This is a genomic window from Pseudomonas sp. P1.8 (assembly GCF_001269805.1).
Taxonomy (GTDB): domain Bacteria; phylum Pseudomonadota; class Gammaproteobacteria; order Pseudomonadales; family Pseudomonadaceae; genus Aquipseudomonas.
The window spans coordinates 568,521-626,191 of sequence record NZ_LHVM01000007.1; the positions used below are offsets into that span (position 1 = coordinate 568,521).

The window sequence follows — 57,671 nt, forward strand, 5'->3', positions numbered from 1 at the left end:
TCCTGATCGGCAAGGATGGTCAGTTGGTCAAGCGTTTCGCCCCGGCGACCAAGCCGCAGGACTTGAACCGCGAGATCGAAGCCCTGCTCAAATGAATACCTTGTCCGTCGATTCGCTGAAACTGGACAGCCAGCTCTGTTTCAAACTGTACGCCGCGTCCCGGGCAGTGATTCGTGCCTATAAGCCGATGCTTGATCAATTAGGCCTGACTTACCCGCAATACCTGGCGATGCTGGTTTTGTGGGAGTGGCAGGAAACTGCGCCGCAGCAGCCCACCGTCAAGGCGCTGGGCGAGCGTCTGGCCCTGGATTCCGGCACGCTGACGCCGTTGCTCAAGCGTCTTGAGCAGCTGCAATTGGTCCAGCGCCAGCGTTCGGCGCGGGACGAGCGTGAGGTGCATCTGAGTCTGTCGCCAGCTGGGCAGGCCTTGCGTGAGCAGGTTGGGCCACTCAAGGCGCAGCTGTTGTGTGACAGCGGGGTCGACCTGGATCGCTTGAATGACTTGCGCAATGGTCTGGATCAACTGCTGGGGCAAATCAAGGCGCTGTCGTAAGAGGGATCCATAAATCCAGCAGGGCTGCCAGTTCCTCGCGCCTGAAGGGTTTGGCCAGATAGTCGCTCATGCCTGCCGCACGGCAACGTTCGCGCTCTTCGGACATCGCGTTGGCGGTCAGGGCGACAATGGGCAAATGCGGCCAACGCCCGCTGCGACGGATATGTCGGCTGGCTTCATAGCCGTCCATCACCGGCATGTTGCAGTCCATCAGTACCAGATCGAAATCACGCAGCTCCAGATGATCCAGCGCCTCGGCACCGTGGGCGGCGGTGACCACCTCACAGCCGAGTTTGCCGAGCATGCCCTTGGCCACCAATTGGTTGACCGGATTGTCCTCTACAAGCAAAACGCGCCCGCGACGCTGAAGGTTCTGCGCGTCGGGACGAGCTTCGTTGAGCGTGTTGTGTTCCGGTTGCAGAATCCGTTGCAAGGACTGGTACAGCGCCGTACGTGCCAAGGGCCGAGCCTGTTGCTGCAACGGGGCAAGTGCGCTGACCTCTTCGCTGGGCATGAAGTTACCGTAGGCCGTCACTAGCAAAATGGGTGCGGTAACGGTAGGGCGCAGGTTGAACAGGCATTCGGGGCAGTCGGTGATCAGCACGTCGAGCTCCACGCCATTCAGCGGATCATCGATGGAGCGCCGCTGAAATTCGAGTCCCCAGCCAGGCAACACTGTGCCCAGCAGCTCTGCCAGGCCACTGCTGGCGGCAGTGATCGCGATAACCTTGCCTTGCAATGGCACAGGAGGCAAGAAACGAGTGTGACTGGGCAACGGCAGAATCGCGCAGAACTGGCTGCCAAAACCCGCCTCGGAGCTGATGGTCAGGCGCCCCTGCATGGCTTCGCAGAGGTTATAGGTCAACGCCAGACCCAGTCCTGTGCCACCAAATTGCCGTGTAATGCCGGCACCGGCCTGGGTAAATGGCTGGAAAATCTTGAACTGGGCATCCAGTGGGATACCGATGCCGGTGTCGCAGACTTCTATTCTGACACCGCCCTCGAACGTCGCCAGGCGTACATCGACCCGACCGAATCGGGTGAATTTGAGGGCATTTGACAGCAGGTTGCTGACGATCTGTCGAACGCGAGTCGGATCGCCGAGCACCAGTGCCGGGAATTGCGGATCGATCAGGCTGGTCAGCTCCACGCTTGGCGCGGCGTTTTGCGACAACAGGTTGGCGGTGTCTTCGATCAGCGAACCCAGGTCAAACGGAATGTTTTCGAGTTCGAGCTGGCCGGCATCGAACTTCGACAAGTCAAGGATATCGTTGAGCAGCTCCACCAGAACTTTGCCCGAGTCGTGGGCAATGGACAGTTGCTGCTGCTGTTCGGAATTGAGCGGTCCGTCGAGGGACAGGGCGATCATGCCGAGCAACCCGTTGAGGGGGGTGCGGATTTCGTGACTCATATTGGCCAGGAATACCGATCGCGCTTCGGCCATTTCCAGCGCGGTGCTGCGGGCGATCTCCAGTTCCTGATTGGACTGGCTGAGCCGGGCATTGATCGCCTTGAGTTCAGTGGTGCGGGCCGAGACGATGTTTTCCAGTTGACCAAGGTAATCGGTCAGGCGATTTTCGGCGTTGCGCCGCTGCTGGATTTCCGTTGCGATATTTTTGAATTGCTGGTTGGCAACCTTGACCAGCACGCCAATTTCATCTTTGGCATGCCCGGCTGGACACTCCAGCGTCGTCGGCTCAGCGCTGCGCGGATCTCGGCTACTAAGCTCGCGAATCACCCGCACCAGGGGTTTGGTCAACATCACATAAAACAGGGCCAGCAGGATGCCCGTCAGGATCAGGCTGCGCGCAAAGCCGTTGAGCAGCGTGACTTCGGCGCGACGCAGGAAACGGTTGCCGAAAGAGTAGGTGTCGACGTCGAGCTGCAACGTGCCGAGGGATTCATTCGGCAAGTGACTCAGGTAAAGACGATCCTCGAAGCGCCGATTGGCCCCGAACAGGTAGTCGCTGATCACCCGATAGTTGCTTTCCATCGGCGGACGCTTGACGTTGGCCAGCACGGTTGCGTTGTTATCGGTCAACTTCGCGCCGATTATTGCCGGTGAGCGCAACAGGCCCTGGGTCAGCTCCTTGGCGAGTTCGGCGTCGATGTTATAGGCAATGCGCGAGGCCGGATTGTGGCTGATTTCCAGTAAAGACAGGATTTCACGATTGATGGAGGCGTCTTCACTGGCATAATCGATGCTGATTTGCACCAGGCTGAGCAGCGTGCCCAGAATAAAACCGACCAGCACGGTAAGCCGGGCTTGTTTGTAAGATAGCCGGTTGGTGAATTTGATATCCATGGGCGGGTGTGTCACTTCCTTTTCTTTTCGCTGCTCAAGCATAGCCGATCATGCATGGCGACCGATGCTCTGACGAGCCTTGTGCAGCGGGGTGAGTCGCTTGTTGGACGCTGTGTTTCGTCGTTTTACCGCCATCATTACTGTGAACGTGCCCTAGGAGAAGTCGTGGATTCCCGATTGAATGCTTTTCTTGAACGTGCCGATTCCGTTCTGGCCCGCATCGAGCCCTTGCTGCCTGCTCCCCGGCAGGCCATTGACTGGACTCAATGCCTGGCTGCGCGCTGGCAGCGAGAAGGTCGCAGCGGATTTCTGTTACCACTGAAGGTCAGCCTCGACATGCGTCTGTCGGACCTGATCGGCGTCGACCGGCAAGTCGAGCAGCTGGGGCGAAATACCCAGCAGTTCCTTGACGGCATGCCTGCCAACCACGCATTGCTGTGGGGTTCGCGCGGCACCGGTAAATCGTCGCTGGTGCGCGCCTTGCTGGCCGAGCACGCCGCGGCGGGACTGCGTTTGATCGAGATCGAGCGTGATCACCTGGCCGACTTGCCCCGCGTCGTTGAACAGATCGCCAGGTTGCCCCAGCGTTTCGTGCTGTTTTGCGATGACCTGTCGTTCGAGTCAGGGGAAGGTGATTATCGGGTGCTGAAGAGTGTCCTCGATGGCTCGCTGGAGCAGGCTCCGGATAACGTGCTGCTGTACGCCACGTCCAACCGTCGCCACTTGGTGCCGGAAAAGGAAAGCGATAACGAAAACTGGAAACGCGTCGACGGTGAGCTGCATCCAAGCGAGGCGGTGGAAGACAAGATCGCGCTGTCGGACCGCTTCGGCCTATGGTTGTCATTCTACCCGTTTACCCAAGAGCACTTTCTCAACGTCGTCGAGCACTGGATCGGGCAATTGGCCGACAAGTCGGGACTGACGTGGCAGCGCACCGAAGAGCTGGACATTCTGGCCGTGCGTTGGGCCACGGGCCGGGGCAATCGCAATGGACGATGCGCCTATCAATTTGCCCGTTATTGGGTCGGGCTGAAACTGTTGGAGCACAAGGCATGATCGATTTACAAAAGAGCGGCCAGGGCCTCGAAGGCTACGGCATGTTGCATGCGCAACTGGAGTCCTTGTTGGCGCACGAGCGGGATTTCATTGCCAATGCCGCTCAGTTTTCGGCGTTTCTGTTCAATCAGCTCGATGACCTTAACTGGGCCGGTTTCTATCTCAATCGCAACGAAGAACTGGTGCTTGGCCCGTTCCAGGGGCAGATCGCGTGTGTGCGAATTCCGTTTGGTCGTGGTGTGTGCGGGGCAGCGGCGGCGACCTTGCAGACTCAGCGGGTGGAGGACGTACACGCGTTTCCCGGCCACATTGCCTGCGACAGTGCATCGAACAGTGAATTGGTCGTGCCGTTGGTAAAGGAGGGCCGATTGATCGGTGTGCTCGATCTCGATAGTCCGAAACTCGCGCGTTTCACCGCGCAGGATCAGGTGGGCATTGAACAGTTGGCAGCGATTTTTTTGCGCCTGACAGACTGCTGATCAACTCGTTAAACCAGCCTTGCTCAGCAAGCTTGCCGTGTCCACGGCGTCGATCTGCTGTGGATCGAGAAAACGCCGGGCGTACTGCAAATAGATGTGTGCGTCGAGAAATAGCCCGAACAGTTCCGGGTCGATGTGGGCGTCACGGCACATGAAGGCCATGATGCCCAGCGCTTCGCTCAAGGTCTTGGCCTTCTTGTATGGACGATCGGCGGCTGTCAGTGCTTCGAAAATATCGGCAATCGCCATCATCCGTGCCGGCAGGCTCATGTCTTCGCGTTTCAAGCGTTTTGGATAACCGGTGCCGTCCATTTTTTCATGATGCCCACCGGCCAGTTCCGCGACGGTACTCAGGTGGCCGGGGAAAGGCAGATGGTTGAGCATCAGAATCGTCTGCACCATGTGGTGATTGATGATGTATCGCTCTTCGCTCGTCAGCGTGCCCCGGGCAATGCTCAGGTTATACAGTTCGCCTCGATTGTACTTGTAGGTCGGTACATCGAGTTTGAATCCCCAGGGATTGTCTTCCGGGATTCGTTCGTTCTCGGGGCGCTCGAACAGGTGTTCGGCTTTGTCCGCCAGCAACGGTTCATCGACAGGCAGGGCGGGCGGCGGCGTTTGTGCCTGTCGCCGGTTTTCTTCCCAGGACACACCTAAACGGTCATCCAGGGTTCGGCTCCAGGTCCGTTGGGCCACCGCGCGCAAACGCTGCATGTCGGCCTCGGCCATGGCTTCGCTACCGAGGTTGCAACGGGCGACGAAGGCAAAATCATCATCCAGTTCGGCCAGTTCGGTACTGCGCTGCTGCACTAGCCTTTGTTCTTCGCCACCTTGGGCAAGGGCTTGCCAATAGTTGATCCAGACATCGCGTTTAAGCACCTCGAATCGGGTGCGGATTTCATGGATGCGATCATTCAGGGTTTCCAGTTTCGTGGCTTTGTCGACAACGTATTCCGGGGTGGTGACCTTGCCGCAATCATGCAGCCAGGCGGCAATGTGCAGTGCTTCCCATTCATCCTCGGTGGGTTGATAACTCTTGAAGGCAGGTGCCTGGCTGGCCGCTGCCGCCTGAGCGAGCATCAGCGTCAGTTCCGGCACTCGCTGGCAATGACCGCCGGTATAGGGACTTTTGGCGTCGATTGCTCCGGCCAGTAGTTGAATGAAGGCGTCCAGCAGTTGTTTCTGCCGAGCTTGCAGGCGCTGACTTTCGATACTCACCGCTGCCGCACCGGACACTGCCTGGAGAAACGCGATGCGGTCCGGTTTGAGTTTTTCCAGGTCACTCTGGCTACCACTGTCGGACAACAGGAAGACCAGCAGGCCAACCGTTTCATTATGCCGATTGTGCAGTCGGATACCGATCAGGTGAACCCGCGGACATTCCAGCGCGAGCATCACTTTTTGCAAATCCCCCGCCTGTTCGAACCCGAGACTGCTGACAACATTGTCGGCCTTTGCCAACTGTTGCAGCCATAACGGGCTTTGCGGGTCTTGGAGCGCGTGAGCCTGAATGTCGAATGACGACAAGTCCTCGGCGCTGTCGTTGATCACCAGTCCTTGGGGCTCCATGCGATCACCGTCACCCTCACGCAGGTAGATCAGCCCGGCCTGGGCCTGACCGATTTTCACTGTTTCAAATAGTACCCGTTGCAACAATGGGGCAAAGCGGGTTTCAGCACTGAGGCTGTCGGTGATCTGGAAGAAGCTCGCCAACGTGTCCTTCATGCGCGCCATGGACACGCTCAGTTGGTCCACCTCCAGAACCGGCGAGCGACGGGAAAGCGGAAAATTGAAATCGAAACTGCGAATTGCGTCGGCTTCCTGCACCAGCGCCCGTAGGGGTTTGACCAGGACTCTGGAGATCAGCCAACCCAGCGGCAAGCACAACAACAGTGTTGCCAATGTAATCAGGGCACCTTGCCAGCGCATGCGATAGGCATCAACGAGCAACTCGTCCTCGGGCACCAGCAATGCGAGTTGCAGTCCATTGGGCCCTCCCTCCTGCATGCTGCTGCGGGCCACGATCCACTGTCGGCCGTTGGCGTTCAGTCGATTGCCTTGCGGAGGGCTTCTGAGCAGGGCGCCAAGACTGGGGCTCAGGTCGGCAGCCTTGGCGAGGCGCGCCGTCTGATCGTCGATGATCAACTTGCGGCTGTCGGGGTAGGCGATGGCATTGCCTTGGGCATCGAACAGCACAATTTCAGTGTTGGGGGTCACGACGTGCTTGGCCAGGGTCGCGCTGAGTTCGGCCAGGGTCAGGTCAGCGCCGATGATTGCGTTATCACCGCTACGGCGGGCCAGTGTCGTGCCAACCTCATGGGTGGAAAAAAAGATATACGGCTCGGTGGTGATTTGATTGTCATCAAGGCGGGCCTTGGCAAACCAGGCGCGGGTGCGTGGATCGTAATTATCCCCCGGGTTGTCCTGACGGCTGAGCAGGGTCAGATTCCGATCGAAGAACAGGGATTTTGAGCGAGGCTGGCCGCTGTCGTCATGCTCGATGCTCCAGACCTGATAGTGCGCTGCCTCGGGAGCTTTGAGCAGGGCTTTCAGATCCTGGGTCCGCAGCGGACGAACCATGAAGAAATCACCGTTGTCATAGCCCAGGTATAACGAGGCCAGATCGGGATTGTCCTTGAGGGATTGGCTAAACGGCTTGAGCAGTGCCAGGCGTTGCTCCAGGTCCGACGACTGGCTCGCCGGGTTGGTCGCCAACAGGCTCAGCAGGTGTCGAATCGGTTCATAGGTGGCATGCAGGTCCAGGCGGACATCCTGCTCAATGCGGTTGAAGAGTTCTTCACTGCTGGAAAGGATGATTTGCGTGGTTTGCCGATAATTGAAAATGCCCAGCACCACTCCGGTCAGCAACAACAGGAAGGTGAACATGACGCTGATATGGACGTGCAGCGGAAACCGGCGTGGGTCCGGGCGCAGTGGGCTTGGCATTGCAGGTTCTCCAGGAGGGTTAACGCACTGCTTAGCGTCCAAGCATAGTTAAGGCTCTGTCATTCTGCTTTCGTCGTTTTTTCTGATTTGTATCCGCAATGCATGCTCCAGTTCATCCATGGCGCGCTGAAGGCTTTTTATGTAAACGGCCATTTCGTTGTCATTGAAGATCCCTTGGCAGGTAGTTTCGAGCGCCTCGCAACTTTCGATCAAGCGAGAGGCTTGCACGATCCGTGCTGCACCCTTGATTTTGTGTGCGATGTCGAGCAATGCCTGTTTGTCCCCGGTCTGAGATAACGACTGCAGTATTTGCAGGTCCTGACGGTTGCTGTCCAGCAACTCGGTCAACAAGCGCCTGTCCAGCACCGGGTTTCCTCCCGTCAGCAGGTGTAGCCCCTGCAGACTGAATGCAGGCTTGTCGATGCGCGGTTTTACCCCTTCAACCCATTGACTCAGGGCGTTCAGAGGAAGGGGTTTGAACAGGCAATCATTCATCCCGGCCTTTTTGCAGCGTTGTATTTCTTCGGGCTGAGCGTTGGCGGTGAAGCCAAGAATGGTGCAAGCAGGGCGTCTGTGTTGGTGCTCATGTCTGCGAATGGCTCGAGCCAATTCGTAGCCGCTCATGATGGGCATGTTGCAGTCCGCAATAACCAGATCAAACGGCTCGATTTTCCACGCATCGAATCCTTCCCGACCATCCATCGCGACTTGGTATCGATGTCCGAGAAACTCCAGTTGCTGGCACATGAGCAAGCGATTGGCCGAGTGATCGTCGACCACCAGTACATTCAGCGGGGCTTTGGCGACATTGATCTGTACCTCGGCTGGTTGTGCTAAATGCTGCACAGGCAGCGTTTCTAGCATGAGAGATACCTCGACCTGAGTGCCGACGCCCGGCTGACTGTTCAGTTGCAAGCTGCCGCCCATCATTTCGCACAAGTTACGGCTGATCACGAGACCTAGCCCGGCACCACCTCTGGCGGACTGCACGGCGTTGGCGGCCTGGGCGAAAGGTTCGAACAGGCGCTGTTGATCCTGATCGCTAATGCCAATACCACTGTCGTGGACTTGTAAACGTAACTGCACTTGTTCGGGCTTCGCGGCGTCTTGCAGCTCGACAATCACTTTGACCTGACCCCGTTCCGTAAACTTGATGGCATTGCTGATCAGGTTCGACAGCACTTGCTTGAAGCGTAACGGGTCGAGCAGAAGATCGATTGTCGGCCGGACGGGATGGAATTCCAGTGAAAGCTCGAGCTTTTTCTGTCGCGCCAGGCCATCGAATATTCGAACCACCGACGCCACTAGTTCACCTGGGTTGACGCGCTCAGGGCTCAGACTCAGGTGTCCGGATTCAATCCGGGCGATGTCGAGAATGTCGCCAATCAGATCCAGCAGATCCTTCGCCGAGTTGTACGCGACATCGATAGCCGGACGATCTGGATGCTGCTGATCAATGCGTTTTAGCGTCAGTTCGAGCATGCCGATGATCGCATTCATCGGTGTACGGATTTCATGGCTCATGGTCGCCAGGAACGTACTTTTGGCGCGGTTGGCGTCATCGGCACGCTCTTTCGCACACCGTAGATCATCGAACAGTTGTCGCCGTTCACTGATGTCGATCCAGCCGCCGATGATCCCTTGTACTTCACCGCGGGAATTGCGATAGGGAAGAATCCAATGATAAATCGTCAGCCGTCGCCCGCCGATGTGCAACTCCCGATCGACAATCAACGGTCGTCCTTCGGCGATGACCCGCTGGTAATCAGCCTGGTACTCCCGAGCCTCGAACACGTTGCTGATGGTCCCTTGCATGACACTTTTGCCAATGACATCTTCGCGTCTGGCACTGAACGCTCGCAGATAGCTGTCGTTGCAGCTTTGCAGCAGGCCCTGGCGATCGCGTACGTAAATGGGATGCGGTGTGCCATTGACCAGCGATCGCATGAACTCGTATTGGTCGTTCAGTGCACGCTCGGCTGCTTTGCGCTGCTTGATCTGACGCCGCATGTAATCGTTCCAGGCAACGGAAATCAGCAGCAACACACCTGCCCCGATGACGATCTGATAGAACACCCGGTGATAGTTTCGCCAAGTGCTTTGCGAGGATGCGGAATAACCCCGCCAGCGGCTGTTGATGATGCCCAGTTCTTCAGGCGCGATGCTCAGCAGTGCCTTGTCGAGAATGGCATTCAGCTCCTTGGCTTCCTGAGCGGTGGCGAGAGAGAACGCGGCCTGTTCGGTGCCGATGGTCGTGCTGATCTGCAATGTGTGTTCGAACAGTTGGGACGAGATGAAATAGTTGGCAGTAATCAACGAGTTCACCGCCCCTTCGGCCCGCCCTTCGGCGAGCATTTCAACAGCGCTGAAAGTGTCTGCAGTTTCAATCAATTTGATCCGGGGGAACTCCCTGCGCAGATATTCCATCAGCGGATTGCCTCGGGCAATTGCCAGGCGTTTGTCATCAAGTTGCGAAAGATTGATCGGGCTGTCGGTAGCTTTACGGGTCAACAGGACGTAGGAGTTTTCGAGAAAGGGGCGGGTGAAGTTCAGCGTGGTTTGACGTTGGGTGCTGGGAAGCAGGGCTGCGATCACGTCGGTCTGATTGTTTTTGATTTGTTCGATCATCTCGTCATCGCTTCGGCTGCGGCGGATATCAAAGCGCAAACCGGTGCGTAGTCTGATCAATTCAAGCAGGTCGGCCGTGACGCCGCGAAGTTTGCCATCGCTGTCAAAAAAGGTCAGCGGTGCAAATGCTTCATTGGCAACTACACGCACGATTGGATGTTGCATCAGCCAGCGCTCCTCACGGTCGGTGAGTTGCAGCTTTTGGTCGGTCAGGAGAATGTCGCTGCCCGCGCTCCACCGTTTGGCGATACTTTCTCGTTCACTGACCGGAATGGCGGCGATCAGCGTGTTGATGATGCCGAGCAGTTCCCGGTGACTCTTGCGTACGGCGAAGCTGAAACCATGGGCTTCGTGTTTGCCGAAGTTGGCCATGCGAATATTGTTCAGGTACCCCTTGTTGATCATGTAGTGGGTTGAAATGGTATCGCCCAGGAAAACGTCCGCCTGATCGAAGGCGACGGCGTTTATTGCGTTCTGGTAGGAAGGATAGGACGTGATCATTGCGTTGGGGTACAGCGCCTTGACCTCCGACAGCGGCAAATAGTGATACACCATGCTCAGACGCAGTCCTGCAAGACCTTCGGTCAGGGACCGGGTTTCTCCCTCCCGGGTCACCAGGACAGGCTGATCCACGGCATAGGGAGTGGAAAGGGCAATGTCGGCATTGCTGGCTTCGTATCCATTGGCGGTACCAAGCAGATCGACTTCGCCGTTTTCCAGTGCGGCGATTGCCGCCCCGCGCGACTCGAAGCGCTGAACCTTGATGGGCAATCCGGTAATTTTGCTCAGGATACCAGCGTAGTCAGCGGTGTACCCTTCGTAGTCGTGACGGCTGGTGGTCAGATCAAAAGGTGGATAATCGGGAGCCGAAGTGCCGAGACTCAGTTCGCGTTTCTGTTTGAGCCATTGTCGTTGTGATTCATCCAGTTGAACTTCCAGATTTCCGGCCTTTGAGCGTCCGAGCAACCTGTAGTTCTCACTGGCCTGCGCCGCGGACACAAGAATGCTCAGGCATAAACCTGTTGTTACCCGTATCAGATCATCCATTAAACGACTGGGCATTCAGGCTCTCACACAAGTGCGTTGCGTTTTGCCATCTCAATGAGTTCAACCAGAGATTTGGCCTTGAGTTTTTGCATGAGTCTTTTTTTATAAGTACTCACGGTCTTGTTGCTGAGGAACATGCCTTTGGCAATTTCCTTGTTGGTGCGCCCTTGTGCAAAAAGTTGCAGCACCATCAGTTCCCGGTCGTTCACCGACTTGAAGAGCTCCAGTTCGGCGCAGCGTGCTTCATCGCCACGCACGGGATTCAAGGCTTCGCTGGGAAAGTAGTTGTAACCTGATAACACCGCTTTAATCGCACTGACGAGTTCACTCAGGTCCTCTTGTTTGCACACATAACCAGAGGCTCCTGACTGCATGCAGCGAATGCCGAAAAGTGTCGGGCATTGTGCTGTCAATACGAGTGTTTTCAGCGGGGTACTCATGGCATTGAAACGGGAAAGTACTTCCAGACCGTCCAGCTTCGGGATGCTGATGTCGAGAATGACGAGGTCAGGCATGCATTCGCGAACCATTTGCATAGCGTCGACCCCGTTATCCGTTTCGCCGACAACTTTGTAACCTTCGTGTTCCAGTAACATTCGAACGGCAAGGCGGATGACTGGGTGGTCATCGACAATAAAAACGGAGTTCATAATAAAATCCCATGCGAGCTCAGATAAAGCGCGCACCTTAGCTCAGATGGTTTGGCTCACGTGTGAACGGACTGACCTGTAGCATCAATATAGGAAACATCCTACACTCGAAGGAGAAGCGGACTACATGGCAACTGGGTTTTTTATAAGAAATCTTGAAAGATCACACAAATTATCCGTGGTCTTGGGTGTCATCTCTTGTAAGCTTTATGAGGATTAGTTATCTGCTGTTTTGGTGGTGTTTTTTATAATGTTGCCAAGGTCAATAAATTTCTGAATTCTGTTTGTTTCAGTGGTTTGATCAAGTATCCGAGCAATGGCAGTCCGTATTCAGTCGCTTGTTTCTCGAGCCCGTCCAACTCAGTAGATGTCAGGCTGCTGAGAAGAATGGCTTGTCTGATCATTCCGCGATGACTGGCGAACTGCACCAGGTCGAGCCCAGTCAAGTCAGGTAAGCATTGATCACATAAAAGAATATCAAAGGGTTGCGCGGCTCCGAGCATTTTTTGCATGGCGCCTTTGGCACTGTCGGTGGCGGTCAATTGGGTGAAACCATAACTTTCCAGCAAGTATTGAGTCGCTCTGAGCTGGAAGGGGTGGTCTTCCACCAGGAGAATGCGTAGATCGTCGTCAGCCATGGAACACTCTCATCTGTCGAACAGAGGGAGGCTGATTGTTCCCTGATAAACGCCGACTTTGCGATCAGTTTGCTCGGCGTGAGCTGTAGGGCGATTCCGTTAGACTTGAGTGTATTTAAAACTGAGAGGGGGGATCCGCCATAAAGTAGGGTGATATGGCCGATCTATCGAAACTCAATTAGAGGTTGGAACGGTCGGTAACTTCAAGTGACACCTGCGGCGTGCCTTGTTGGTCAAAACAGGCGCGGGCAGCAGCGTTGGTCAGCTGCTCGATTGGTTCGCCGCGCAGACTTCTGGTGTTGTTGAGCTTAAGGGTTGTGACGCGTCAGTTCTTCAATGACACATCAAAGTAAATGAAAGTTGTTTTCTGAAAAAAAGCACAGCGGTTTGATAAATATTTTCGTGTGGTAGGTCTGAAGTTGAGTTCGTTTTTAAATTGGTAGGGTAGGGCGGTTTGTTATTGTGAATAGATAGCGATTGGCGGGCTGAAAATCAAGTCTTTGGGGGCGTCTTGAGTTTAGGGTTATAAATGGATTTTGAAATGTAATCCAAATAAGCTATTATGTCGGGTATTATATAAGTGGTTTGAGAGGCTGTCATGGAAAGTATGAGTTGGGATAAGTTGCTGAATAACACTCGTCTTGGCGGCCGGCCTCCTAAATCTGAGCTGGGCCGTTCACCTTTCCACTCGGATCATGACAAGGTTGTTTTTTCCGGGGCTTTCAGGCGGCTCGCAAGGAAGACTCAGGTTCATCCTCTCGCTACCAATGACCATGTTCATAATCGACTCACACACAGCCTGGAAGTCGCTTGCGTTGGTCGCACGTTGGGCGTGAGAGTAGGCCAAGAGCTGCTGAATGAAAGACTTATCCCTGGGCAACATTCAGCTTCTGATATTGGTGATATTGTCCAAACTGCTTGTTTGGCTCATGACATTGGTAACCCTCCATTTGGACATACAGGTGAAGAAGCTATTCGTCACTGGTTCTCCAATGATGTTGGAGCAAAGATGATTGAACACTTGCCATTCAATGAAGCTACTGATTTGCGTCGATTTGAAGGTAATGCCCAAGGGTTTAGGGTTTTAACCACCTCAGAGTATCATCCGTATGAAGGAGGGATGCGCCTGACCTATGCGTCATTGGGGGCTTTCATTAAGTATCCCTGGCTGTCGGGTGATGCTATAAACCTGCAAAGACCTCTCCAGAACAAATACGGTATTTACTGCTCTGAGTTGGATTTGTTCAATGAAGTGGCCGATGCGACTGGTTTGTTGAAACTGGGTGATGGTTGGCGGTGCCGTCATCCGCTGGCTAATCTGATGGAGGTCTCTGATGACTTCTGCTACGCCATTCTTGATTTGGAAGATGGTGTAGAGATGGGCATCCTTGAGTGGGATAAGGTCTTTGAAATCTTGTGCCTTGTCCTTGGTGACCACCAGAAAAATCAGCTTGTCAAAGAAATCCAGGGCATGAAGGTGGGTCGAAGGCTCTCCATGGTTCGCGGAAAGGTCATTTCAGCTTTCGTAGATGCTGGAGCGGCAGCTTTCATGAATAACCACAATGAAATCATGACTGGCACGGTATTAGGTATCTTGGACCTCTGTGATAAGAACGTGCGTGAATGTGTAACAGCTGCCAAAGGTCTTGCCCGAGATGAAATTTTCCAACACCCGCGCAAGGTTGAGTTAGAAATCGGGGCTTATAGCACCATTTCTACGTTGCTTAATGTTAGCTGCTCTGCTGCTTTGGATTATGTCAGAAAGGGCGGTGTAGCTGATTCCAAAACGAGAAGGGTGGTTGAGCTTTTTGGGTTGGACTTGAAAAATTTAGATGGTCATGCGGGTGTTTCCAGGGAGTACGGTGCAATCATGCAGGTTCTGGATTACGTGAGTGGTATGACAGATAACTACGCTATGCACTTGGCTCGCCAATTTAATGGAATGGGCGGAGAGCGTTGAGTTGCTAATGTTGATCTGCCAATTAGTTCAAGGTTGCGCAGCGTTTTTCCGAGGCGTTCGCGTGTAAGCAGGGTACGCACTCCATGTCAGATGGCCTGGCTTCCCGTCTCGGGGCGGGACCTGCAAGCGGAACGACTGTCCGCAGGTATCGATTTCGATGAGCAGCGGATTGTCGCCATTGAACAGGTGCAAGGGATTGCCTTCCTCTATAAAGAAAGGCGTCCCGCTATTATCGCCAGAAGGCGAGTGATCAGTTTTTTCGCGAAGAGCCCTGAACGATCAGCTTGATCAGCGGACCCAGCGTGGTGCCGAGACGGATCAATCGGGTGAGGCTATTGATGCCACCGCCGTTTTTTGCCCCCTTGCCAGTCAGAAAACCCAACAGGGTGACAGCGGCCACACCCCAAAGTGGCGCGTGCTTGATGCCAAGACCTTCCTGCAGATTTTGCGTCATCCCGCGCACACGATGCAGGGGTTGCAGCAGTTGCCGCGATTCATGACGGATTTCCTGGCGATGCATCTCCATGCGCAGGCGGATCAGTGCCTTGCGCATTTCCGCACGCGAGCTGTTGCGTGGCAATTCAGGCAGGTTCATGGCAACAGGCGCTCCCGATCATTGGCCAACTCTTCAAGCGTCCCATGGAAGGGTGAAGACTCATCAAAAATCGCCGATCTCAGGCGGATCCCGCAAAAGATCGCCGCGAGGGTGTAGAACACACAGAGTCCGATGATGGCGGGTAGACGATAAGTGTCCCAAAACAGTATCAACACGAGCGTCGACAGCCCCACCAGTAACAGCAATGCAAATACCAATGCCAGCCCTGCGAAGAGCAAGAGGCTTACGGTACGAGCTTTTTGTTCCTGCAGTTCAATGCCGAACAGTTCAACATGGCTGTGCAGCAGTCCGAGGAATGCGGCAGCCAGGCGCCGCGATGAGGAGCTTGTGCCCGTCGCAGACGAGCCGATTTCATCAATAGCCATATCAGCGGCGACTGGCCAGCAGACCAATCAGGAAACCCACGCCGGCCGCGATTCCGACGGATTGCCAAGGATTGGCCTGGACGTACTCTTCGGTCGCGCTTACTGCAGCCTGGCCGCGTTCGCGCAGGGAGTCCTCGGTCAGTTTCAAGGTTTCGCGGGCGCGCAAAAGACTGTCGTGGATCTGCTCGCGCAACTCATCGGCCTGATCACCCGCCAGGGTGGCGGTGTGTTCGAGCAACCGTTCGGTGTCGCTGACCAGGGTCTGGAAGTCGTTCATCAGGATTTCTTGAGCAGTCTTTGCCTTGAGGCTGGCCATGGGTGATCTCCATATAAGTGGCGTTCTGAAGCGTTCGAGTATGAGCCTTCGGCGAAGGTTCAGTACAAATCACTGGTACAACTTTTGCTATGTCGTGGTGCGTCACTCTGCGTCCTGCGCTATCGCCGGGCAGGAATTCAGTCAAACCGTAACACCAATAAACAGAAATCGCCGCAAACGTCAGGGCCATGTTGTGACCTTGACACAAACAGTGCGCCAAACCGGTTCAACCGGATCTGCGCGCTGATCTTCGAAGCTGCAACTTGGTGCATGGACAGCCCACGCGAACTGCTTTGGTGCTTTTTTCAGCCATAAGGTCTGCCAACCCATGGAAAATCTGCAAAGCGCTGTGGACAGTCTGGTCCATAGCTCCAACACGCTGTTTATTTTGATCGGCGCGGTCATGGTCCTGGCCATGCACGCCGGTTTTGCCTTTCTGGAAGTCGGGACGGTCCGACAAAAGAACCAGGTCAATGCGCTGTCGAAAATCCTCAGCGACTTCGCCGTGTCGACCCTCGCCTACTTCTTTATAGGCTATTGGATTTCCTATGGGGTGACCTTCTTGCACCCGGCGGCTGAACTCAACGCCGATCATGGCTACGGGCTGGTCAAATTCTTCTTTCTGCTGACCTTTGCAGCAGCGATTCCAGCGATCATTTCCGGCGGCATTGCCGAGCGTGCGCGGTTTGTGCCGCAGTTATGTGCAACCGTGTTGATCGTGGCCTTCATTTATCCGTTCTTTGAAGGCATGGTCTGGAATGGCAACCTTGGACTGCAAGTCTGGTTGCTGGAGCGCTTTGGCGCCAGTTTCCATGATTTCGCTGGTTCTGTAGTGGTTCATGCCATGGGCGGTTGGCTGGCATTGGCGGCGGTCTTGTTGCTCGGGCCGCGAAATGGCCGCTATCGGGAAGGACGACTGGTCGCGTTCGCGCCATCGAGCATTCCGTTTCTGGCCTTGGGCTCCTGGATCCTGATTGTCGGCTGGTTCGGCTTCAACGTGATGAGCGCGCAAACCTTGCAGGGTGTCAGTGGCCTGGTGGCAGTGAACTCGTTGATGGCCATGGTCGGCGGCACGATGGCCGCACTGATCGTTGGCCGCAATGACCCGGGCTTCCTGCATAACGGCCCACTGGCGGGACTGGTGGCGATCTGTGCCGGTTCTGACCTGATGCACCCTGTGGGAGCGTTGGTGACCGGGGCAATCGCTGGCGCGCTGTTCGTCTGGTGCTTCACTGCCGCCCAAGGCAAATGGCACATCGACGATGTGTTGGGCGTGTGGCCGTTGCATGGTTTGTGCGGTGCGTGGGGCGGGATTGCCTGTGGCATCTTCGGCCAAAGTGCCTTGGGCGGTTTGGGCGGGGTCAGCATGATCAGCCAGTTGATCGGCACAGCACTGGGCGTTTTGGTTGCACTGATCGGTGGGTTCACTGTGTACGGCATTATCAAAGCGTTTCATGGACTGCGCCTGAGCCAGGAAGAGGAGTACTACGGCGCGGACCTGTCGATCCACAAGATCGGTGCTGTGAGTCAGGATTGAGTTGCCTTCTGGCGCTTGTGTTCCGGGTTCTTTGGCTCGACGGTTTTTCGGGTCGGGCCTAGAATGGTCACTCAATTTTCCGGTTGAGCACTCATGCCTCCTGAATGTCAGTTGTTCGGCACCCTAGGGTGTCATCTCTGTGAAGTGGCTGAAGCCATGCTGATGGAGTTCGTCGAACGCGGACTGCTGGTGGAGCTGGTGGATATCGCTGAGGACGAAACGTGGTTCGCAGCGTACAGCTTGCGAATCCCGGTACTTCGACGGGTGGATACCGGCGCCGAACTAGGCTGGCCATTCAGCGCCGATGAAGTGGTTTGCTTCCTGCGTTAAGCGGTTTTTTTCGTTCGTGGTGTTCCGCCTGTCGAACTTTACGATGGTTCCCCTTGGCTTATCGGGTGTTGTTCGGATACTGTATGCTCATACAGTTATTCGCTATGCCTGCTGTGCCGCTCCTGATGTTCAGGTTGGGGTATTCAGGTCCAGGTGTGAGAGGGATGAATCGTGGTCAATGTCGAACAATTGAAGAACAGCGTGAACCGCATGTCCGCCGAGGTCGTGCGCGAAGCGGTCCTTGAGTTACAGCTGGACGGGCTGGTGACCGAGCGCAAGACGCCCTTCAACAAAACCCATTTCAATACCTGTTTCGCAGAAATCGAAGCGTTGTTCCAGCGCGCGGGCTATCACCGGCAACTGGACGTCGTCGGCTATGAGGGTTTGTTGTATGCACTCTACGATCCGGTTCGCTGGGAGGCGGTCGATGTGTTGCGCTGGCTCAAGGAGTACACGGAAGCGGCAGCACTGAAGCAGATTTCGGCCTGAGGATTCTCTTCTGGGCTCATTCTCACAGCTGTTGGATAATGCCGCCCTGTATTGAGGTTAGAGCGTTTGTATGTCCACTTCTTCTTTTTCCGCGGCACACAACCAGGCCAGCACGCTTTATCTGCCGCCGGGCCCTTGGTTGACCGTACTCGATTGCCTGTGTGAACACTTCAGCGCCATCGGCCGCGAACAATGGCTGGACAGAATCGCTCGTGGTCGCGTCCTGGATGGTCAAGGCCTGCCGATCGCCCTGGATCTTGCTTACAAGGAAGGTTTGCGCATTCACTATTTCCGAGAAGTCCCGGACGAAAAACCGATCCCGGTAACCGAATCGATTTTGTATGCGGACGAGCATCTGGTGGTTGCCGACAAACCACATTTTTTGCCGGTGACTCCGGCGGGTGAATATGTGGAGCAGACGCTTCTCAGACGTTTGATCCGTAGGCTGGATAATCCGCATCTGGTTCCGTTGCATCGTATTGATCGGCATACCGCTGGGCTGGTGCTGTTTTCTGCCAACCCGCAAAGTCGTTCGGCCTATCAGTCGTTGTTTCCGACGCGCCAGATCGAAAAGCGCTATGAGGCAATCGCTGGGGCATTACCGCAACATGTTTTCCCATTGGTCCATAAAAGCCGGCTTGTCGATGGCGAACCGTTCTTTCGCATGAAGGAAGGGCCGGGGGCAAGCAATACTGAAACAGCTGTGGAGGTCAGGGAGAAACAGGGTGATCTCTGGCGGTATGGGTTGTATCCAGTGACCGGCAAGAAACACCAGCTACGGGTGCATATGACGGCTCTGGGAGCCAGCATCTGCAACGATCCGTTTTATCCCGTGGTACTCAAGGATGCGCAAGATGACTACGCCAACCCACTGAAACTGCTGGCGCAGGGTCTGAAGTTCATCGATCCGGTAACAGGCCAGGAAAGAGCATTCGAGAGTGAAATCACCCTGAATTGGTGATTTGTACAGCCAACGAAGTTTTGCCCCGAACACGAAAAAGCCCGCAACCGGCGGGCTTTTCTGTTTTGGGAAACGCGTCCTCGATTACAGCTCCTTGACGGTACGAACCTGATCCTTGTTGATGCGGGTTTGCTTGCCATCCAGCTGCTCGAACTCGTAGAAACCCGATTCCTCGTCGTAGTGCGGTGCGTCGACGGCCTGGATTTCGCGACCGTCGTTCAAAGTGATCACCGTCGGCGATGCACAACCGGCAAGGGTCGCGAGGCCAAGTGCGAGCATGAAAGTGGCGAGGGTCCGTTGTGTCATGTGTGTGTCTCCGAATGGGAATTCTTTTGCTTGCCGAGCTTGAGACGTAAACAGCACGAGCAAGTTCCTTGGGTAATGTCACTCTGTCACAGTGTAGTCAGTGCTTAGCAATTCTGGTGTATTAAGGTTGGCCAGCCGAGGGTCATTGTCAGGGCATTGCAGTGCGGTCGCACCGAGCTTGCGCATCAGGCGCCCGGGACTGCGTTCACCCTCATTCCAGGCGGTTTCGAACGCTGCCTTGAGCATCACGGGTATCACGCACAAGAGCGGTTCCCAGTGCTCGTCATGCCGCAGCATCAACGGTTTGTCTGGATGCAGTTGCGCGGTATTGAGCATGCTGTCGAGCAGCTGCGCATCAACACGCGGAACGTCGCACGGCAATACCAGAAGATGTGGATGGCGAGCGGCGTTCAGACCTGCTCGGATCCCGGCCAGCGGGCCGGGGAAGTCACCTTCATCGTCATGGACCAACCGGTCGGCATAGGGCGCGTATTTCTCCAGATTGCGGTTGCAGGAGATGATCAGGTCATCGGTCATCGCGCGGGTCTTTTGATACAGATGAGCAATCAGCGGCTCGCCGTGCCATTCCAGTAAGCCTTTATCCTGACCGCCCATCCGTTGGCCGCGGCCACCCGCCAGGAGCAGTATGGAACAGGGCGGCAGCTGTGTATTTGGGGTCATGGCGGATCTCCATGGAGGCGGCGCAAAAAGGGGGCGCTGTGATATAACACCGGGCTGTTTCTCCTACAACTGGACGAGCCTATGAAAGCCAAGGCTGATGTGCCTTTCGCACCGCTGAACATCGCCGTACTGACTGTCAGCGATACCCGTACCCTGGAAACCGATACATCCGGCCAGGTCTTCGTCGACCGCCTGACCGCTGCCGGCCATAACCTCGCTGCCCGGGTTCTGCTCAAAGATGACCTCTACAAAATTCGTGCGCAAGTGGCTCACTGGATCGCTGACGATGTCGTGCAAGTCGTGCTGATCACCGGCGGCACAGGGTTTACCGGGCGTGACAGTACGCCGGAAGCGGTGAGTTGCCTGCTGGACAAGCAGGTAGATGGTTTCGGTGAACTGTTCCGTCAGATATCGGTGGCTGACATCGGTACCTCGACTGTTCAGTCCCGGGCGTTGGCCGGTCTGGCTAACGGCACGCTGGTTTGCTGCTTGCCGGGTTCGACCAGCGCCGTGCGCACAGGGTGGGATGGCATTCTTGGTGAGCAACTGGATTCGCGGCATCGCCCTTGCAATTTCGTGACCCATTTGAAACAGGCTGCCCCTTGTGAATCCCGTGGGTAAGCCTGGCAAGACCGGCAGTCTGATGCCCGTCGAAGTGGCATTGGCACGCTTGCTTGAAATGGCTGAAGACTCAAGGGTTTTCGAGCGTGAACGCTTGCCGCTGGCGCAGGTGCAGGGGCGTGTGCTGGCTGGGGATCTGCTTTCAACGCTGGACCTGCCACCCTGGCCTAACAGTGCCATGGACGGTTATGCCTTGCGTGTGGCGGATTGGACGGGCGAGCCGCTGGTCGTCAGCCAGAAGATTTTTGCCGGACAGGCTCCTGTTCCCCTGGCGCCCGGGACGTGCGCGCGAATTTTCACCGGGGCACCTGTGCCCGCCGGTGCCGATTGTGTCGAAATGCAGGAAAACGCCGAAGTCCTGGATGATGCGCGAGTGCGTTTTACCGAAGTCATGATCCAGGGGCAGAACATTCGCCCGCAGGGCCAGGAAACCAGGGCCGGTGAGCTGATACTGCCGGCAGGCACACGCATGGGGCCAATCGAGCAGGGATTGGCGGCCTCTTTGGGCTGTGCAGAGCTGGAAGTCATTCGCAAGATACGTGTTGCGGTGCTGTCCACTGGTGATGAATTGATTGAACCGGGGCAGGAACTGGGACCGGGGCAGATCTATAACAGCAATCGTGTGTTGCTCTGCAGCTGGTTGCAGCGGTTGGGTTGTGAAGTCATCGATGCGGGCATTCTTGCGGACAATCTGGAAACTACGCGTGCCCGATTGGGTGAGTTGAATAACGTCGATCTGATTCTCTCGACGGGCGGTGTATCAGTAGGTGAAGCCGATTTTCTGGGGATCGCCTTGCGCGAAGAAGGTGAACTGACGCTTTGGAAACTTGCTATCAAACCCGGCAAGCCACTGACGTTCGGACATTTTCGCGGCGTTCCCGTGATCGGCCTGCCGGGCAATCCGGCGTCAACGCTGGTGACCTTCGCGTTATTGGCCCGACCTTACCTCCTGCGCCGATTGGGTGTGCAAGAGGTTGAGCCGCTTAAAGTGCGCGTTCCTGCAGGGTTTGACTGGTCACAGGCCGGCAACCGGCGAGAGTACTTGCGCGGACGCCTTGAAAGCGGCCAAGCCGTTATCTACACAAACCAGAGTTCCGGCGTACTGCGCAGTGCCGCCTGGGCCGATGGTTTGGTTGAGGTGTTGGAGGGACGCACGCTGGTTCGCGGAGACAGCGTGAACTTCATTCCGTTAAGTGAAGTATTGGGCTGATTATTGCTGCTCCCCTGAATGCGAGGCCGGGTCGACCGAGCCGGGCTTGCGTTCACAAGGCGTCAATGAGTCAGCAACAGGGCTACAACCTGCTCGAATCGGCTATTCGCGATCCAGCCGAGCAGCCCAAGGAGCACCGCCGTCCCGCCGGCCGAATAGGCAAGTCGGTGCTTGATGGACTGGATATCAGCCCGAACTTCTTCCATGTCTCGACGTATGTATTTGAGGTGTGATTCCAGCTCGGTGACACGAAGTTCCATATGATCTTCTCCAGTGGCTTTTGCGCTGTCTGCGGGCTCTGCTCGGGGGCCAGCGCGTTCTTCTGCGAGCGCCAGGGCCTGAATGGCCGATGACTTGATCTGTTGGCTTGGCAATGGCACGTCCATGTGTTTGATCCTGATAACTGAAAGCTGCCGACTCAAACTGAACCAATCCTCTTTCCTGGTCAATTGAGCCAATTCACCACGTTTTGTAAGAAAAGTCCCGCATTGGGGTGCCGGATCAAAATGCCCGCTGGAATTAATTCGACTCCAAGCGACTTTTATTGGGTGTGATGAGGTCACATTTCCCAGAGGGCATTAATTCCGGGAGAAACCAAATGAGCGAACGCAAGGCGCTATTGATTCTGCATGGCAAGCAGGCGCTCAACGAAGAAGTGCGCGCTGCTGTTCAAGGCAAGCGCGAAAAAGGCTGGGAATTGGCTGTTCGATTGACCTGGGAAGCCGGCGATGCCCAGCGGATGGTGGCGCAGGCATTGGCGCAGGGGTATCGACAGATTATCGCTGGGGGCGGCGACGGTACCTTGCGTGATATCGCCGAAGCCATGGCCGCGCAATCGACCGATGCCAGTCTGGTGCTGATGCCATTGGGCACCGCCAATGATTTTGCGCGCGCAGCGGGTGTCCCGCTTGAACCCGCTCTGGCGCTCGAGCTTCTCGACGCTTCACCAAGTGCGATTGATCTGGGGGAGGTGGGTGGGCAGATATTTCTGAACATGGCCACGGGAGGCTTTGGCAGCCAGGTGACGGCGAACACCTCGGAAGATTTGAAAAAAATCCTCGGTGGCGCGGCCTATCTGTTTACCGGCCTTTCACGCTTCAGCGAGCTACATGCAGCTTACGGTGAGTTGCAGGGACCGGACTTTCACTGGCAAGGCGATCTGTTGGCATTGGGTATCGGTAATGGAAGACAGGCCGGTGGGGGACGGGTGCTGTGCCCTGAAGCCCTGGTAGATGACGGATTGCTGGACATCAGTATCCTGCCTGCGCCGCAGGAAGTGGTCGGCACGTTGAAAAACCTGCTGACCGAGGGATTCGGCATCGACAGTCTGTTCGTACGCGCCCGCTTGCCCTGGATCGAGATCAAGGTTTCGGAAGGGCTTTACATCAACCTGGACGGCGAACCGTTGGAAGGTGACAGTCTGCGGTTCTCGGTGCGTCCAGGGGCGTTGCGGGTGCATCTGCCTGAAGCCTCACCGCTGCTGAGTACCCGGGAAGGAGCTAATCGTCCAGACTGATGATGTGTTCACGCACTGCAAACAGCACCAGGCCTGCCACGTCGTAGATCTGCAAGCGTTTCATGATCTGTGAACGATGGGTTTCGACGGTCTTGACGCTCAGGCCAAGGCCGTTGGCGATTTCCCGGGTGGATTTTCCGCGAACGATCAGCCGCAGGATTTCCAGTTGGCGCGCAGTCAGATTATGCGAGTCGCAAGTGTCCGGCTGATTATTCTGGTGACGGGTCAAAGCCTGATTGATAACCGTATGGGCGATGGCCGGGCTCAGGTAGCGCTCGTTGTTACGCAAGGCCTCCAGTGCATGCTCGAGCTCGGTGGCCGTGGTGTCCTTGAGCAGGTAGCCGTGGGCGCCGGATTCCAATGCCTGCATGATGAGTGCCGGATCGGTGTGCATGGACAGGATCAGCACCTTGCTTTGCGGTCGCACGCGTTTGAGTTGTTGCAGTGCTTCCAGGCCTCCGGTGTGCCGCATGGAAATGTCCAGCAGGACAATATCCGGATTCAATTGCTCGACCAGTTCAAGCAACTGCGCCCCGTCATTAGCTTCTCCAATGACGGCGTAGCCGGGAATATCCATTACCAGGGCGCGCACGCCAGCCCTGATCAGCGAGTGGTCATCCACCAGAAGTAAGTTACAAGTCAATGCATAACCTTATTCGAACTGGCCCGTTCCAGCGCACGAGGTGCCCACGGGAAGAGAGCTTCGATTTGAGTGCCTTTGCCCGGTGTGCTGGAAACGGTCAGTGTCCCGCCCAATTGATCGATCCGCTCCGACATCCCGGCCATTCCGCGTTGACCTTCACGACCAGGATCTGCGGCAGGTGCAAATCCCTGACCGTCATCCCGGATGTGTAACATCAGGCCTTGCGGCAGGCGTTGCAGGCAAACCAGCAAATTCCTGGCCTGAGCATGTCGCAAGATGTTGGTGACCGCTTCCTGGGTGATACGGAATGCCGCCACGGCCATTTCTTCCGGTATTCCGGTCAGACGCTGGTGACATTCCAGGCTCCAGTGCACTTGGGTATTGGTCAGGGTCTTGAGCAGGTGCGCACGCAGACTGGCCTCCAGTCCCAGGCTGGCCAACTGCCGGGGATTGAGGATAGCGGAGACATCACGAACTTTGGCCAGCGTCTCTTCCAGCGTGTCGAACAATACCGAGCATTGTCCGTGGAGTTCTTCGGGCATGCGCCGCTTGAGCCAGTCGCTTTGCAGCTTGGCGGCGGTCAGCAACTGGCCAATGTCGTCATGCAGCTCCCGGCTCAGCCGGTGACGCTCATTTTCCTGAACCTGTAACAGGCGGTCTGCCAGTTCCTGGGGCTGGAATTTTATAGATTTACGCGAGAGGTGGTATTGCACCCAGACGCCGGCCAGCGCGGCAGCGTTGAGCAGCAGTAGACCGAGTGGCAAGCGAATGGCAAGACTATAGGCCCACAAGCTGCCGAGTGTGGAGCAGGCACAAAGCAACAGCGTGAACCTACGTGCATTTTCTCGGGAGGGTGGCCACGTGATGATCGACTTGAGGCTGGCGTGCATAACGGATGAAGCCAATGAATGTTCGCTTGCGGGCAGACCGGTCAAGTCGACAAGTCTCTGTTTTGTCCGGTGGAGCATCGACTTCAACGGCATGTGCATTTTGATTGACCACAGCCTTCTTTCATCGGCTTGTGAAGCATGCACTCACACCACCATTAATTGGCGTCAACTAATGGGCGGCATAATAGCACCTAAGAAACCGTTGGTCGCGCATGGGTTAATGTCCATGAAGCCAGGAAAATCGAACTTTGGACGATGATTCCAAAATGGAAAAAGCGTGGCCGATGCCATTACTGATATCAGGCACAACCCTGGGCAGGAAGGGGGTACTTCATAATCGAAAGGAGCAGCTGTCAGTCAATGACTGTCGTTTATGGATATGAAGTAATCAAATGCGCCATCTAAGCAAGTAGGTGCCAGTAGCCAAGGCACATTAACGTCTGCTTTGCGGCAATGTCGGGAGTCTCAGGCTTGCCGTTCCGAGTAGGAAATGATCGTGAATGGCTTGGAGTTGAGAGGAGGCTGAAAATGGCCTTGTCCTACCTGAAAGGCAAAAGCTGCGATCAGTGTCGCCTGTTCACTTTCATCGAGGCTGAGCTGGCCTGTGGTCTGGTCAATGAGTTCGAGTTGCCAGGCGATCAGGGTCAGGCAGTCTTTAAGCGCACTCAGTGCCTCGTCGTGCAGGCTCATGTGATTCTGAGCGTGGTTGAGCAGTTCATGGATGTGCAGCGAGAATTCCGACACAGCGGCCAATGCCAGTGCATCAGCCCTGTTGGCCAGCTTTAGCAGCGTGCTGAGCATGCAATCGATGGCATCCTTGTCATTGCTGATCAGTTGCAGATGACACAGGCATTCCTCGGTTTTACCCAGGAGCGTTTCAGCCTCGACAAGAAATTCCGGGATTCGCTGAGCCCACTCTTTACGGTTGTTCGGCATGATTATCTCCACAACGTCATTTGAACTGAGGGGATGTCGTGTGTGCCGACGAAGACGCAGTCGGGTGAATCGGCCTGGAGGCAGGCTGAGAAACACGAGAGGGTGGTTGTCCACTTACCTGCGGTTGCACACAAAAGCCTGACTCCGTTCATGCAATGAGAATGGCGTCACATTAATGGCTATTGGATATTGCGAATATCAGGTTGCACCTGATTGTTGCTAGGGGAATCCCTTATGCAGCGGAACCTAACGCACAAACTATGGTCGTTGCGCGCGGAAGTAGCGGATATCAATTACGCAGCCAGTAAAGCATGATGTTAATGTGACATCAATGCTTCGGCGTGGCATTTTAGAGGGGTCAAGCAACGGCAATCATGGCCGATAACCTTCCTTAAGCGAACTCATCCGAACAAGACCTGGAGTGATCAATGGCCGGCATTCTCGACACGGTAGACCAACGCACGCAACTGGTGGGTGAGAATCGCCTGGAAATTCTCATGTTCCGCCTCGCCGGGCGTCAATTGTTCGCGATCAACGTCTTCAAAGTGCAGGAAGTCCTGCAGTTGCCGAAGCTGACCCTGATGCCTCAGCGCCATCCTTTCGTGTGCGGGGTGGTCAATCTGCGTGGCCAGACTTTGCCAGTCATCGACTTGTCCCAGGCCATTGGCATGCGTCCTCTGGTGCCGGGGCCGGGCAGTACGATTATTGTCACTGAATACAACCGCTCTGTGCAGGCATTCCTCGTCGGTGGCGTGGACCGCATCGTCAACATGAACTGGGAAGCTATCCTGCCGCCGCCGAGCAGCGCCGGTCGCCAGCATTATCTGACGGCCATCAGCAAGGTTGACGATCAGTTGGTTGAGATCATCGATGTGGAAAAGGTCTTGGCCGAGATCGTCCCTTACAACGCCAAGGTATCCCGTGAAAAGCTGGCGGATCCTGTGCTGGAGCACGCCCGGGGCCGTGAAGTGCTGCTGGTGGATGACTCGAACGTGGCGCTGGCACAGTTGCGTGACACATTGGGACAGTTGGGCGTGAAGATGCACATCGCCAGCGATGGTCTCAAGGCGTTGAACATGCTCAAGGCCTGGGCGGATACCGGCGTGCACATGACCGACAAGTTGCTGATGGTCTTTACCGATGCAGAGATGCCGGAAATGGATGGCTATCGCCTGACCACCGAAATTCGCAACGATCCGCGTCTGCGTGGCCTTTATGTGGTGCTGCACACGTCCTTGTCGGGCAGTTTCAACGACTCGATGGTGAAGAAAGTCGGCTGCGATAACTTCCTGTCCAAATTCCAGCCGGACAAACTCGTCGACGTAGTTCGCCAGCGCCTGATGCTTGACGAAGTGCCTGCCTGATCAGGACCACACTCAACGGTGGGGGCCGTCTCGCCCCTACAGGTTTTTGCTCTTTGATTCGGCGATCAAGCTCGTATAGGGTGGAATTTTTGCCATCCAGGGAGCCGGCCATGTTGCGTCTGAGTGCGCTTTATCGTTATCCGTTGAAATCCGCCAGGGGCGAAATCTTGCAACAGGTCGGCCTCGACAAATTGGGGCTGGACGGAGATCGACGCTGGATGCTGGTCGATGAGCCCAGTGGTCGCTTCCTGACCCAGCGCGCGGTGGCGAAAATGAGTCAACTGTCGGCCCTGTGGAACGCGCAAGGCGGATTGACCCTCAATGCGCCGGGCCAATTGTCGATGGATGTGGCGTTGCCCGGCAGTGACGCAGAGCTGCGTGGCGTGACGATCTGGCGTGACACCTTGCGTGTTCCCGATGCCGGTGATGCGGCGGCGGCCTGGGTCAGCGATTTCATCGGTAAACCGACACGTCTGGTGCAGGTGCCACTGGAGCGGGCACGAACCACCCAGGCGGGCTTCGGCAATGAGGATGATCAAGTGGCGTTCGCCGATGGTTTTCCGCTGTTGTTGATCGGCCAGGCCTCTTTGGACAACTTGTCACAGCAGGTCGGGCGCCCGATGGAGATGTTGCGTTTCAGGCCGAATCTGGTGATCGAGGGCAGCGACGCCTTCGCCGAGGATGGCTGGAAGCGCATTCGTATTGGCGAGATCGAGTTCCGCTTGGTCAAGCCGTGCTCTCGCTGCATTCTGACCACCATTGACCCGCAAACCGGCGATCGCAGCATTGATCGAGAACCCTTTGCGACATTGCAGAAATACCGCTCCACAGCAGACGGTGCAATGTTCGGCCAGAACCTGGTCAACGATGGCAATGGCCGACTTGAAGTCGGCATGCCGGTCGAGATTCTCGAATAGTCGTCGCAGAAATGAAAAATGCCCGTGTCCAGAGACACGGGCATTTTTTTGTGCGGTAAAACGCCGAGGGTATTAGCCGCGGTATTCGCACAGGTAAGCGGTGTCGACGGCCACTTTGAGCTGGAACTTGCTGTTGGCAGGCACGTTGAACTGGCTACCGGCGGCGAAAGTTTCCCAATCGCTGCTGTCTGGCAGTTTGACTGTCAGTGCACCGCTCACCACATGCATGATTTCACGCTGGCTGGTGCCGAATTCGTATTCGCCCGGAGCCATGACGCCGATGGTCGCGGGACCTTCTGCGGTGCCAAAGGCGATCGACTTGACGGTGCCGTCGAAGTACTCGTTGACTTTAAACATGGGCGATTCCTCGAAAAGGGCTTAAAAGGGCCGGCCAGTATGCACAAGGCCCTGGGTGCCGTCACCTGTCTAAAGCGGAAGAACCAACGGCAAAAGCCGTGCAGTATTGCGCGCATCTTCCAGCGCACGGTGTTGCTGGCCGGTGAACTGCAGGCCTGCCAGTTGCAGGGCGCCATTGAGCCCGAGTGGACGTTCGAGTCGCCTTGCCTTGGCAAACCGCTGCTTGAGGTTCATGTGGGGTACGTTGGCCAATACGCTGTCGAGTTGCAGTCGTTGCCACTCCTGCAGTAATTGTTTGCGGTCGTAATCGCCCCAGCTGACCCAGCCTTCAAGGCGCGTATGGTGTTGGCCAAGCCAGCGCTCAAAGGCTGGCCAGACCTCGCCCAGCGGGTGCGCGGTATCGATGTTGGTTTGGGTGATGTGCGTTAAATCCCGACAAAAAGGCGTCAGCAAGGGCCTCCGCAACGGCCGGACGAAACGCTGGAAGTGATCCAGCTCCCGCCCCTTGCTATCCACCAGGGTCGCGCCGATTTCGATGATTTCCATTTCCGTTATCGGCCAGCCACCCTCATCGGTGGTGGCTTCCAGATCGATGACCAGCCAGTGAGGCATTGCAGGGTTCCTGATATCCGCGTCTTGATAGCGCTTGAGCGTAGCCAAACCCGGCGGTTCCGCCTAGCGGCTTATTCGACCTCCAGCAGAATCTGGCGGTTTTTGACTTGATCGCCGACCTGTACCTGCAAGCGCTTGAGCACGCCGTCGATGCCGGACCTGAGCGGGTGCTCCATTTTCATGGCTTCCAGTACCACCAGCAGTTGCCCTTTGGTCACAGAACTGCCTTCTCTGACCAGTACATCGACAATCGCTCCATCCATGGGGGCCTTGAGGGTGCCGGTGCTGATACTGGCCTGAGTGCTGACCGGCGCTTGGGTGCGATCCTCCAACCGCAAACTGCCCGGCCGGGTGAACAGCCAAAGTTGCCCGGTCACCAGACGATAAGCATGACGCTGGCGAATGCCGTCGATTTCCAGGGTGGCCCAGCGCCCGTCGCACTGGATGATCTTCAGATTAATCTGCTGACTGGCGGCTTGAATCCGCAATGGCTCACCCGGTACGGCGTTCAATTGCACCGACCAGTCTTGATCCTCCAGCCCCATACGATAGTGCAGCGGCACGCTGGCGTTGTTGCGCCAACCGGCCAGCGGAGCGGGGTGCGTCATCGTCGACGCCTGATAAAACAGCGCCGCGGCAACGGCCAATTGTTCGGCGCTCGGCACGTGGGCATGTAGACAGGCATGCTCGGCAAAATGTTGGGGGATGAACCCGGTGCTGAATTCGCCGCTGGCAAATTGCGGATGCTCCAGCAGACTGGTGAGCAAACGCTGATTGCCGTGCAAGCCCAGCAGCACGCTGTCTTGCACCGCCCGCAACAACTTGCGCCGCGCCTCGTCGCGCGTGGCGCCGTGAGCGATGATCTTGCCTAACATCGGGTCATAGAACGGGCTGACGGTGTGGCCTTCGATCAGACCATGGTCGATTCGCACGCCATCCTGCAATGCCGGTTCCCACGCCGTGACCTGTCCGGTCTGCGGCAGGAAACCTTGCGCAGGGTCTTCTGCATACAGGCGCGCTTCCATGGCGTGCCCGTTGAGTTGCACCTGCTCCTGACGCAGTGGCAGCGCTTGCCCTTCGGCCACTTTCAGCTGCCAGGCAACCAGGTCTAATCCAGTAATCAGTTCGGTGACCGGATGCTCCACTTGCAACCGGGTGTTCATCTCCAGGAAGTAAAACCGGCCGTGCGCGTCCAGCAGAAATTCCACCGTGCCGGCGCCGACATAATTTACTGCTCGCCCGGCTTTGAGGGCCGCTTCACCCATGGCCTGACGCAATTCGGTGGTCATGACCGGGCAGGGTGCTTCTTCGATGATTTTCTGGTGGCGACGCTGGATCGAACAATCGCGTTCACCAAGGTAAATCAGGTTGCCGTGCTGATCGCCGAACAGTTGAATCTCGACGTGACGAGGCTCGATCAAGGCTTGTTCGAGTATCAGTTCATCGTTGCCAAAGCCATTCAAGGCTTCAGAGCGCGCGGTGCGAATCTGCTCAAGCAGGCTTGCTGCGTCGTGCACCAGACGCATGCCACGACCGCCGCCGCCGGCACTGGCCTTGATCATCAGCGGATAGCCGATTCGCTCGGCTTCACGGCTCAGGCTTGCGTCATCCTGTTGTGCACCTTGATAGCCGGTGATGCACGGCACTCCGGCTTCAATCATGGCGATTTTCGACAGGCGCTTGCTGCCCATCAATTCGATGGCTTCGGGGCTGGGGCCGATGAAGGTGAGACCCGCTGCCTGGCAGGCGCGGGCGAACGCGGCGTTTTCCGAGAGAAAGCCGTAGCCAGGATGGATCGCGTCCGCTCCTGTGCGACGAGCCGCGTCGATGATTGCCGGAATGTTCAGATAAGAATGTTGCACCGGGGCCGGGCCGATGTTGACCGCTTCGTCCGCCATCTGCACATGCAGCGCATCGGTGTCGGCATCGCTAAATACAGCGACCGTGCGATAGCCCAGCGCCTGCGCGGTGCGCTGGATGCGGCAGGCGATTTCACCGCGGTTGGCGATGAGGATTTTTTTGAGTCCGGACATGGGGTGGCTCTCTGAAAGTTGCGGTGTCTGGTCGGGCCTCATCGCTGGCAAGCCAGCTCCTACAGTGGATTTATGTCGCACACAGAACCTGTAGGAGCTGGCTTGCCAGCGATGCTTTCAAGAAGCCCACCCCGGTTTACGTTTTTGCAAGAAGGCCATCGTTCCTTCGACCCCTTCAGGCCCGGTCACCGCTTCGCTGAACCATTGGGCCGCTTGATCGAGCAGGGCGTCCGACGGTTGTCCTGCACTCGCCAACAAGAGCTTCTTGGTTGCCGCGTTGGCCCCCGGAGCACAACACAACACATGGGCCAAGACCTCGTCGAGGCGCTCGGCCAGCGTCTGTGGATCGTGTTCCACAAAATGCACCAGCCCCATCCGCCGCGCCTGGATACCATCGAAACGGGCCGCTGTCAGGGCCAGTCGCCGGGCCTGGGTCAGGCCGATGCGTTGCACCACGAACGGCACGATCTGCGCGGGCAACAGGCCGAGGCTGGTTTCCGGCAGGCCGAATTGCGCTGAATGATCGGCCATGGCGATATCGCTGACACACGCCAGTCCTAAACCACCGCCCAATACAGCGCCTTGCAGCACCGTGATCACCACTTGCGGCGTGTGTTGCATCTCTTGCAGCAGCGCACCGAACACCCGGTTCAAATCGCGGTGGGCATTGGGACCCTGAGCGCGGGCGTTGGCCAGGTCCTTGAGGTCGCCGCCGGCACAGAAGTGCCCACCGACGCCACCAATCACCAGTGCGCGAACCCCTGGCTTATCGCGTACCGAGGCCAGCACCGAACGTAATTCGGTGACCATTTGCAGGCTCATGGCGTTGCGACTTTCCGGCCGGTTGAGGGTGATGTGCAACACGCCGTTGTGCAGCTCCAGCAGCAGGGTTTGGCAAACCGGCAGGTTGTTCATTGCTTTTTCCCCGGCAGGATACCCATGAGTTTGCAGATGATCCCCAGCATGATTTCGTCGGCACCACCGCCAATCGATACCAGCCGTACATCACGATAGGCGCGGGCCACCGGGTTGTCCCACATGAAACCCATGCCGCCCCAGTATTGCAGGCAACTGTCGCTGACTTCGCGCCCCAGCCGCCCGGCCTTGAGCTTGGCCATGGACGCCAGCCGCGTAACGTCCTGGCCTTTGACGTATTGCTCGGTGGCCTGGTAGACCAGCGCGCGCAGGCATTCGATTTCGGTCTGCAGCTCGGCCAGGCGAAAATGGATAACCTGGTTGTCGATCAGCGCATTGCCGAAGGTTTTACGTTCCTTGCAATACTCGATGGTGCTGTCGACGCAGTACTCCAGGCCCTTGATCATATTGGCGGCGCCGAACAGGCGTTCTTCCTGAAACTGCAACATCTGCATCATGAACCCCGCACCTTCATGGCCGACGCGGTTGCGCTGTGGCACGCGCACGTTGTCGAAAAACACCTGGGCGGTTTCCGAGCTGCGCATGCCGAGTTTGTCCAGATGCGAGCTGAGGGTGATGCCCGGCGCGTTCATCGGCACCATGATCAGTGACTTGTTGATGTGCGGTTTGTCGTCCGAGGTGTTGGCCAGCAAGCAGATGAAGTCGGCGCTCGGCGAGTTGGTGATCCACATCTTGCTGCCGTTGATCACGTAGTCGTCGCCGTCCTTGCGTGCGCAGGTTTTCAGCCCGGCCACGTCTGAACCGGCACCGACTTCGGAAACGCCAATGCAACCGACCTGCTCGCCGCTGATGGCCGGGCGCAGGAACTCGTCGCGCAACTCATCGGAACCGAAACGGGCCAGCGCAGGGGTGCACATGTCGGTCTGCACGCCGATGGACATCGGGATGCCGCCGCAATGGATGGTGCCGAACTCCTCGGCAGCGACAATCGAGTAGCTGTAGTCGAGCCCCATGCCACCGAATTTTTCCGGTTTGGAAATGCCCAGCAAGCCGAGGTCGCCGGCCTTGCGGAATATTTCGTGGATGGGGAAGCGCCCGGCTTTTTCCCATTCATCGACGTGCGGATTGATCTCGTGCTCGACGAATTGGCGCACCGTGCGGCGCAGCGCTTCGTGTTCCTGGGTGAAGATCATTTTTATTGTTCTCCTGACGATCAATTCAAAAACGCGAAACGCCAAAACTGTTGGTTTGAAGCGACCGCACTTCAGCTTCGTGGCAGATATCGAGTAAATAACCGAGCAACGTCCGGGTATCTCGCGGGTCGATAAGGCCGTCGTCCCACAGATTGGCGCTGCAGTAGAGCGCCGTGGACTGGCTGTCGAGTTTCTGCGCGGTGACCTGTTCCAGCATGTCGAGCATTTTCGGGTCGGGCACCAATCCATCATTGGCCTGTTTGGCCTCGGTGACGATGCGCAGCACCTTGCCTGCCTGGGCACCGCCCATCACCGCGGTGCGGCTGTTGGGCCAGGCGAAGATGAAGCGCGGGTCAAGGCCACGCCCGCACATAGCATAGTTGCCGGCACCATAGGAACCACCGACGACGATGGTCAGTTTCGGTACTCGGGCGTTGGCCACCGCTTGAATCATCTTGGCGCCATGCTTGATCACGCCTTGTTGTTCCGATTCGGTGCCGACCATGAACCCGGTGGTGTTGTGAAAAAACAGCAGCGGTGTCTGGCTCTGGTCACACAGCTGAATGAACTGCGCTGCCTTGCTCGCACCTTTGGGCGTGATCGGGCCGTTGTTACCGATGAAACCACAGGTTCGACCCTGGATTTTCAGATGACCGCAGACGGTCTGCTGATCGAACTCGACCTTGAAGTCGAGGAAGTTCGAACCATCGGCGATACGGGCGATGATTTCGCGCACGTCGTAAGGTTTTTTCGGGTCGTCCGGGATCAGCCCCAGCAGTTCGTCGATAGGGTAGAGCGGCTCTGCCCATTGTGCTTCAGGTCGCCAGGGCAGTTGATCGTTCCACGACAGCAGGCTGACGATCTCGCGCACCTGATGCACACCGTCGGCGTCGTTTTCCGCCAGGTACTCGGCGGTGCCGGCGGTTTGGGCGTGCATCTCGGCGCCGCCCAGTTCCTCATCGGTCGCGACTTCACCGGTGGCCGCCTTGAGCAGCGGCGGGCCTGCCAAAAACAATTTGGCCTTGCCGCGTACCACCACCACGTAGTCCGACAATCCAGGTTGATACGCGCCGCCTGCAGTGGCGGAGCCGTGCACCACGGTGATCTGTGGCAGGCCCATCGCCGACATCCGCGCCTGGTTGGCAAAGCTGCGCGCGCCTTCGACGAAAATCTCCGCTGCGTAATTGAGGTTGGCGCCGCCGCTTTCGGCGAGGGTGATCACTGGCAGTTTGTTTTCCATGGCGATCTGTTGCAGGCGCAGGGATTTTTTCAGACCGCTGGGGGAAATGGTTCCGCCCTTGATCGCACTGTTGTTCGCCACCACCAGCACCCGCACGCCCGCAACGTAACCGATGCCGGCGATCAGGCCGCCACCGGCAGAGCTGCCGTCCTTGTCATCGTGCAGTTTGTAGCCGGCCAGACTGGCCAGTTCGAGGAACGGCGCGCCGGGATCGAGTAAAAGATTGAGGCGCTCGCGGGGCAATACCTGGCCGCGTTTCTCGAACTTCGGCTTGGCTTCGGCAGCCTTGGTCAGCAGGTTCTGTTCAAGGGTGCGGACCTGCTCTACAGCGTTCAACATCGCCGCACGGTTCTGCGCGAACTGTTCGCTATGGGGATCGAGTTGCGACTGAATCACCGGCATGGGTTATTCCTTGTCCCTGAGGACATCGGGAAGGTAGGCACGGTGGAAACCGTTGTAAGACTCACTGTTGGTCGCCTTGTGGATCGGCCACGCGCGCCCGCCGAGGCTGGCGGCTCCGTCGATGCGTAATGTGCTGCCGCTGACAAATGCAGCCGCTGGGCTGAGCAGGAAAACAATCGCCGCGCTGACTTCCGATTCTGTCCCGATGCGTTTGAGCGGCACGTGTTCTCGCAAGGTCGGGATCACGGCCTTGAAGGCACCTTCGTAGGTGTCCATGCCGCTGGAAGCAATCCAGCCTGGCGCCACGGCATTGACTCGCACGCCGGCGTAACCCCATTCGAACGCGGCGGTCTTGGTCAGGTTATCCATGCCCGAACGCGCAGCACCGGAGTGCCCCATTCCGGGCATGCCGCCCCACATGTCGGCCAGCATGTTGACGATGGCGCCGCCGTGCTTGCTCATGGACTGATTGAACACTTCCCGGGCCATCAGGAAACCGCCGACCAGGTTGGTGCGCATCACGGTTTCGAAGCCTTTTTGATTGATCGACGAAAGGGCGCAGGGGTACTGTCCGCCAGCGTTATTGACCAAGCCATGAATGGGGCCGTGCCGGCGGATCAGCTCGCTGACCAGGTGCGTGACAGCTTCTTCGTCGCGTATATCGCAAGCCGCCCAATCGGCTTTGCCACCGTCATCGGAAATTTCCGCCGCAACGGTTTTGAGCTTTTCGGATTTGCGTCCGACCAGCAGCACGTGGGCGCCGAGGGCGGCCAGTTCGTGGGCCGTGCAGCGGCCGATGCCACTGCCGCCACCGGTGACAATGATGTTTTGGCCAGCAAACAGATCGGCTTTGAAAATCGAATCGTAGGCCATGGCGGCAGTCCTCTACTTGACCTGGTCGGCGATGCGCTGCGGCACCGGAATCTGGATTTCCAGCAATTGCTGGGCGAAGGCCTTGCCTTGCGGGTCGATCCGCAGGCTGGCGATGCCGCCGCCACCGAGGGCGTTCTCCAGCAGAAAATTCAGGCTGTGGCTGGCGGGCAAATACCAGCGTTCAACGCGCCCGAACACCGGGTCGAGGACATGGCTCATCCAGTCGACGATCACTTCCGGGGTCAAGGCTTCGGCGATCCACGGCAGGTATTCGGGCTCGCGGGCCATGACGCCGATATTGCTGTGGTTGCCCTTGTCGCCGGAGCGCGCGACCGCGAGTTTGATCAAGGCCACGCTGGCGTCGGCACGACCATCGGGTTTGGGTGGTTCGACCGGGATGGGTAAGTCGCGGGTGTCGAGCGCATCCAGGGCGGGCAGGGCACACGGGTGACGACGGCCCATGAAATCAATGTCCAGCGTGCAGGCGGTTTTGTCGATCAGGAACGAGAACAGCCGGATCAGGGGATACACCGTCGGCCGGCCACCGACAATCCCGGTCAGCCCCGGCGCCATGCCGGTGGCGGCCTGAGCGATTTCCCGGGAGAACATGATCAATGCCTGTTTGTTCGGATGGCGCACGGCGAGTTTGATCACCACTTCGCGAGTGTCCTGGCGCTGGCCGTGGGGGCCATAAGTAGCCTCGCTGCCGAGCAGTTCGATGTTCACTTCGCTGAAGGGTGCCCAACCCCGCTGGCTGAACATTTCCGATGTCTTGTTAATGATCGCGTCGCTGACGCGCCGTGCCTTGGCGAATGCATCGATGCCGGCGATCAGGCAGCTGGCGGTGCAGCGAAAGCCGTCCGGGTACGTCGCGCTGACCTTGTACTGAGCGGTCGGCGGCAAGCCTTTCGCGCCGTGGACCCGGACCGCGTTCTTGCCTTGTTGCTGCAGTTTTACTTGAGTGAAATCGCAGACCACATCGGGCAGCAGATAGGCCCGTGGGTCACCGATCTCATAGAGCATTTGTTCGCCGACGGTCAGCGGCGTGATCAAGCCGCCGGAGCCTTGCGGTTTGCTGACAACAAACTGACTGTCGGCGCTGACTTCGACGATCGGGAAACCGATGTGCTCGTAATCGGGTACCTCGCGCCAATCGGTGAAATTGCCGCCAGTGCACTGGGCGCCACATTCGATGATGTGCCCGGCCAGTGCCGCCTGGGCCAGTTTGTCGTAGTCATGCCACGACCAGCCGAATTCATGCACCAGGGCGGCGCTGACCACCGCGCTGTCGACCACTCGCCCCGTGATGATGATGTCCGCCCCCAGACGCAAAGCCTCGACAATGCCTGGCGCACCCAGATAGGCATTGGTCGATACGCATATCGATGGCAATGGCGCGCCGTTGAACATTTCATGAATGCCGAGGCTACTGAGTTGTTTGAACTGCGGTTGCAGGTCATCCCCCAGCAGCACAGCGATTTTCAGCGTCACGCCGGCCTTGTCGCAGGCAGCTTGCAGCGCGGCGGCGCACGCTTTCGGGTTGATTCCACCGGCATTGCTGATGACGCGAATTTTTTGTTCGGCCAGGTGTGAAAGCAGGGGGCTGAGGACTTCAATGAAGTCACCCGCATAACCCGCTTGGGGATCTTTCATTCGTGCACCGGCCATGATGGACAGAGTGATTTCTGCCAGGTAATCAAAGACCAGATAGTCCAGATGCCCGTGCTCCACCAGTTGCGCGGCCGCTGTCGAGGTGTCGCCCCAGAAGGCACTGGCACAACCGATACGAATCGTTTCAGGCGAAATCCGTTGCATAGTCACCTCCAGCCGAAGTGCATTGACATTACCAAGCAAGCGCTTGGTTTGTAAATGCCCGAACCTTTCTTCTGCCCAAGCGCTTGCTTGGTTAAAGCCGTCAGCTTAAATTGCCCGCGCAACCCCATTGTTTCCGGGGGGCTGGCGCATTGGATTGATCGACTGTAGGAGAGAATGGGTGGACGAGCAAAAAGCCCTGAGCGTCATGCGCGAATTGGTCGGCAACGGCCAGTTGACCGATCCGGACAGCGCCCGTGGCAAGCTGCTGCAAGTGGCGGCTCACCTGTTCCGCAATAAAGGCTATGAGCGTACGACGGTACGTGATCTGGCCGGCGCCGTGGGCATTCAGTCCGGAAGCATCTTTCATCACTTCAAAAGCAAGGACGACATCCTGCGGGCGGTAATGGAGGAGACCATTCGCTACAACACCGCCTTGATGCGCGCGTCCCTCGCCGAGACAGGCAATGTGCGTGAACGTGTGTTGGCGCTGATCCGCTGCGAATTGCAGTCGATCATGGGTGGCAGCGGCGAGGCCATGGCGGTGCTGGTCTACGAATGGCGGTCGCTGTCCGGGGAGGGTCAGGCCAAGGTGCTGGCGCTGCGGGATATTTATGAGGACATCTGGTTGCAAGTGCTGGACGAGGCCAAAAGTGCCGGTTTTATTCGAGGGGATGTGTTCATCACCCGACGGTTTCTGACCGGGGCATTGTCCTGGACCACGACATGGTTTCGCGCCGGTGGCAGCATGAGCCTCGATCAATTGGCCGAAGAGGCGTTGATTCTGGTGCTCGAAGCGAAGCAATAAGCTTGTAATGGATGGCAAAATGCTGGCTAATTGAGCGAAACGCTTGGCGCCAATGCATTGATGCCGTTCTATCGGGGAGTGGTTTGTTTTGATGGGGTTGCCAATCCGGACGGTCTCGCGGCTTTTGCTGGCGGCGCTTGGGGCATTATCGATGGTGCCGTCCCAGGCCGCGCAACTGGTGCGCGTGGGTGCCGCTCACTTTCCGCCATACACCGTGCGCCCGGAATCGGGGGCCGACACCGGATTGCTGCCGCAGTTGATCCACGCCCTCAATGCTTCTCAAGCCGACTATCAGTTCGTGTTGGTGCCCACCTCCATTCCTCGGCGCTTTGGCGATTTCAAACAGGGCCGGATCGACATGGCCTTCTTCGAAAACCCCGCATGGGGTTGGGACAGCGTCCCCCACACCTCCGTCGACATGGGCCTGGAAGATGCCGAGATTTTTGTCGCGCGACGCCAGCCCGATCGGCAGCAAGATTACTTTGCCGACCTGACCGGCAAACGTCTTGCGCTGTTCAGTGGCTATCACTACGAGTTCGCCAGTTTCAATGCCGAGTCCCAGTACCTGGCGAAAACCTACAACGCCACGCTGACCTATTCCCACGACAGCAACCTGTTGATGGTGTTGCGCGGGCGCGCCGACATTGCCCTGGTGACGCGCTCTTACTTGAGCGATTACTTTTTGCGCAACCAACAAGTCGCCAAACAATTGCTGGTGTCCGAGCGCGTCGACCAGGTCTATCACCACTACGCCATTGTTCGTCCCGCCTCGCCCATCAGCGGCGAGGCCTTCACCAGGTTGCTGCAAGGCTTGCGGGACAACGGTCAGATGCTGAAGATCTTCGACCCCTACGAGATTGCGGTGATGCCGGTGCCACACACTGAAAGGACGTCACAAGTCGCGAACTGACGGACTTTTCTTAAATTTCCCCCAGCGGCCCACGTCACATCGTTGAACAGTCGACGATTATCGCGAGCCCGACCCATGCCCAACCTGAATGACCTCAACGCCCTGCACCGACCGACTGGCAGCAGTCTTGTGGCGCATGAAACCGAAACCCGCTTGAGCCCGCAACCCTGTCCTGGCGATTCACCGACCGGCAACTATCCACAGCAAATGGTCATGAGCGCTGGCAAGCGACATCCCCTACGGCCGCTTAAACCCGATGGTGAAGTCTATCGACGCTTCGACGCACGACTGGGCGTGTGGGTGTCCTTGCGCACATTGGACATCGAAAAGGATCTGGCGCGTTTCAATCGTTGGCAGAATAACCCGCGAGTCGCGAGTTTCTGGCAGGAGGAGGGCAGCCTCGAACAACATCGCGAGTACCTGAGCAAACTCGAAACCGACCCCCATACCCTGATGTTGATCGGCTGCTTCGGCGACCAGCCGTTCGCCTATTTCGAAGCCTATTGGACCAAGGAAGATCGCATTGCGCCGTTCTATGACGCGGCCGATTACGATCGCGGCGTTCACATGCTGGTCGGCGAAGAGAATCACCGCGGACCGCACAAGGTGGCGAGCTGGTTATCGGCGCTGGTGCATTACCTGTTTCTCGACGAATCGCGCACGCAACGTGTCGTCGCTGAACCTCGCGCCGATAACGCGAAGATGATCGGCTATATGCAGGATCAAGGTTTTCACTGCGAAAAAGAATTCGACTTTCCGCACAAGCGGGCGGCCTTGATGGTATTGGGGCGCAAGGATTTTTTTGATCGGTGCGAATTGGCGCAGAAGTAAAAGATCGCAGCCTTCGGCAGCTTCTACAGAAGTGGACCGTAGGAGCTGCCGAAGGCTGCGATCTTTTATTCAGTGGCGGGCAGAGGATTCACCACGGCTTCCCGAGACCTTGCGGCAATGCAACAGGGCATCACGAATCATGAAGTTCACCAGGGTCGGCGAGACACCGAGCTCCTTGGCGATGTCTTTTTGTGGCACCCCGTGCAAGCGATACATCTCGAAGGCATAACGCGTACGGCTCGGCAGCTGCGTCAACGCATCGGCGATGTGTTCCAGGGTCGAGAAGTTGATGTGCGACGTTTCCGGTGACGCGCCTTGAATCACCACGTTCAGGCCTTCCTCTTCGGGGCCGGAATACTTCTGCTCCAACGCCTGCTTGCGGTAGTGATCGATCGCCAGGTTACGCACGATCTGGAACAGATAACTGAGCTGTGCCTTGATCGAACTGGTGATTTGCGGCGCTGATTGCAAGCGAAAGAACGCATCCTGCACAACATCTTCAGCTCGGGAGCGGCAGCCGGTAATTCGCGCTGCGATCTTCACCAGAATCAGTCGATTATCGACAAAAGCCTGAAGTAGCGGTGTATCGCACCTGCTTGTGGACACTGGTTCCATCATGGAAATCACCCTGCTGCCAAAAGGTTAGTGGGACGGGATAAACCGGGGGGCCGTCCTACGCGTCGAGCGACAAATTAGGCTTAATGATAATGATTGTCAAATGAGAAAAAGAACTAATGCGCCACAAAAGTGCAGAGTGAGAACTGCGACACGCTGCCACAGGCCGACCCGTATGGCGTTCGTGCCTGACGACTAATTATTTCAGCACTTCATCCGTTCTCTTTGGTGAATGGACCCGGGCAACCGTCCCGGTGACTACCGCATTCCCTATGCCTTGCGCGGTCGTCGAAGACCGCGTCCTGCGTGCCTCCGATGGGGCGCGACGCTAGAAAACCGATTCCAATTGCAAGCCGAAATCAGGCAGGAAACCTCATGACCGACGCGTTCGAAATCCCCAGCACAATGGTCCAAGCCCTCCAGCGCCGCGCGGCCCTGACGCCGGATCGGGTCGCCTTGCGTTTTCTCGCCGAAACCCCGGACCAGGCTGTGGTGCTCAGTTATCGCGAGCTGGATCAGCGCGCGCGGACCATTGCCGGCGCCTTGCAGGCCGAGGCTGATTTCGGCGACCGTGCGGTATTGCTGTTTCCCAGCGGTCCCGATTACGTGGCTGCATTCTTCGGTTGCCTGTACGCGGGTGTGATCGCCGTTCCGGCCTATCCACCGGAGTCGACCCGTCGTCATCATCAGAAGCGTTTGCTGTCGATCATTGGCGATGCCGAGCCGCGTCTGCTGCTGACCAGCGCCGGCCTGCGCGATGCGTTGCTGCAAATCGAGGGCGCGCCGCCGCTGATGTGCGTCGATGCCTTCGATGCCGATCTGGCCGAGCGCTGGGTCGCGCCGGACCTGCGAGACAGTCACATCGCTTTCCTGCAATACACCTCCGGTTCCACCGCGCTGCCTAAAGGCGTGCAAGTCAGCCACGGCAATCTGGTGGCCAATGAATTGCTGATTCGTCGCGGTTTTGGCATCGACCTGAACCCTGATGACGTGATCGTCAGCTGGTTGCCGCTGTACCACGACATGGGGCTGATCGGTGGTCTGCTGCAACCGATTTTCAGCGGTGTGCCGTGCGTGCTGATGTCGCCCGCGTACTTCCTTGGTCGACCCTTGCGCTGGCTCGAAGCGATCAGTGAGTACGGCGGCACCATCAGCGGCGGGCCAGACTTTGCCTATCGCCTGTGCAGCGAGCGGGTCAGTGAAGCAGCCTTGGAACGCCTCGACCTGAGCGGCTGGCGCGTGGCGTATTCCGGGTCCGAACCGATCCGGCTCGACACCGTCGAAAGCTTCGCCGAGCAGTTCGCCACCTGCGGCTTTTGCGCGGACAACTTTATGGCTTCCTACGGTCTGGCGGAAGCCACGTTGTTTGTCGCCGGGACGCCGCGCGGTCAAGGCATCGGCCACTTGCGTGTGGACGATCAGGCTCTCACGCAAAACCGCGCGGAACCCGGCGAGGGCAGTGCGATCATGAGCTGCGGTATCAGTCAGCCGGAACACGCTGTAATGATCGTCGACCCGGCGTCGCTCAGCGAATTGGCGGATAACGCCGTAGGAGAGGTCTGGGCCAGCGGGCCGAGCATTGCGCACGGCTACTGGCGCAATCGCGAGGCGTCGGCAAAAACCTTCGTCGAATACGCGGGACGGACCTGGTTGCGCACCGGTGATATGGGCTTCATGCGCAGCGGTGAACTGTTCATCACCGGTCGCCTGAAAGACATGCTGATCGTCCGCGGCCACAACCTTTATCCGCAAGACATCGAGCAAGCTATCGAGCGTGAAGTGGAAGTGGTGCGCAAAGGGCGAGTTGCTGCGTTCTCGGTCAACACAGAAGGTCAGGAAGGCATCGGTATCGCCGCCGAAATCAGCCGTAGCGTGCAGAAGATTCTGCCGCCAGACGCCGTGATCAAAGCCATTCGCCAAGCCGTTGCCGAGGCCTGTCAGGAAGCGCCAAGTGTGGTGGTGCTGCTCAATCCGGGCGCATTGCCCAAGACGTCCAGCGGCAAACTGCAACGCTCGGCGTGCCGCAATCGCCTGGCTGACGGCAGCCTCGACAGCTATGCGCTGTTTGCGTCGGCGGCGACAGAAAGCACCGACAACATCGAATCCGGGTCTGAGCTGCAAAGCTTGATCGCTCAGATCTGGAGCGAGCAGTTGCAGGTCGAGCGGGTCGGTGCCGACGCTCATTTCTTCCTGCTCGGCGGAAACTCGATTGCGGCAACTCAGGTGATGGCGCGGTTGCGCGAAGCCCTTGGTCTGGAGCTGAACCTGCGACTGCTGTTCGAAGCGCCGACTCTTGACGCATTCGTTGAGGTGGTGGCCCGGCTGCAACAGAATGGCGGACTGGCCCAAGGCGCGATCACCCCGTTGTCACGCGTAGAAGCCATGCCGCAATCCCTGGCCCAAAATCGTCTGTGGATCACCTGGCAACTCGATCCGCACAGCAGCGCCTACAACATTCCCGGTGCCTTGCGCCTGCGTGGCGAACTGGACGAAGACGCGTTGCAGGCCAGTTTCCAGCAATTGATCGAGCGCCACGAAGCCCTGCGCACGCGGTTCTTCGAGCGTGACGGCGTAGCGTTGCAGCAAGTGATTGCGGCCGGTGAGTTCAACCTGCAAATGATCGACATCAGCGATCTGCCAATGGCCGAGCGTGAAGCCCGTGCGCAACGCATCCGCGAGGATGAGGCGCGCACGCAGTTCGATCTGGAGAAAGGACCGTTGCTGTGGGTGACCCTGGTACGCCTCGACGACGAGGATCACCAGTTGTTGGTGACGATGCACCACATCATCGCTGACGGCTGGTCCCTCAACGTGTTGATTGACGAGTTCTCCCGTTTGTATGCCGCCGCTTGTCAGGGTCAGGCCGCGACACTTGCACCATTGTCCACGCAGTACGCCGATTACGGCAGCTGGCAACGCCAATGGCTGGCGCAGGGTGAAGGCGAGCGACAACTGACGTATTGGAAAGTACAGCTGGGCGACGAGCAACCTGCCCTGAGCCTGGCGACGGACCATCCCCGTTCAGCACAACAACAGCACAGCGCTGCCCGTCACGCCGTACGTTTAGACGCTGCGCTGAGCGCGGCGATTCGCCAGACTGCACACGCTCATGAATCGACCTCCTTCATGCTGCTGCTCGCCGTGTTCCAGACCTTGTTGCACCGCTACAGCGGTCAACGTGATATCCGCATCGGCGTGCCCAACGCCAACCGTCCCCGCCTGGAAACCCAAGGTCTGATCGGCTTCTTCGTCAACACCCAGGTGCTGCGCGCCGAGGTCGATTCGCGGCTGCCGTTCGTTGCATTGCTGGCGCAAACCCGGCAGGCGGCGATGGGGGCGCAAGCCCATCAGGACCTGCCGTTCGAACAACTGCTCGAAGCGTTCCCGCAGGTTCGCGAACAAGGCCTGTTCCAGGTCATGTTCAATCATCAGCAGCGTGACCTCAGCGCATTGAAGCGTTTGCCAGGCCTGCTGGCCGAAGAGTTGCCGTGGCACAGCCGCGAGGCCAAGTTCGATTTGCAGTTGCACAGCGAAGAAGATCGCAACGGTCGCCTGACCCTGTCATTCGATTACGCCAGCGAATTGTTCGATGCGGCGACCATCGAGCGTTTGGCCGAGCATTTTCAGAATTTGTTACGTGACGTCTGCGAGCATCCGCAAACGGCCCTCGGCGATCTGCGACTGCTGACAGCGTCTGAGATTGGCCAGCAAGCTGACTGGGCCAATGCAGCGTGCGCGCCGGCCGGCCAGTGGCTGCCAGAATTGCTCAACGAGCAAGCACGTCGGACGCCTGAACGCACGGCGCTGCTGTGGGACGGCGGCCAGATAGACTTCGCCCAATTGCACATTCGGGCCAATCGACTGGCCCAGTACCTGCGCGACAAAGGCGTCGGTCCCGACGTCTGCGTGGCGATCGCGTGTGAGCGTTCGCCACAATTACTGATTGGCTTGTTAGCGATCATCAAAGCCGGTGGTGCCTACGTACCGTTGGACCCGGATTACCCGGCCGAGCGCTTGGCGTACATGCTCAGCGACAGCGGTGTGGAATTGTTGCTGACCCAGACGCCATTGCTCGACCGCTTGCCGGTCAGCGAAGGTGTCAGCGTGATCGCCATGGACGCCTTGCATCTGGATAGCTGGCCGAGCCATGCGCCGGGATTGCACCTGCACGGCGACAATCTCGCTTATGTGATTTACACCTCAGGTTCGACCGGACAACCCAAAGGCGTCGGTAATACGCACGCGGCCCTTGCCGAGCGTCTGCAATGGATGCAGAACACCTATCGCCTGGACGACACCGATGTGCTGTTGCAAAAGGCGCCGATCAGTTTCGACGTGTCGGTGTGGGAATGCTTCTGGCCGCTGATTACGGGTGCGCGGTTGGCAATCGCCGGACCCGGCGAGCACCGCGATCCCCATCGCATCGCACAGTTGGTCCAGCAGTTCAGCGTCACCACGCTGCACTTCGTACCGCCACTGCTTGCACGATTCATCGACGAACCGCTGACAGCTGAATGTACCAGTCTGCGCAGGGTGTTTTCCGGTGGTGAAGCCTTGCCCGCGGAGCTGCGCAACCGCGTGCTGGCGCAACTGCCGAGCGTGCAATTGCACAATCGTTACGGACCGACCGAGACGGCGATCAACGTTACCCACTGGCATTGCACCACAGGCGATGGCGAGCGCTCGCCGATTGGCCAGCCACTGGGAAATGTGATCTGTCGAATCCTCGACAGCGATCTCAACCCTGTACCGGCCGGGGTACCGGGTGAGCTTTGCATCGGCGGCATCGGTCTGGCCCGAGGTTATCTGGGCCGTCCGGCGCTGACCGCCGAGCGTTTTGTGGTCGATCCGGGCGAGCCGGGTGCACGCTTGTACCGAACCGGCGACCGTGCGCGCTGGACCGCTGATGGCGTGATCGAATACCTCGGTCGCCTCGATCAGCAGGTCAAGTTGCGCGGATTCCGCGTCGAGCCGGAAGAAATCGAAGCCTGTCTGCTGGCTCAGGAGGGCGTCGCGCAAGCCGTGGTGCTGGTGCGCGAAACCGCGGCGGGCGATCAGTTGATCGGCTACTTCACGGCGACGGATTTCGGCGATAACGAAGAGGCTCAAACGGCACGTCTGAAAATCGCCCTGGCCGCCGAGCTGCCGCAATACATGGTCCCTGCACAGCTTATGCGCCTGGACGAGATGCCCCTTAGCCCAAGCGGCAAGCTCGACCGCCGCGCCTTGCCGGAACCGCAGTGGCAAGTCCGCGAGCACGTTGAGCCTGTGACAGACCTGGAGCAACAGATCGCCGTTATCTGGCGCGATGTGCTGGGCCTGTCGCAAGTCGGTCTTCGCGATGATTTCTTCGCCCTTGGCGGTCACTCGCTGCTGGCCACACAAATTATTTCCCGAGCCCGCCAGGCCTGCGACGTCGAGTTACCGCTGCGGGTATTGTTCGAGCACAGTGAACTGGGTGAATTCGCCGAACAGGTGCGCCTGATCCAGGCCAGCGGCCGCACCAACAAACAGCCGCCGATTGAAAAGGTCGACCGCAGCCAACCCGTTCCATTGTCCTATTCCCAGCAACGCATGTGGTTCCTCTGGCAAATGGAGCCGGACAGCCCGGCCTATAACGTCGGTGGCATGGCGCGTCTACGCGGGGTACTGGATGTCGCACGTTTCGAAGCGGCACTGCAAGCCCTGATCCTGCGTCACGAAACCCTGCGCACCACATTCCCGAGCATCGACGGCGTCGCCCGTCAACGCGTGCACGCGCAAACCGGTGTGCGCATGACGTGGAAGGATTTCACCACGCTGGATGCCGATAGCCGCGAGTGGCAGGTCCAGCAACTGGCCGACGACGAAGCGCACCAGCCGTTCGATCTGGAAAGCGGTCCGTTGCTGCGCGCTTGCCTGGTCAAGACTGCCGAGCAGGAACACTACTTCGTGCTGACCTTGCACCACATCGTCACGGAAGGCTGGGCGATGGACATCTTCGCCCGGGAACTGAGTGCGCTGTACGAAGCGTTCGTGGATGACCGCGAGTCGCCGCTGCAACCGCTGCCGGTGCAGTACCTGGACTACAGCGTGTGGCAGCGTCAGTGGCTGGAGTCCGGCGAACGTCAGCGTCAACTCGACTACTGGACCGCGCAATTGGGCCGCGAGCACCCGCTGCTGGAATTGCCGGCCGACCGTCCGCGTCCTCCCGTGCAGAGCCATCAGGGCGAACTGTACCGTTTCGACCTCAGCGAGAAGCTTGCCACCCAGGTCCGCGCCTTCAACGGGCAAAACGGCCTGACGTTGTTCATGACCATGACGGCTGCGTTGGCCACTTTGCTGTACCGCTACAGCGGCCAGACCGATTTGCGCATCGGCGCGCCGGTGGCCAACCGCATCCGGCCGGAGAGCGAAGGGTTGATCGGTGCGTTCCTCAACACCCAGGTGCTGCGCTGTCAGATCGACGGGCAGATGTCCGTGGGGGAGTTGTTCGAGCAGGTCCGTCACACGGTGATCGAAGGCCAGTCCCATCAAGACTTGCCCTTCGATCATCTGGTCGAAGCCCTGCAACCACCGCGCAGCGCGGCCTACAACCCGTTGTTCCAGGTCATGTGCAACGTACAGCGCTGGGAATTCCAGCAGAGCCGCAGCTTGGCCGGCATGACCGTCGAGTACCTGGCCAACGATGCGCGGGCGACCAAATTCGACCTCAATCTGGAAGTCACCGACCTCGACCACCGCCTGGGTTGTTGCCTGACCTACAGCACCGACCTGTTCGACGAACCGCGTATCGCACGCATGGCCGTGCATTGGCGCAACTTGCTGCAAGCGCTGATTGCAGATCCGCAACAGCGCCTCAGTGAGCTGCCGTTGCTGGACGCGGACGAACAACAACATCTGCTCGACAGTCTTGGCGTCGAGCCCGGCGAGCATCGACTCGATCAGTGCATTCATCAGCTGTTCAGCGAACAGGCTCTGGCGCGTCCCGATGCACCGGCGCTGACCTTCGCCGGACAAACCCTGAGCTACGCTGAACTCGACCGCCGCGCCAATCGCCTCGCGTGGATGCTGCGTGAACGCGGTGTCGGTCCGCAGGTGCGCGTGGGCCTGGCGCTTGAGCGTTCGCTGGACATGGTTGTCGGACTGCTGGCGATCCTCAAGGCCGCAGGTGCCTATGTGCCGCTGGACCCGGAATATCCGCTCGACCGCTTGCATTACATGATCGAAGACAGTGGTATCGGATTGCTGCTCAGTGATGCGGCGATGTTCAAGGCCCTTGGTGAATTGCCGCCGACGATTGCCCATTGGTGTGTGGAGGAAGACGCGGTAAAACTCGCCGATTATCCGGCAACCGAGCTGCCGTTCATCAACCTGCCGCAGCATCAGGCGTACCTGATTTACACCTCGGGCTCCACCGGAAAGCCCAAAGGCGTGGTGGTGTCCCATGGTGAGATCGCCATGCACTGCCGTGCCGTGATCGAGCGTTTCGGTATGCGCCCGGACGATTGCGAACTGCATTTCTATTCGATCAACTTCGACGCCGCTACCGAGCGTTTGCTGGTGCCGCTGCTCTGTGGTGCGCAGGTCGTCTTGCGTGCTCAGGGCCAATGGGACGCCGAGGAAATCTGCGCACTGATCCGCACCCATCGCATCAACGTGCTGGGTTTCACGCCAAGCTACGGCAGCCAGTTGGCGCAATGGCTGGCAACTCAGGACGAAACCTTGCCGGTGCGCATGATCATCACCGGCGGCGAAGCGCTGACCGGCGAACACCTGGCGCGCATTCGTGCGGCGTTCAAACCGAATCTGTTTTTCAACGCCTACGGTCCGACCGAAACCGTGGTCATGCCGCTGGCCAGCCTTGCGCCCCAGGTATTGGAAGAAGGAGTGGGCAGCGTGCCGATCGGCAGCGTGATTGGCGACCGCGTGGCGTACATTCTCGACGCCGATCTCGCGCTGGTGCCGCAAGGTGCGACAGGCGAGTTGTATGTTGGCGGCACCGGTCTGGCGCAGGCTTATCACCAGCGTCCGGGCATGAGCGCTGAACGCTTTGTGGCCGATCCGTTCTCCGACAACGGCGGGCGTGTTTATCGCACTGGCGATCTGGTGCGCCAACGTCCCGATGGATTGGTGGAATATCTCGGTCGTATCGACCATCAAGTGAAGATTCGTGGATTCCGCATTGAGCCGGGCGAAATCGAAACCCGTCTGCTGGAGCATGAATCGATTCGCGAAAGCGTGGTATTGGCGCTCGATGCACCGAGCGGTAAACAGCTGGTTGGCTATCTTGTGACTGAGGTCGCTGAACAGGACGAAGCGCAGCAATCGGTTTTGCGCGAAGCCCTCAAGGCGCATCTGAAATCGCAATTGCCGGATTACATGGTGCCGACGCACCTGATCCTGTTGACCGCTATGCCGCTGACCGCCAACGGCAAACTCGACCGTCGTGCGTTGCCGGCACCGGACCCCGAACTGAATCGTCAACACTACGTGGCGCCGAGTAACGAACTCGAAGTCACGCTGGCGCAGATCTGGCGCGAAGTGCTGAACGTCGACCAGGTCGGCCTCAACGACAATTTCTTCGAGCTGGGTGGCGACTCGATCCTCTCGATTCAAGTGGTCAGCCGTGCGCGGCAGCAGGGCATACACTTCAGCCCGCGCGACTTGTTCCAGCATCAGACCGTGCAGACTCTCACCGCCGTGGCGACCCGCAGCGATCAGATCACTGCCGAGCAAGGGTTGCTCAGCGGTGAGTCGCGCTTGACGCCGATTCAGCACTGGTTCTTCGACACCGACATCGCGCAGCGGCAACACTGGAACCAGGCGTTGTTGCTGCAACCGACCGCGCCTCTGGAACCTCATCGCCTGGAGCAAGCGCTGTTGGCGGTGATCGAACAGCACGATGCCTTGCGCCTGCGCTTCAGCGAAGTGGGAGGCCATTGGCATGCGGCGCATCAGGCGATTTCCGATACCTCGGTGTTGTGGCAGGTGCGTGTTTCGTCCATGGACAAATGCGTCGCCCTGTTCGCCGATGCCCAGCGCAGCCTCGACCTCAACGAAGGACCGCTGATGCGGGTATTGCTGGTCGATGGTCCAGAGGGTCAGCAACGGTTGTTCATCGCGATTCACCACTTGGTGGTCGATGGCGTTTCCTGGCGCGTACTGCTGGACGATTTGCAAACCGTGTATCGTCAACTCGACGCGCAGCAGTCGGTAAAACTGCCGGCCAAAACCAGCGCCTTCAAGGACTGGGCGGCACGTTTGCAGGCCTACGCCGGGAGCGAATCCCTGCGCGAAGAACTGAGCTGGTGGCAGAGGCAACTGGCCGGTCCGAATGCCGAATGGCCGTGTGATCGACCCGAGGGCGGTCGGCAGAACCGGCATGCGCAAACGGTCAGTGTGCGTCTTGACGGCGAGCGCACTCGGCAATTGCTGCAACAGGCGCCGGGCACGTATCGCACTCAGGTCAACGATTTGCTGCTGACAGCGTTGGCCCGTGTGTTGTGCCGCTGGACCGGGCACGATTCGGCGCTGATTCAACTGGAAGGCCACGGCCGTGAAGCGCTGTTCGACGAGATCGACCTGACGCGCACTGTCGGCTGGTTCACCAGCGCTTATCCGCTGCGTCTGACACCTTCCAATATCAAGGAGGCTGCAGGGCAGGGCGCGTCGATCAAAGCCATCAAGGAACAGTTGCGCGCTGTACCGCACAAAGGTCTGGGTTATGGCGTGCTGCGTTACCTCGCCGATGACCTGAGTTGCCGGCGCATGGCCGAGTTGCCGGCGGCGCCGATTACCTTCAACTACCTCGGTCAGTTCGACCAGAACTTTGGCGCGCAGGCGCTGTTTCATCCGCTCGATGAACCCATCGGCGCAGCCCACGATCCGAAGGCGCCGTTGCCCAACGAATTGAGTGTCGACAGTCAGGTTTACGGTGGTGAACTGGTGCTGCGCTGGACCTTCAGCGCTGAACGTTACGATCTGCAAACCATCAATGAACTGGCGGACGCCTATCTGGGCGAATTGCAAAGCCTGATCGAACATTGCCTGCGCGACGATGCCGGTGGCCTGACGCCGTCTGACTTCCCGCTGGCGAAACTCAGTCAGGCGCAACTGGATGCGCTGCCGATTCCAGCCACTGCCATCGAAGATGTCTACCCGCTGACGCCGATGCAGGAAGGCATGCTGCTGCACACGTTGCTGGAACCGGGCACCGGCCTGTACTACATGCAGGATCGCTACCGCATTAACAGCGAGCTCGATCCGCAGCGTTTTGCCCAGGCCTGGCAAGCGGTGATTGCCCGTCATGAAGCGCTGCGCGCATCGTTCTGCTGGAATGTCGGCGAAGACATGCTGCAAGTGATTCACAAACCGGGGAGTACACCGATCGAATACCTCGACTGGAGCGCTATCGCCGAAGCCGAGCAAGAACCGAAGTTGCAAACCTTGCTCAAGACCGAGCGCGAGACCGGGTTCGATCTGCTCAACCGGGCACCGTTCCACCTGCGCTTGATCCGCGTGGGCGCGGCGCGCTACTGGTTCATGATGAGCAATCACCACATCCTCATCGATGCCTGGTGCCGCTCGTTGCTGATGAGCGACTTCTTCGAGATCTACACCGCGCTTGGTGAAGGTCGCGAAGCGCAGTTGGCCGTACCGCCGCGTTATCGCGATTACATCGGCTGGCTGCAACGCCAGAGCCTGGACGCAGCGCGGCAGTGGTGGAAAACCAATCTGCAAGGCTTCGAGCGCACGACGCCGATCCCGAGCGACCGGCCGTTCCTGCGCGAGCATGCCGGTGACAGCGGGGGGATGATCGTCGGCGACCGTTACACCCGACTCGATGCCCGCGACGGTGCGCAGTTGCGCGAATTGGCCCAGGCCCATCAGTTGACCATCAACACCTTCGCCCAAGCGGCGTGGGCGTTGGTGCTGCGGCGCTTGAGCGGTGATCGCGACGTGCTGTTTGGCGTCACGGTGGCGGGCCGTCCGGTGGAGATGCCGCAGATGCAACGCACCGTCGGCCTGTTCATCAACAGCATCGCCCTGCGGGTGAAAATGCCCGAAGACGATCAGCGTTGCAGCGTGCATCAATGGCTGACGGGGCTACTCGACAGCAACATGCAACTGCGCGAGTACGAATACCTGCCGCTGGTGAGCATCCAGGAAAACAGCAAGCTGCCCAAGGGTCAACCGCTGTTCGACAGCCTGTTCGTGTTCGAAAACGCCCCGGTGGAAGTCTCGGTGCTGGACCGGGCGCAGAGTCTCAACGCGACGTCCGACTCGGGCCGAACCCATACCAACTTCCCGCTGACGGCGGTCTGCTATCCGGGTGATGACCTGGGCTTGCACCTGTCCTACGACCAGCGTTACTTCGATGAATCGACGGTCGAACGCATGCTCGGGGAGTTCAAGCGGTTGCTGCTGGCGTTGGTCGAAGGTTTCCATGGAGACATGGCTGACCTGCCGTTGCTCGGCGTTGAGGAACAGGCTTTGCTGATTCATGGCTGTAACCAGAGCGAGCACGGGTATCCGCTTGAGACCAGTTACGTTGAATTGTTCGAAGCGCAAGTTGCCGAGCATCCGCAGCGGATCGCCGCCAGTTGCCTGGCGCAGCAGCACAGCTACTTCGAGCTGAACCAGCGCAGTAACCGTCTCGGACATGCACTGATCGCCGCCAGTGTCGGCCTGGATCAACCGGTGGCGTTGCTGGCGGAACGTAATCTCGACCTGCTCGGCATGATCATCGGCAGCTTCAAGGCCGGCGCAGGTTACTTGCCACTGGATCCGGGCCTGCCGAGCCAGCGTTTGAGCCGCATCATCGATCTCAGCCGCACGCCGTTGCTGGTCTGCACCCAGGCGTGCCGCGAGCAAGCGGTTGAGCTGCTGGAAGAATTCGGCTGCGCCAATCGCCCTCGCTTGCTGGTTTGGGAGGAGGTGCAGGCCAGTGCTGTTTCGGTGAGCAATCCAGGCATCTACAGTGCTGCGGACAACCTCGCCTACGTCATCTACACCTCAGGCTCCACCGGGTTGCCGAAGGGCGTGATGGTCGAACAGCGCGGCATGCTCAACAACCAGTTGAGCAAAGTGCCGTACCTGAACCTGAGTGAAGCCGACGTGATCGCGCAAACCGCTTCGCAAAGCTTCGACATCTCCGTCTGGCAGTTCCTCGCCGCGCCATTGTTCGGTGCTCGGGTGGACATCGTGCCGAACATCATTGCCCATGATCCGCAAGCTTTGCTGGCTCATGTGCAGAGCCAGGGCATCACCGTTCTGGAAAGCGTACCGTCTCTGATCCAGGGCATGCTCGCTCAGGAACGCATGGGCATCGACGGCTTGCGCTGGATGCTGCCGACCGGTGAGGCCATGCCGCCGGAACTCGCGCATCAATGGTTGCTGCGCTACCCGCAGATCGGCTTGGTGAACGCCTACGGACCGGCAGAATGCTCGGACGACGTGGCGTTCTTCCGCGTTGACCTGGCCTCGACACGTGGCAGCTATTTGCCAATCGGCACGCCAACCGACAACAACCGTTTGTACCTGCTCGATGGTGCGCTGGAGCTGGTGCCGCTGGGTGCGGTGGGTGAGCTGTGCGTCGCCGGCACCGGGGTCGGGCGTGGTTATGTCAGCGACCCGCTGCGCACTGCTCCGGTGTTTGTGCCGGACCCGTTCGGCGAGCCGGGTGATCGTTTGTACCGCACCGGCGACCTGGCTCGTCGACGCAGTGACGGTGTGCTGGAATACGTCGGACGTATCGACCATCAGGTGAAGATTCGCGGCTACCGTATTGAGTTGGGTGAAATCGAAGCGCGTCTGCATGAGCAAGCGCAAGTCCGCGACGCAGCGGTGGGTGTGCAGGAAGGTGTGAATGGCAAGCATCTGGTTGGTTATCTGGTGGCAGCCGATTCAACGCTCAATCCTGCCGAGCGATTGGAGCGCATTAAACAACGCCTGCGTGCTGAACTGCCTGAATACATGGTGCCGCTGCATTGGTTGTGGCTCGATAAAATGCCGCTCAACGCCAACGGCAAACTGGATCGCAAGGCACTGCCGGCGCTGGAAATCGGCCAGATGCAAAGCCAGGTCTATCAGGCGCCGCGCAGTGATCTGGAGCAAACCCTGGCCGCTATCTGGGCCGACGTGCTGAAGGTCGAGACAGTCGGCGTCCACGACAACTTCTTCGAGCTGGGCGGGCATTCGCTGCTGGCCACGCAGATCGCATCACGGGTGCACAAAACCCTGCAGCGGGATGTGCCGCTGCGGGCGATGTTCGAGTGCAGTACGGTGGAGGAGCTGGCCAGGTACATCGATGGGTTGGCGGCCAGCGACATCACCGAGGAGAAGGTGGATCGCTTGAATGATCTGATGGCGGAGCTGGAGGGGCTTTAATTCTCTGGTGCCTGGAATGGCCTCTTCGCTGGCAAGCCAGCTCCTACGGGGTTGGTGGTGAACACAAATTTAGTGAACGCCACCGATCTTGTAGGAGCTGGCTTGCCAGCGAAGGCGTCGATGCGTGTTACTTCGGCCCGAGAATCTTCACCAACGTTTCCGGTGACGGCGCACCTTGCTGTTGTTGCAACTCGCCCTTGGCGTCCATATAGAAAATCGCCGGGGTGGCTTGCAGTTCCAGCTCTTCCATCAGTTGCATGTTGGCCGCCAGCTTTGCCTGGACGGCGGGCGGCACGTCCTTCAAGGCCTTGAGCGAACTGCTTTTTCCGGCGGCTTCGTGGTCTTGCAGGGCTTTCTGCGGATCCTTGGCGGCGAGCAGCGCAGCAGACTTGCCCGGGCTGTCTTCGCGGATGATGCCAACCATGATGTGGCGCAACTGCACCTTGCCGGACTTGACCCACGGCCGCGCCTGTTCCCAGAACACGTTGCAATACGGGCAGTTCGGGTCGCTGAACAGGTAAACCAGGCGCGGGGCGTCCTTCTTGCCATCGCCAATCCAGTTGCTCGCTTCGAACTTGTTCCAGACCTCCTTGGACATCGGCGCGTACACCAGTTTCTGCAATGGTGCGCTGGTCAGGTCGTTGCCCTCGGCGTCATACAGATTGCCCAGCAATACATGCTTGCCATCCGGGGTCAGGTACAGCGCCATGCCGCGGTTCTGGTATTGCGCGGCATATCCGCGCAGGCCGTCGGGCGCGTCGAACTGACCGACGATTTTCGCGCCTTTGGCTTCGATCTTCTTGATCGCCTCGGGCAGCTCTTCGGCCTGCACCGACGGCAGGTGCAGCAGAGCGGCACCGAGGCTCAGGGTCAGCAGGTGGCGGAGGCGGGGCATGGCAGTTTCCTTGAAGAAGTGGCGGGGACGGTGTCGAAGTTTTCCAGGGCGCGGGCCAGGCTGGCTTCCGACAGTTCGCCCAGATGGCTGCCCAGCAGGCGACCTTCCGGGCTATAGAACAGCGTCGTTGGCAGTGCCATGGAGCCAACGGCCTGACCCAGACGACCACCGCCGTCGAACAGCACGTTGGACAGGCTCAAGCCCTGGGTTTCCAGGTAGGTCGCGACGCTTTGCATGCTTTCGGCCTGATTGATGAACAGAAAGGTCAGGTCCGACCGGGCTTGCTGGGCATTTTCCAGCACCGGCATTTCCCGGCGACAAGGCGGGCACCAGGTGGCCCAGAGATTGATCACTAAGGGGCCGCCCTTGTAGTCGGCCAGTTGCACGGTTTCGCCGGCGGCGTTGCGCAGGGCAATTTCCGGCAGACGTGTGCCTTGTTCGTAGATCGACAGGGAGAATGTCGCCAGTAACCAGAACGCCAGGCCGCTTGCCACACCAAATCCCAATGGGCGTCGCAGTCCTGGGCGCCGCCAGCCTCGATACAAAGTCGCCAGCAGCACGACGATCACGCCGGGCCAGGCGAGGAAACCGCCATCACGCAAATCGATGATCTGCCACGGATCGTTGCGATAATGCGTCCAGTAGGCCGCCACGAAACCCACGCGAGCTGCCAGCAAGCCCAGCATGAACAGGCTGAACAACGCCGACTCGGGGTTATCCCCGCCACGCTTGGCCACCCGCCAGCCGACAAAAGTAGCCAGCGCCAATGCACTGATCAGCAGCAGGTGATTAAGCGCGATGGCAAAGGTGCCGAGGGTGAAGGTCAGCATTAACGGGCGTCTCGGGTGATGGACCAGCGTTGCAGGAAAGTGTCGGCATCGACCTCACCGGTGATGCGCTGGCTGCGACGCTCTTCACCGTCAGCGCCAATCCACAGCAGGCTCGGTGGCCCCGGCACTTTATAACGGCCGAGCAGTTCGCGGCTGGCGGCATTGTCGGCGGTGACGTCCAGCCGGAGCAAGCGCACATCGCTCAGGGCTTCGAGAACTCGGGTTTTACCGAACACCTGTTTTTCCATGACCTTGCACGACACACACCAGTCTGCGTAATAGTCCAGCAGCACCCATTGGCCCTGAGCCTTGGCGACGTCGAGTTCACGTTGCAACGCTTGCGGGTCATTGATCGTGATGAAGGCTTCGTGGCCGACCGGAACGGCGGCAACCGCTGTGCCTGAAGCGCGAAACACCTGCAACGGCTTGAACAGATCATCACTGCCGCCCGCCGCGCCGATCATCAACAGGCTGCCCCACACACCGAGCAGCAACGAGCTGGCTCCGAACAAGTGAGCGATCCGCCCAAAACCGTCCGACTGTTTCCAGGCGCTGTAGGCTGCAACCAGTAGCAGGGCACCGCAGAGTCCGACCCACAGTGATTCGTCCAGTACCGGACGCAGCATCAGCAACGCCGTTGCGAGAAACAGGAAGCCGAAAATACCTTTGACCAGATTCATCCAGGCGCCCGGTTTGGGCATGAAGCGGTTGCCGACAGTGACCAGCAACAGCAGCGGCACACCGATGCCAATCCCCATGGCGAACAGAATCAAGCCGCCGTGCAGCGCATTGCCACTCTGCGCGATATAGAGCAACGCACCGGCCAACGGAGCGGTCATGCACGGGCCGACCAACAGACCCGACAAGGCACCCAATACACCCGCGCCGATCAAGCTGCCGCCGCGTTGATTGCGCGAGACGTTTTCCAGGCGATCACGCACGGCCACCGGCAACTGCAATTCAAAGAAGCCGAACATCGGCAATGCCAACAGCACGAAAATCGCCGCGAAACTGCCGAGCAGCCAAGGGTTTTGCAGCAACGCCTGCAGATTCGCCCCCAGCATGGCGGCCAAAACCCCCATCGCCGCATACACCAGCGCCATGCTGATCACATAGCTACTGGCCAGGGCCAGACCACGTTTTGGCGTTGCGCCACTGCCCACGATCAGGCCGGCCAGAATCGGCAGCATCGGCAATGAACAAGGGGTGAATGCCAGTAACAGGCCCAGACCGAAAAACACCAGAAGGCTCCAGCCCAGGGCCCGCTGTTGCAGACCGCTGGCCAAGGCTTGATCCGGAGCTTCAGCACCTGAGTTCGTCACATCAATATTGCCCAGATCGACAACTTTGGTTTGCGGTGGATAACACAAGCCGGCATCCGCGCAGCCCTGATAGCTCACTTTGACCTGACCGCTGGCACCCGCCGGAATCTTCAGCTCCAGGCCCTGGCGGTAGACTTGCTGCTGACCGAAGAACTCGTCGCTGTGGTCTTCACCCACGGGCAAAGCCGGTTTGTGCTCGACTGGCAGACCGTCGAACTTCAGGCGCTGCTGGTATAGGTAATAGCCGTCGGCTATCTGCCAATAGAGCTGGGTTTCACCGGATTCCAGGCGTTCAGACGTAAACGTGAAGGCTTTCTCGACAGGGAGAAAATCGGGTTTGGTCTCAAACGGATTGGTCCCTGCCTGAGCCAGGCCCGTGATCAGGAAAGCGAAAAGTAAAAACAGTCGACGCATGGGTAAGCCTTTGCCCTGTGCAAGTGAGGTGCACAATGGGCGGTCGCGATTAACCGATGATTAACCGTGGCGGCCTTGTGGCGGTGGCGCTTGCGGCATAATGTCCGCTTAATCGGTCAAAGGCTTAATCTGCTTTATTTACACGAGGCTCCCCATGCACGTACTGGTTTGCGAAGACGATGAGCTGATCGCCAGCGGCATCGTCGCCGGCCTGACCGCCCAGGGCCTGACGGTGGAACACGTCGCCACGGCATCTGCGGCGCGGGCCATGCTCAAGGTGGCCGAGTTCGACGTGATGGTGCTCGACCTCGGATTGC

Annotated in this window: 44 protein-coding genes and 1 pseudogene (2 of these 45 cut by a window edge); 19 read left to right on the forward strand and 26 right to left on the reverse strand. The window is 58.3% G+C overall.

The window, feature by feature from the left end; genetic code table 11:
- Positions 1-95: the end of a glutathione peroxidase gene (locus AD668_RS06460; protein WP_053155853.1), read on the forward strand. The gene continues 391 nt to the left of window position 1, outside the view; only the last 95 of its 486 coding nucleotides appear in the window; its start codon lies beyond the left edge, outside the window; the stop codon is at positions 93-95.
- Positions 92-553 carry a MarR family winged helix-turn-helix transcriptional regulator gene (locus AD668_RS06465; protein ID WP_053155856.1) on the forward strand — a complete coding sequence of 154 codons (462 nt, stop codon included), beginning with the start codon at positions 92-94 and terminating at the stop codon, positions 551-553. The genes AD668_RS06460 and AD668_RS06465 overlap by 4 nt, the downstream gene beginning before the upstream one ends.
- Here the strand turns inward: AD668_RS06465 and AD668_RS06470 are convergent.
- Positions 537-2,858, reverse strand: coding sequence for a response regulator (locus AD668_RS06470; RefSeq protein ID WP_172681788.1), 2,322 nt, complete (start codon positions 2,856-2,858; stop codon positions 537-539). The genes AD668_RS06465 and AD668_RS06470 overlap by 17 nt on opposite strands.
- A gap of 165 nt (positions 2,859-3,023) precedes the next feature.
- Between AD668_RS06470 and AD668_RS06475 the strand changes: the two genes are divergently transcribed.
- Complete coding sequence (locus AD668_RS06475) at positions 3,024-3,914, forward strand: ATP-binding protein (protein ID WP_053155862.1); 891 nt, start codon at positions 3,024-3,026, stop codon at positions 3,912-3,914.
- Positions 3,911-4,393, forward strand: a complete 483-nt coding sequence (locus AD668_RS06480; protein ID WP_053155865.1) for a GAF domain-containing protein — start codon at positions 3,911-3,913, stop codon at positions 4,391-4,393. Before AD668_RS06475 ends, AD668_RS06480 begins: the two co-directional genes overlap by 4 nt.
- On the opposite strand, the gene AD668_RS06485 is transcribed toward AD668_RS06480, so the two are convergent.
- The 4 genes from AD668_RS06485 to AD668_RS06500 form a co-directional block, all read right to left on the reverse strand.
- On the reverse strand, positions 4,394-7,339 hold the full coding sequence (locus AD668_RS06485) for an HD domain-containing phosphohydrolase (RefSeq protein ID WP_053155868.1): 2,946 nt from the start codon (positions 7,337-7,339) through the stop codon (positions 4,394-4,396).
- Between the two features lie 48 nt (positions 7,340-7,387).
- A complete protein-coding gene (locus AD668_RS06490) occupies positions 7,388-11,029 on the reverse strand; it encodes a transporter substrate-binding domain-containing protein (protein ID WP_053155871.1) in 3,642 nt (1,213 codons plus the stop codon).
- An 8-nt stretch (positions 11,030-11,037) separates the two neighbouring features.
- Positions 11,038-11,664: a response regulator transcription factor gene (locus tag AD668_RS06495; RefSeq protein WP_053155873.1), complete on the reverse strand. Its 627-nt coding sequence runs from the start codon at positions 11,662-11,664 to the stop codon at positions 11,038-11,040.
- A gap of 245 nt (positions 11,665-11,909) precedes the next feature.
- Entirely contained in the window at positions 11,910-12,302 is a 393-nt protein-coding gene (locus AD668_RS06500) for a response regulator (protein ID WP_053155876.1), read from the reverse strand.
- Between the two features lie 598 nt (positions 12,303-12,900).
- Here AD668_RS06500 and AD668_RS06505 point away from each other — a divergent pair.
- The gene (locus AD668_RS06505) at positions 12,901-14,262 is read left to right on the forward strand and encodes a deoxyguanosinetriphosphate triphosphohydrolase (protein WP_256220577.1); all 1,362 of its coding nucleotides are present in this window, start codon (positions 12,901-12,903) and stop codon (positions 14,260-14,262) included.
- A gap of 250 nt (positions 14,263-14,512) precedes the next feature.
- On the opposite strand, the gene AD668_RS06510 is transcribed toward AD668_RS06505, so the two are convergent.
- The 3 genes from AD668_RS06510 to AD668_RS06520 are packed head-to-tail and all read right to left on the reverse strand — an operon-like array spanning position 14,513 to position 15,559.
- On the reverse strand, positions 14,513-14,857 hold the full coding sequence (locus AD668_RS06510; protein WP_053155879.1) for a hypothetical protein: 345 nt from the start codon (positions 14,855-14,857) through the stop codon (positions 14,513-14,515).
- Positions 14,854-15,243, reverse strand: a complete 390-nt coding sequence (locus tag AD668_RS06515) for a phage holin family protein (protein WP_053155882.1) — start codon at positions 15,241-15,243, stop codon at positions 14,854-14,856. The genes AD668_RS06510 and AD668_RS06515 overlap by 4 nt, the downstream gene beginning before the upstream one ends.
- Position 15,244: 1 nt before the next feature.
- Positions 15,245-15,559: a YqjD family protein gene (locus tag AD668_RS06520; protein ID WP_053155885.1), complete on the reverse strand. Its 315-nt coding sequence runs from the start codon at positions 15,557-15,559 to the stop codon at positions 15,245-15,247.
- A 328-nt stretch (positions 15,560-15,887) separates the two neighbouring features.
- On the opposite strand from AD668_RS06520, the gene AD668_RS06525 reads away from it, so the two are divergent.
- The 4 genes from AD668_RS06525 to AD668_RS06540 all read left to right on the forward strand — a co-directional run bounded on the left by AD668_RS06525 (position 15,888) and on the right by AD668_RS06540 (position 18,876).
- Complete coding sequence (locus AD668_RS06525; protein WP_053155888.1) at positions 15,888-17,096, forward strand: ammonium transporter; 1,209 nt, start codon at positions 15,888-15,890, stop codon at positions 17,094-17,096.
- Positions 17,097-17,189: 93 nt separating this feature from the next.
- The gene (locus AD668_RS06530; RefSeq protein WP_053155893.1) at positions 17,190-17,426 is read left to right on the forward strand and encodes a glutaredoxin family protein; all 237 of its coding nucleotides are present in this window, start codon (positions 17,190-17,192) and stop codon (positions 17,424-17,426) included.
- A gap of 171 nt (positions 17,427-17,597) precedes the next feature.
- The gene (locus tag AD668_RS06535) at positions 17,598-17,915 is read left to right on the forward strand and encodes a transcriptional regulator (RefSeq protein ID WP_053155896.1); all 318 of its coding nucleotides are present in this window, start codon (positions 17,598-17,600) and stop codon (positions 17,913-17,915) included.
- 70 nt (positions 17,916-17,985) lie between these two features.
- On the forward strand, positions 17,986-18,876 hold the full coding sequence (locus AD668_RS06540; RefSeq protein ID WP_053155899.1) for a pseudouridine synthase: 891 nt from the start codon (positions 17,986-17,988) through the stop codon (positions 18,874-18,876).
- A gap of 84 nt (positions 18,877-18,960) precedes the next feature.
- On the opposite strand, the gene AD668_RS06545 is transcribed toward AD668_RS06540, so the two are convergent.
- Together AD668_RS06545 and mobA are read right to left on the reverse strand one after the other, a co-directional pair.
- Positions 18,961-19,182, reverse strand: a complete 222-nt coding sequence (locus AD668_RS06545) for a YgdI/YgdR family lipoprotein (protein ID WP_053155902.1) — start codon at positions 19,180-19,182, stop codon at positions 18,961-18,963.
- A gap of 78 nt (positions 19,183-19,260) precedes the next feature.
- Positions 19,261-19,863, reverse strand: coding sequence for a molybdenum cofactor guanylyltransferase MobA (gene mobA / locus AD668_RS06550; RefSeq protein ID WP_053155904.1), 603 nt, complete (start codon positions 19,861-19,863; stop codon positions 19,261-19,263).
- Between the two features lie 81 nt (positions 19,864-19,944).
- On the opposite strand from mobA, the gene moaB reads away from it, so the two are divergent.
- Positions 19,945-20,484 carry a molybdenum cofactor biosynthesis protein B gene (gene moaB, locus AD668_RS06555; RefSeq protein ID WP_053155908.1) on the forward strand — a complete coding sequence of 180 codons (540 nt, stop codon included), beginning with the start codon at positions 19,945-19,947 and terminating at the stop codon, positions 20,482-20,484.
- 22 nt (positions 20,485-20,506) lie between these two features.
- Complete coding sequence (gene glp, locus AD668_RS06560; RefSeq protein WP_172681797.1) at positions 20,507-21,694, forward strand: gephyrin-like molybdotransferase Glp; 1,188 nt, start codon at positions 20,507-20,509, stop codon at positions 21,692-21,694.
- A 62-nt stretch (positions 21,695-21,756) separates the two neighbouring features.
- Here the strand turns inward: glp and AD668_RS29845 are convergent, their stop codons facing one another.
- Complete coding sequence (locus tag AD668_RS29845; protein WP_256220578.1) at positions 21,757-22,080, reverse strand: hypothetical protein; 324 nt, start codon at positions 22,078-22,080, stop codon at positions 21,757-21,759.
- A 212-nt stretch (positions 22,081-22,292) separates the two neighbouring features.
- Between AD668_RS29845 and yegS the strand changes: the two genes are divergently transcribed.
- Positions 22,293-23,210, forward strand: a complete 918-nt coding sequence (yegS, locus tag AD668_RS06570) for a lipid kinase YegS (protein ID WP_053155915.1) — start codon at positions 22,293-22,295, stop codon at positions 23,208-23,210.
- Here the strand turns inward: yegS and AD668_RS06575 are convergent.
- The 3 genes from AD668_RS06575 to AD668_RS06585 all read right to left on the reverse strand — a co-directional run bounded on the left by AD668_RS06575 (position 23,194) and on the right by AD668_RS06585 (position 25,679).
- Positions 23,194-23,853: a response regulator transcription factor gene (locus AD668_RS06575; protein ID WP_053155919.1), complete on the reverse strand. Its 660-nt coding sequence runs from the start codon at positions 23,851-23,853 to the stop codon at positions 23,194-23,196. The genes yegS and AD668_RS06575 overlap by 17 nt on opposite strands.
- Positions 23,850-24,743 (reverse strand): sensor histidine kinase, encoded by an 894-nt coding sequence (locus AD668_RS06580; RefSeq protein WP_053155923.1) that lies wholly within the window; start codon positions 24,741-24,743, stop codon positions 23,850-23,852. Before AD668_RS06580 ends, AD668_RS06575 begins: the two co-directional genes overlap by 4 nt.
- A 465-nt stretch (positions 24,744-25,208) precedes the next feature.
- Positions 25,209-25,679 (reverse strand): hypothetical protein, encoded by a 471-nt coding sequence (locus tag AD668_RS06585; RefSeq protein WP_053155926.1) that lies wholly within the window; start codon positions 25,677-25,679, stop codon positions 25,209-25,211.
- Between the two features lie 428 nt (positions 25,680-26,107).
- On the opposite strand from AD668_RS06585, the gene AD668_RS06590 reads away from it, so the two are divergent.
- Together AD668_RS06590 and AD668_RS06595 are read left to right on the forward strand one after the other, a co-directional pair.
- Complete coding sequence (locus AD668_RS06590; protein WP_053155929.1) at positions 26,108-27,043, forward strand: chemotaxis protein CheV; 936 nt, start codon at positions 26,108-26,110, stop codon at positions 27,041-27,043.
- A gap of 110 nt (positions 27,044-27,153) precedes the next feature.
- A complete protein-coding gene (locus AD668_RS06595) occupies positions 27,154-27,960 on the forward strand; it encodes an MOSC domain-containing protein (RefSeq protein WP_053155932.1) in 807 nt (268 codons plus the stop codon).
- Positions 27,961-28,032: 72 nt separating this feature from the next.
- Here AD668_RS06595 and AD668_RS06600 read toward each other — a convergent pair whose 3' ends face one another.
- From AD668_RS06600 to AD668_RS06635, 8 genes are all read right to left on the reverse strand, one after another.
- Positions 28,033-28,317 carry a pyrimidine/purine nucleoside phosphorylase gene (locus AD668_RS06600; RefSeq protein WP_007940055.1) on the reverse strand — a complete coding sequence of 95 codons (285 nt, stop codon included), beginning with the start codon at positions 28,315-28,317 and terminating at the stop codon, positions 28,033-28,035.
- Between the two features lie 69 nt (positions 28,318-28,386).
- Positions 28,387-28,929: an exonuclease domain-containing protein gene (locus AD668_RS06605; protein ID WP_053155935.1), complete on the reverse strand. Its 543-nt coding sequence runs from the start codon at positions 28,927-28,929 to the stop codon at positions 28,387-28,389.
- A 71-nt stretch (positions 28,930-29,000) separates the two neighbouring features.
- Positions 29,001-30,962 (reverse strand): acetyl/propionyl/methylcrotonyl-CoA carboxylase subunit alpha, encoded by a 1,962-nt coding sequence (locus AD668_RS06610; protein WP_053155938.1) that lies wholly within the window; start codon positions 30,960-30,962, stop codon positions 29,001-29,003.
- A 117-nt stretch (positions 30,963-31,079) separates the two neighbouring features.
- The gene (locus tag AD668_RS06615) at positions 31,080-31,877 is read right to left on the reverse strand and encodes an enoyl-CoA hydratase/isomerase family protein (RefSeq protein ID WP_053155941.1); all 798 of its coding nucleotides are present in this window, start codon (positions 31,875-31,877) and stop codon (positions 31,080-31,082) included.
- The gene (atuD, locus tag AD668_RS06620; RefSeq protein ID WP_053155944.1) at positions 31,874-33,031 is read right to left on the reverse strand and encodes a citronellyl-CoA dehydrogenase; all 1,158 of its coding nucleotides are present in this window, start codon (positions 33,029-33,031) and stop codon (positions 31,874-31,876) included. Before atuD ends, AD668_RS06615 begins: the two co-directional genes overlap by 4 nt.
- Positions 33,032-33,056: 25 nt before the next feature.
- A complete protein-coding gene (gene atuC, locus AD668_RS06625) occupies positions 33,057-34,673 on the reverse strand; it encodes a geranyl-CoA carboxylase subunit beta (protein WP_053155947.1) in 1,617 nt (538 codons plus the stop codon).
- Positions 34,674-34,676: 3 nt separating this feature from the next.
- Complete coding sequence (locus AD668_RS06630) at positions 34,677-35,546, reverse strand: SDR family oxidoreductase (protein WP_053155950.1); 870 nt, start codon at positions 35,544-35,546, stop codon at positions 34,677-34,679.
- Positions 35,547-35,558: 12 nt separating this feature from the next.
- The gene (locus AD668_RS06635) at positions 35,559-37,361 is read right to left on the reverse strand and encodes an acyclic terpene utilization AtuA family protein (RefSeq protein ID WP_053155953.1); all 1,803 of its coding nucleotides are present in this window, start codon (positions 37,359-37,361) and stop codon (positions 35,559-35,561) included.
- Positions 37,362-37,539: 178 nt separating this feature from the next.
- Here AD668_RS06635 and AD668_RS06640 point away from each other — a divergent pair, with 178 nt between their 5' ends.
- The 3 genes and pseudogenes from AD668_RS06640 to AD668_RS06650 form a co-directional block, all read left to right on the forward strand.
- Entirely contained in the window at positions 37,540-38,166 is a 627-nt protein-coding gene (locus AD668_RS06640) for a TetR/AcrR family transcriptional regulator (RefSeq protein ID WP_053155956.1), read from the forward strand.
- A 91-nt stretch (positions 38,167-38,257) separates the two neighbouring features.
- The gene (locus AD668_RS06645; RefSeq protein WP_082344427.1) at positions 38,258-39,076 is read left to right on the forward strand and encodes an ABC transporter substrate-binding protein; all 819 of its coding nucleotides are present in this window, start codon (positions 38,258-38,260) and stop codon (positions 39,074-39,076) included.
- Positions 39,077-39,235: 159 nt separating this feature from the next.
- Positions 39,236-39,907, forward strand: a pseudogene (locus tag AD668_RS06650) (GNAT family N-acetyltransferase); the annotation flags it as partial.
- 69 nt (positions 39,908-39,976) lie between these two features.
- On the opposite strand, the gene AD668_RS06655 reads toward AD668_RS06650, so the two are convergent.
- Complete coding sequence (locus AD668_RS06655) at positions 39,977-40,525, reverse strand: RNA polymerase factor sigma-70 (RefSeq protein ID WP_053155962.1); 549 nt, start codon at positions 40,523-40,525, stop codon at positions 39,977-39,979.
- 372 nt (positions 40,526-40,897) lie between these two features.
- Here AD668_RS06655 and AD668_RS06660 point away from each other — a divergent pair, with 372 nt between their 5' ends.
- Positions 40,898-53,893, forward strand: a complete 12,996-nt coding sequence (locus tag AD668_RS06660) for a non-ribosomal peptide synthetase (protein ID WP_053155965.1) — start codon at positions 40,898-40,900, stop codon at positions 53,891-53,893.
- Between the two features lie 127 nt (positions 53,894-54,020).
- Here the strand turns inward: AD668_RS06660 and dsbG are convergent, their stop codons facing one another.
- The 3 genes from dsbG to dsbD are packed head-to-tail and all read right to left on the reverse strand — an operon-like array spanning position 54,021 to position 57,354.
- Positions 54,021-54,788, reverse strand: coding sequence for a thiol:disulfide interchange protein DsbG (gene dsbG / locus AD668_RS06665; RefSeq protein ID WP_053155968.1), 768 nt, complete (start codon positions 54,786-54,788; stop codon positions 54,021-54,023).
- Positions 54,764-55,618 carry a TlpA disulfide reductase family protein gene (locus tag AD668_RS06670; RefSeq protein ID WP_053155971.1) on the reverse strand — a complete coding sequence of 285 codons (855 nt, stop codon included), beginning with the start codon at positions 55,616-55,618 and terminating at the stop codon, positions 54,764-54,766. The genes dsbG and AD668_RS06670 overlap by 25 nt, the downstream gene beginning before the upstream one ends.
- Positions 55,618-57,354: a protein-disulfide reductase DsbD gene (dsbD, locus tag AD668_RS06675; RefSeq protein WP_053155974.1), complete on the reverse strand. Its 1,737-nt coding sequence runs from the start codon at positions 57,352-57,354 to the stop codon at positions 55,618-55,620. Before dsbD ends, AD668_RS06670 begins: the two co-directional genes overlap by 1 nt.
- A 154-nt stretch (positions 57,355-57,508) precedes the next feature.
- Between dsbD and AD668_RS06680 the strand changes: the two genes are divergently transcribed.
- Positions 57,509-57,671, forward strand: partial view of a response regulator gene (locus tag AD668_RS06680; RefSeq protein ID WP_053155978.1) — the beginning only. Its footprint extends 518 nt past the window's final position; the window shows 163 of its 681 coding nt (coding positions 1-163); its start codon is at positions 57,509-57,511; its stop codon lies off the right edge, out of view.

Coding starts and splice junctions, on each gene's coding strand:
- atuC (WP_053155947.1), bottom strand. CDS start 34,673: ATGCCGGTGATTCAGTCGCAACTCGATCCCCATAGCGAACAGTTCGCG.
- dsbG (WP_053155968.1), bottom strand. CDS start 54,788: ATGCCCCGCCTCCGCCACCTGCTGACCCTGAGCCTCGGTGCCGCTCTG.
- atuD (WP_053155944.1), bottom strand. CDS start 33,031: ATGATCTTCACCCAGGAACACGAAGCGCTGCGCCGCACGGTGCGCCAA.
- AD668_RS06540 (WP_053155899.1), top strand. CDS start 17,986: ATGTCCACTTCTTCTTTTTCCGCGGCACACAACCAGGCCAGCACGCTT.
- glp (WP_172681797.1), top strand. CDS start 20,507: ATGCCCGTCGAAGTGGCATTGGCACGCTTGCTTGAAATGGCTGAAGAC.
- AD668_RS06660 (WP_053155965.1), top strand. CDS start 40,898: ATGACCGACGCGTTCGAAATCCCCAGCACAATGGTCCAAGCCCTCCAG.
- AD668_RS06545 (WP_053155902.1), bottom strand. CDS start 19,182: ATGACACAACGGACCCTCGCCACTTTCATGCTCGCACTTGGCCTCGCG.
- AD668_RS06585 (WP_053155926.1), bottom strand. CDS start 25,679: ATGCCGAACAACCGTAAAGAGTGGGCTCAGCGAATCCCGGAATTTCTT.
- AD668_RS06635 (WP_053155953.1), bottom strand. CDS start 37,361: ATGCAACGGATTTCGCCTGAAACGATTCGTATCGGTTGTGCCAGTGCC.
- AD668_RS06525 (WP_053155888.1), top strand. CDS start 15,888: ATGGAAAATCTGCAAAGCGCTGTGGACAGTCTGGTCCATAGCTCCAAC.
- AD668_RS06505 (WP_256220577.1), top strand. CDS start 12,901: ATGGAAAGTATGAGTTGGGATAAGTTGCTGAATAACACTCGTCTTGGC.
- AD668_RS06520 (WP_053155885.1), bottom strand. CDS start 15,559: ATGGCCAGCCTCAAGGCAAAGACTGCTCAAGAAATCCTGATGAACGAC.
- moaB (WP_053155908.1), top strand. CDS start 19,945: ATGAAAGCCAAGGCTGATGTGCCTTTCGCACCGCTGAACATCGCCGTA.
- AD668_RS06465 (WP_053155856.1), top strand. CDS start 92: ATGAATACCTTGTCCGTCGATTCGCTGAAACTGGACAGCCAGCTCTGT.
- AD668_RS06500 (WP_053155876.1), bottom strand. CDS start 12,302: ATGGCTGACGACGATCTACGCATTCTCCTGGTGGAAGACCACCCCTTC.
- AD668_RS06670 (WP_053155971.1), bottom strand. CDS start 55,618: ATGCTGACCTTCACCCTCGGCACCTTTGCCATCGCGCTTAATCACCTG.
- AD668_RS06470 (WP_172681788.1), bottom strand. CDS start 2,858: ATGGATATCAAATTCACCAACCGGCTATCTTACAAACAAGCCCGGCTT.
- AD668_RS06485 (WP_053155868.1), bottom strand. CDS start 7,339: ATGCCAAGCCCACTGCGCCCGGACCCACGCCGGTTTCCGCTGCACGTC.
- AD668_RS06595 (WP_053155932.1), top strand. CDS start 27,154: ATGTTGCGTCTGAGTGCGCTTTATCGTTATCCGTTGAAATCCGCCAGG.
- AD668_RS06610 (WP_053155938.1), bottom strand. CDS start 30,962: ATGTCCGGACTCAAAAAAATCCTCATCGCCAACCGCGGTGAAATCGCC.
- AD668_RS06615 (WP_053155941.1), bottom strand. CDS start 31,877: ATGAACAACCTGCCGGTTTGCCAAACCCTGCTGCTGGAGCTGCACAAC.
- AD668_RS06580 (WP_053155923.1), bottom strand. CDS start 24,743: ATGCACGCCAGCCTCAAGTCGATCATCACGTGGCCACCCTCCCGAGAA.
- AD668_RS06655 (WP_053155962.1), bottom strand. CDS start 40,525: ATGATGGAACCAGTGTCCACAAGCAGGTGCGATACACCGCTACTTCAG.
- AD668_RS06510 (WP_053155879.1), bottom strand. CDS start 14,857: ATGAACCTGCCTGAATTGCCACGCAACAGCTCGCGTGCGGAAATGCGC.
- AD668_RS29845 (WP_256220578.1), bottom strand. CDS start 22,080: ATGGACGTGCCATTGCCAAGCCAACAGATCAAGTCATCGGCCATTCAG.
- mobA (WP_053155904.1), bottom strand. CDS start 19,863: ATGACCCCAAATACACAGCTGCCGCCCTGTTCCATACTGCTCCTGGCG.
- AD668_RS06515 (WP_053155882.1), bottom strand. CDS start 15,243: ATGGCTATTGATGAAATCGGCTCGTCTGCGACGGGCACAAGCTCCTCA.
- AD668_RS06495 (WP_053155873.1), bottom strand. CDS start 11,664: ATGAACTCCGTTTTTATTGTCGATGACCACCCAGTCATCCGCCTTGCC.
- AD668_RS06590 (WP_053155929.1), top strand. CDS start 26,108: ATGGCCGGCATTCTCGACACGGTAGACCAACGCACGCAACTGGTGGGT.
- AD668_RS06490 (WP_053155871.1), bottom strand. CDS start 11,029: ATGCCCAGTCGTTTAATGGATGATCTGATACGGGTAACAACAGGTTTA.
- AD668_RS06630 (WP_053155950.1), bottom strand. CDS start 35,546: ATGGCCTACGATTCGATTTTCAAAGCCGATCTGTTTGCTGGCCAAAAC.
- AD668_RS06530 (WP_053155893.1), top strand. CDS start 17,190: ATGCCTCCTGAATGTCAGTTGTTCGGCACCCTAGGGTGTCATCTCTGT.
- dsbD (WP_053155974.1), bottom strand. CDS start 57,354: ATGCGTCGACTGTTTTTACTTTTCGCTTTCCTGATCACGGGCCTGGCT.
- yegS (WP_053155915.1), top strand. CDS start 22,293: ATGAGCGAACGCAAGGCGCTATTGATTCTGCATGGCAAGCAGGCGCTC.
- AD668_RS06600 (WP_007940055.1), bottom strand. CDS start 28,317: ATGTTTAAAGTCAACGAGTACTTCGACGGCACCGTCAAGTCGATCGCC.
- AD668_RS06645 (WP_082344427.1), top strand. CDS start 38,258: ATGGGGTTGCCAATCCGGACGGTCTCGCGGCTTTTGCTGGCGGCGCTT.
- AD668_RS06605 (WP_053155935.1), bottom strand. CDS start 28,929: ATGCCTCACTGGCTGGTCATCGATCTGGAAGCCACCACCGATGAGGGT.
- AD668_RS06480 (WP_053155865.1), top strand. CDS start 3,911: ATGATCGATTTACAAAAGAGCGGCCAGGGCCTCGAAGGCTACGGCATG.